We start from the raw sequence: 57671 nt of genomic DNA on the forward strand, positions 1-57671 counted from the left end.
ATTGCGCAGACTCATGTTTGAACCTTCTTCTTCAGAATTAACAGGAGCATTAAAATCACTGGAAGAACTGAAATACTTCAATAAAGTAAGAGACCCTCAAGATGAGCGTTCTATCATTTTAAAAAATATCAATTACGAGGCTATTAATAAAACATTAAACAAATGCAAAAGTATCACTTATGAAAATTTATCTAAAGTTGAAGAAACATCAAAATAAAAAATTTCCAACCAAACAGGCTGGGTAATAAAAATTTCACCCAGCCTTTCCTTTTTAACTTAGAACTCGCTAACTTTCACTATTACGAATTGTAGTTGTTAGAACGAGGCTCGTCACGAACATTTCTATATACTTTGTTCCTTAAATTACTTTAATTTTCTATATTATGATTTATCCATGATAATATTTCATTTACATTAACATTTTCAAAGTGCGTAACATTTATTTTCTTATAATTTCCGATATGGAAATGGTCATACTGTCTATCTTCGCACCTAGATTTAAATTGTTCGAAATCATCTAAATCATCTGGTGTATTCGGAAAATCACCATCTTTATAACATGTAACAATATGTCCTACATGCCTGGCGTTATCAAGATCTCTTTCTTTCTGCCTCTTATAAAGCTCATGCATCTCTCCGTACAAAATTAATGTCTTAGGCTTGTATTGATATTGATTTATCATACTTGTTAACATGTCTTCTTGTTTATAACTAAAAGGATAATCAATGATGACTTTCTTAGAGTGTTGAAACAAATCATCTAATTGAATATAGAATGTTTTCCAAGCTTTGTCACCAAGTGTTGCTTTCTCAGACAAATTATTAAATCCATATTTATCAAAATAACTTTCTTTAATATCGTCATAAGACAAGATGTGCCAATTATCATTTGCTTTCATAATTTGATTTGCTAAGTAAGTCTTTCCTGTACCTGGTGGACCGGCCAATATTAATATAGACTTTTGTTTTTCTTTCATACTTTAACACGTTCTTTATTCATAAAGAGATTTATTTTATGCGCAACGATATTTTTCACCGCTTCATTACAAGGAATTATATTATGTCTTAAAGACTTATTGACCTTCGTTTCTCCAAAATATTTTTTGGCCGTTTCTGTCCAAGTAACAAGTAATTCTGTACCCACATTAAACTTTCTTATACCATTATCAATGAGTTCAGGAACATCTTCTTCTTTAACACCTGTACCACCATGTACGACTAACGGTGTGTCTACGATTGCATTAATCTCAGCTAACAATGGAATATTGACATTTGTCTTTGATTTAAATTGCCCATGATTCGTACCAATTGCAACAGCTAACGCATCTACCCCTGTTGATTCTGCAAAATACTTTGCATCTTCTGGATCTGTGTATCTTACTTCAGAACCATCTATTGTAATACCTTCTTCTGTACCACCAATAATACCGAGCTCACCTTCAACAGATGTTCCATGTTGATGTGCATAACCTACAACTGCTTTTGTTTTCATGATATTTTCTTTTAATGGTAATGATGAACCATCAAACATGACAGATGAATATCCTGCATCAATCGCTTCTTTTATATCATTAAAGTCTTTCGCATGATCTAAGTGGAGTACAACATCTACCATTTCTGAATTTGCGATGCTTTTAGTAACGGTTACTAAAGTCTTATATCCAATATATTTAGCAGTATCCACACTTGTTTGAATAATGATTGGACTGCCTGCTTCTTTTGCTGCTTCAATCATACTTGGTAACATTTCTAGATTATGTGCATTAAAAGCACCAATTGTACAATTTAGACCTTCTGCTTTTGCTGTTGCTTCTTTCAAATTAATATACATAATATTCGCTCCTTTAGAATGCTTTCATTAATGGTCCAATAATCCATGCATAGAATAATGCTGCTGCAACTGTATCAACATCTGTAGCGGTTGCATTAACAAATCCCATATTACTTAAGACGGTTATTAATAGTGCCGGTAATAATGTAATAAACAGCCCGTGTGCGATACCGCCAATAATGGCACCTCTTAAACCACCTGTTAAATTACCAAATATACCTGCCGTACCACCTGCGAAAAAGTTTGTCAGTATACCAGGTATAATCATTGCTAATCCGATAGTTGGGAATAAGAACATTGCAATAACTGTACCGATAGTCGTTGTAATAAATCCAATAATTACAGCGTTTGGTGAGAAAGGAAATAGTACTGGACAGTCTAAGGCGGGCTTTGCATCAGGTACTAATTTCATTGCAATACCTTTAAATGCTGGAACAATTTCGCCTAATAGTAATCTCACACCTGCTAATAGTACATAGACACCAACTACAAACTGAATAGATTGTAAAAATGCATACATAATATAGTTTGTATCACCTGATAATTTAGATGAGAAGTCTTCTCCTGCAAATAATACAGTTACTAAAAAAAGTGGTGCCATAACGACCATTAAAGATAAATATGTGTCTTGTAAAAATTCAAAGTTCTTAGGTAGCTTTAAATCTTCTACTGATTTTCTATTTTCTCCTCTTTTGCCGAATACGTAGCCTACACCTGCTTCAAATACATAGCCAAGCGTACAAAAATGACCTAAAGCAATATGATCGCCACCCACGATTTTTCTTACAAATGGTTGTGCAATAGCTGGCATCATTGTCGCGAATATACCACCAATTAAACCGCCAATAATAACGAGTGAAAGACCTCTTAAACCTGCAAAATATCCACCAATCGTCGTCATTGTTGCCATCCATAATAATGCTTGACCAGTTAGAAAAATATATTTCCATGGTGTAAATCTTGCGATCAAAATGTTAAAAATAAAAATTGCTAAAAATGTAAAAGCAATTTCTCTTCCGAGTCCTAAATCACCCATTGCTTGACCATTAATTGCTTCAATTGAAGGAACAATGCCCTCCATATTAAAACCTTGTGAAAATATTTTCCCGAAATAGGTTAAACTTCCTACAATAATAGCTGAACCTGCAGTTAATACTTGAAATCCGAGCAATGTTTTAAATGAACCCGATATAATTTGACCGGGCGTTTTCTTTTGTAATATCAAACCTAACATTGCAATTAAAGCGACAATTATTGCTGCTTGTGTCAAAATATTTTGTATAATAAAGTTTATAATTTGCATAGCATCACTTCCTTATTAAATGATCCCTTTTTCTTTTAATACTGGTGAAAGCTTTTCTTCAATTTCTTCAGTTGAGACAATATTTTTTAAATACACAATAGAAGTTGTATTTTCATCTATTGAAAAGTTATTAAATTGTGATTTAAAGTTTTCTCCTGTAATGATAATTTCAGCATTTCTAGATACTGCTGATGAGATTGTGTCATGATCTAAATCTGCTTCAACACCTAACTTGTTCAACACATCCTCAGCTGCCATTTGACACGCAAAGCTACTTCCTAAACCTGCTCCACAAACGAATAATATATTTAATTTACTCATGATATTTCCTCCTTTAATAAATAATCGATAAATTGACTTTTATCATCAAAGCTTAATAAGCGATTGACTTTTTCTTCATTTCTTACAAGTGAAACAATACTTTTCATAATATTTAAATGTGAAAATGAATCTGTAGCGGATAAGCAAAATATAATTTTTACTGGATCATTGATTTCATTTCCAAATTCTATATTTGGATTAAGTGTCGCAATACTAACACCAAGTTCATTAGCGCCTTCTTCTGGTCTGGCATGTGCTAAAGCAATGTGCTTACCTATTACGATATATGGACCATATTCTTCAACTGATTGAATCATCGCATTTTGATATTGTGATGTGATAATGCCATCTTCTAAAAGTGGATTAGAAACTTTTTTGATTGCATTTTTCCAATCTGTACAAGTTTCGTTTAATAGTACGTGATGATCTTCCAATACTTCATTTAACATAGGCTGCACCTCTTTATCATTGAAATTAAAATTGTTTGTTTCGAATAAATGTTTCATATCTTTATAATCTGTTTCATTTAATTTCATTCCTTTATTCTCTAACCAAATAGATATATCTCTGAATAAGGAAACTTCATTTCTTTTTACCTTTTCGTTATTTCTAGATAAATAAGCATGTTGTTCTAAAAATCCTTCTATTTTCTTTATATCTGTTTCATTCACAATGGCATTAACGTAACAAGTCGGTTTATTAAATTCAGTATCAATTGTCGTAAACACAATATCGACATCATCATTTTCTATAAAATCTTCTTCATTTGATGCTAATATTCTTATGATATTTACGTTAAAGTGCGACTTTAAAATTTCAGCTAATAAATTACTCGTTGCAATACCAAAGCTACAGACAATAACAGCATTAAAGAAATGTTTATTTTGCTGTACATATTTAAAATATGCCGTTGAAAAGTAAACAGTAATAAAGGCTATTTCATCTTCTGTAAAATCTAAATCAATATAACGATTCAAGCGGTTCATAGAATATTTTTTAATGGTTTTAAAGAACTTGTAATGACTATTTTTAATATTTTCTTTTAGTGGATTATAGATTTGAATCCCTTGTTGTAACCGACTAATTAAGCCGGATATATGTTTGTTCAAACCTTCAAATAAATAACTTTGATAACCATTAAAATCAATCGACAATTCATGTTCGACATATTCTATCAACTTAAGACTGACAAGCTGAGACAATGCGTCATGTTTATCATCTGACACTTGCTTCTTATTACCTATGAGTACATCCAGCCTATTGTAAATATAATTAAACTCACCTAAACTCACTTCTTGAAAATTCCAATCCATTACTTCGTCTACAAATATATTGATAATGCTGAGTTCTTTCTGTTTATCATCTTTTTCAGTATCTAATATATGACCGTTCTGAACTCTACAAATCCAAATAGCTGTTAAAATAATCACGGATAATTTAATATCATTTTGTTCTATCGCAATAACTTTAGAATAGTTGTCTCTAATTTTATTGATATGGTTCAAACCAATGTAAGCAACTAAAGGGTTATATTGATCATACAAATCGTCAATAACCACTTTATCTTCAGTTATTCTTCTTACGAGATAATCATATAAAAAAGTACGAATATCGATTTCGTTTCCATCAATAGATAAACCAGTTGAAACATTAGAAACAATCTTCAAATTATACTTATCTAACGCTTGGCGAAGTAATTTCATATCTTTGTCCATCGTACTTTTAGAAATCTGTAAGTCTTCACATAACTCATAAATCTTCTTGTGAGAATGATTCATTAAAGCATGACTCAAGATATATGCCCTACGATATACAGGATTATAAGTTTGCTCTTCAATCCTCCCAGAAACAATCTCTTTTAACTTAACCCTTTCCGAGTTAGTTAAATTTAAAATAAACGAACCACTTTGATTATTAATTTCCAAAAATTCATAAGTATTCAGAAATTCATTAATATCTCGTAAATCATTTCGAATCGTTCTTTCTGTTTTGTTGAACATAATACTGAGTTCCTTAGCAGAAACACTTTCTTTACTATTAAGAAAAACATTCAAAATATTTATCGGCCGACTTTTTAACATTTTTAACATCTCCCTTAATTAATATTGTAAATTTATACTTTGACAATTGTTAGTATTTTTATATTCTTATTGAAAACGGAAAAAATGTAAGCGTTTTAATAGAGTGTAATAAAAACGCCTTACCCGCTAGTGATTAATAACGAATAAGACGCTTAGTGTATATTCATTTAAAGTCAGAATTCTGTATCTAGTACTCTATTCTTAAAAGCTTATTTTTCTTATAACCAAATTCTAGTATGTTATTTCAACATTTTCTGAAGTAATGTGCAACTGCTTTTGGTATTCTTTCTCTTATATAGATACCTTTATGATTTTCTTACACGCGAATGACACCATTACTTGTTTCAAAGTCTGCGATATTTCATACTTACACTCCTACAAAATTAGGCAATGATCAATCATTTCATGGTTTGCTTTCTAATACTTAACTTGGTATTCTTCTGTAAACATAATATCGTCTATTGCATGTAAAACAACAACATTATCTGGTCCATATTCTGTGAACATAAATGAGAAAAATTGCCTGTTATAACCTCTTCAATTCGGTTATAACAGGCAATTTTTATAGTTATTATTTCTTACTTTCTTTTTCTAATTTATTTGTTTCTGGATTATAATATGTGAGTTCTTTTTTTCTTAATTTATTAATGTCTTCTGGGCTTTGCTCATAATTCCCATTATAAAGTGTTGCTTCCCAACTACCGTACATTGGATTTGGTAATATAATATATTTTTCTCCAAAGTCTTTTTTATGTTTCTTAACAAATTCAGTTCTTGATTTTAATGTACTTTCTTTTGGATCATCAAAATCAAGTATGTTGTCCCCAAATAACATAACTAAATCGTGATTTTTACGTACTTTGGCTCTTCTTTCTTCTTTACCTTTTTCATTTTCACCTTTTAGTAGTATATGATGTTTATCTGATTGTGGCATATCAAGGTCTTTCATATTTTTCAAAGTACCTTTAAAATCTTCTTTTTGGTCTCTATCTGACACATAGAAAATTTCTACCCCTTTTTTATCAGCATATTGTAAAAATTCTTTAGCCCCATATACTGGCTTTGCTTTTCCTGCTGCAATCCATTCATGCCAACCTTCAGGGAAAGTCTTATGTTTGAGCGATGCGTATGCTTGATAAGGTGAATTATCTAGAACTGTTTCATCTAAATCTAATACGATAGCAGGTTTCTTTTTACCTTTATGGTGCTTTAATTTTTCATCTAATTTATCTTGAGCAGTATTATAACCTTGTAGATATAATGCTTTTGCTTCAGCTGACGTTTGATACCATGCAACACTCATTACATTTTGTTCTGCTAAATCCTTTTTAGTAACTTTATCTTTCTTAACTTCTTTAGTTGCTGTTTGATTAGCTAATACATGATCAGCATTTGAAACACCTGTTACACCCCCTAATAATACAACTAAAGCTGAACTTGCAATTAATTTTTTCATACTTTCATCCCCTTTTTATTTTTTCACATCCACTTTACATTTAATTAATATTTATTTCAACCTTCAAAAAAATTCCAGTATAGATTAATTTGAAGGTTCATCTATACTGGAATCCCGTTATATTATTCAGCTTTTTTAAGAATTTCTTTTTTAAGTTTTACTCTAAGTTGTTCTAATGTAAGTGGATCTGTAAACCAATAATCTTCTGCTTTATACGTAATAACTCTGTCATTTTTTACAGCGTCTAAGTTTTTCCAAGTTGCTGTTTTTTCAAAATCAAAGTTACCGTATGATGGTTTACTTAAGAAGATATAGTCTCCGGCATAATCTGATATTTCTTCTTTAGAAATAGATTCATAACCTTTTCCGCCTTTTTTAACTTTAGCTTCATATTCTTTAGTCATTGGCATACCAAATGCATCATGTACAATGTCTAATCCACGTCCCCACGTGCTTTCATATATAAAGATTTCTTTGGAGTCTGGTTCAAATACTGATGCAGTTGAATCGCCAACTTTACTTTGAATCTCGTTTTTATCTTTAGCTGTTTCTTTATTCCACTTGTCGATCCAATCTTTAGCTTTATCTTCTTTACCAGTTAACTTCCCTAACTCTGTTAAAATTTCTTTATGGTTATACTTTGTATAAGTATAAGGAACAGTCGGTGCAATTTTTTGATATTTTTTAAGATTTTTATCCATTGAATCCGCAATAATTAAATCCGGTTTCTGTTTCGCTACTTGCTCAACATTCCCATCACCAACGAATTCTACACCATCTAAATGTGGTTTAATAATAGATGATTCCTTTGCCCAATCCGGAACAGCAATTGGCTTAATACCTAATTCAATAAAATCCCCTACATAAAAAGCTGTTAAGACAGCAATTTTCTTAGGTTTTTTTGGAACTTGAATCGTTTTCCCGTTCTCTAGTTTGTAATCTTTTGTTTCATTCGATTCTGACTTTTTCGTATCATTTGAACTATTTGAGCATGCACTTAGAAGTAAAATACAACTTAACAATCCTATAATAAGCTTTTTCAAATTATGCTTCCCACTTTCTAATTGATATACATTATCAATTATATACATTTTCTAAAAAATAACCAGACACATAAGCAAAAATGCTTAAAATTTTTAAAGATAAGATATACTAGAATTAAATAAATTATGAAGGTGATACATATGGAGTATAGAATGGCCACAATTAATGATGTACAAGGTATTATAAAAGTTTGTTCTGATGGATATCATGTGACATATAAAGATATACTACCTGAAAAATACATCACACAAATTATTAAAGAATTTTATAATGAACAACGGGTTTCTAACGAAATAACGCATATTGATCAATATTGGAATGGATGGTTTGTTGCTGAAGATAATGGACAAATTGTTGGCGCTGGTGGCGGCGGTTTTAGAGAACCACATATCTCTGAATTATATGTCCTATACTTGGATCCAACGCGTAAACGAGAAGGCATCGGTTCGTGTTTATTAAATATTATTACAGAAGATCAAATAAGAAGAGGTGCCACAGAACAATGGGTTTCAGTAAGTAAAGGAAACCATATGGGAATTCCTTTTTATGAAGCCAAAGAATTTAAATACCAATATGAAAAACCAATGTATACTCTACCAGAAAATGAAAACTACATTTCATTAAAATACAAACGTCAATTATAAGGAGCGTTATAACGTGAAATTAAGTGTATTAGATCAAGCACCCATTTCTAAAGGAAGTACGCCTGAAGAAACATTACAAAATACTATCGCATTAGCACAATGGACTGAGTCGTTAGGTTATCACAGATATTGGGTTGCTGAACACCACAATACGAGTGGTCTTGCAAGTTCATCACCAGAAATCTTGATGACTCAAATTGCAGCTTCAACTAAACATATTCGAGTTGGCTCTGGTGGCATATTATTACCACAATATAACCCTTATAAAATTGCAGAGAACGGTAAGACTTTATCTGCATTATTTCCTAACCGTATCGACTTAGGATTTGGTAATTCACCAGGTGGTTCTCCAATTACACAAAAAGCTTTAACTGATGATCATATTAAACCCATTGAAGACTTTTACAGACAAGCATCTGACTTACAAGGATTCTTGCATAACTCGTTACCTAGAGATCATAAATTTAGACTCGTTAAAGCAGGACCACGCATAGACAATCCACCAAGTATGTGGTTATTAGGTTTAACTGAAAATGGTGCTAGAAACGCAGCACAACTAGGAATTGGATTTGTATTCGGTCACTTTATTAATCCTAAATATAAAGAAATCGCAATAAAGCGCTATTATGAAGACTTTATACCATCCGTTAATATGAAAGAACCAACAGCCATTGTTTGTATTTTTGTAGTATGCGCAGAGACAGACGAAGCAGCAGAACAATTAGCCATTTCACAAGACAAATGGTTATTAAACGTAGGTAAAGGATTAGGAACAAAAGTTCAACCACCAGAAGAAATCAATATAGACGATTATACAGAAGAAGAATTAGAACTCATTAAGACGAATCGAAAAAGAAGTATTATAGGTTCACCACAAACAGTAAGAAAGCAACTTAATCAACTAGCAGAAGAATATCAAACTAACGAATTTATGATTATAACAAATATTTATGATTTCGAAGCTAAGAAAAAATCATATCAATTACTAGCAGAAGAAATCTTGGCATAAATGAGATTTGCTGGAGAAGATTTGGGATGTGTATTGAGATCTGTGCTGGGATGTAACTTCCATTATTCTGAATTCTGGTTGATAGATGAGCGCTCATTTAGAGACACTTCTCGAAATTCTATCCCTAACGACATCTCTTACGGACATTTCTCGGAATTCTGTCCCTAACGACACCTCTTAGAGACATTTCTCGAAATTCTGTCCCTAACTGCTCCTCTTACGGACATTTCTCGGAATTCTGTCCCTAACAAATCAAAATACGCATCAAAAAGAAAGAACCTGAGGCACATCGTGTGCCTCAGGTTCTCTTAATCTATACTAGAATTGTTCTGATAAGATTTTTTGTTCTAAGAAGTTTAGCATATAGTCTGGGCTACCTGTCTTAGCATCTGTTCCTGACATTTTGAAGCCTCCGAATGGATGATAACCTACTACTGCTGATGTACAACCTCTGTTCAAGTATAAGTTACCTACGTCATAATCTTCACATGCTTGTCTCCAATGTTCACGATTATTTGTAATGACTGCACCTGTTAATCCGTAATCTGTGTCATTAGCAATTTCTAATAATTCTTCAAAGTTATCGCCTTTAGTGAAGCCAACAACTGGTCCGAAAATTTCTTCTTGCATAATTTGATCACTTGATTTAAGTCCAGAAATGATTGTTGGATGTACGAAATAACCTTTACTGTCATCAGTCTTACCGCCAACTTCTAGCTTACCTTCTTTACTACCAATTTCGATATAATTTTTAATTTTATCAAATTGTTTTTTATTAATAACTGGTCCCATGTATACATCAGAACCGCCTTCTGTGTGATCAATTGAAAGTTCTTTTGTTAATGCGATTGATTTTTCTAGAACTTCATCATAAACATCTTTGTGCACGATTGCTCTTGAACATGCAGAACATTTTTGACCAGAAAAGCCAAATGCAGAATCTACAATTGCTTTAGCTGCTAAATCAGTATCTGTATTTTCATCAACTATAATTGCATCTTTACCGCCCATTTCAGCGATAACACGTTTTAAGAAGTTTTGGCCTTCTTGAACTTTAGCTGCTCTTTCAAAGATACGTGTACCTGTTGCTCTTGAACCTGTAAATGTTACAAAGTGCGTATCTTTATGATCGACTAAGTAATCACCGATTTCTTTCGGATCACCTGGTACAAAGTTTACAACGCCTTTTGGAAGACCTGCTTCTTCTAAAATTTCCATTAATTTATATGCAATTAATGGTGTATCTTCTGCTGGTTTAAGTAATACTGTATTACCTGCAATAATAGGTGCAACTGTCGTACCTGTCATAATTGCAAATGGGAAGTTCCAAGGTGGAATTGTAACACCAGGACCCATTGGTTTATAAATATATTGGTTATGCTCCCCTTCTCTATCAAAGACTGGCTTACCATTAGCCAATTCCATCATAGAACGCGCATAATATTCAATAAAATCAATACCTTCATTTGTATCTCCATCTGCTTCATTCCATGGCTTACCTGCTTCATAAACCATTAATGCAGAAAGTTCATGTTTTCTTCTGCGAATGATTGCAGAAACTCTAATTAATAATTCGGCTCTTTCTTTATGAGACCATTTTCTCCAAGTCTTATAGGCTTCTTTAGCCGCTTCCATCGCTTGGTCAATTTGTTCTTTAGAAGCTTTTGAAATTGTACCTAGTACTTGTTGGTGGTTTGCTGGATCTACAGATTCAAACTTATCATCTGTATAAATCTTCTCACCATTAATTACTAGAGGAATTTCTTTCCCAAATTCAGATTTAACTTTTATTAATGCATCTTTAAACGCTTGTTGATTCTCTTGATTTGTAAAATCTGTTGCTGGTTCATTGTGAAATTCTACTACCATCCTTCATACCTCCTAAATTATAAACCTAATAAGAGATAAATACCTCTTATAAAACATTTTACTATTGTATTTTAAAAATTATCAAGTAAAGGGCTTTCATAAAAAAATGATTATTATTCAAAAATCTTATAATCCCTATAACAGCAGTACTTTAGAGAGTCACACATACAAAAATGATGAGACATCTCAAGATGCCTCATCATTACTCAAATAGAGAAATTATACACTTTATTTAATAGCTTGATGTATGTGTTGAATATCTTGTGGCGTTGTTTCACAACATCCACCTACTATTTGAACGCCTTGCGGTATCCACTCTTTAGACTTTTGAGCAAGCAATGCATGATCTCCTTGACCTACCCAAACTTTTTCTACTGGATCAAATGTCTTACCACCATTCGGATAAACAGCAATGACTTGTGGTAATGCTGTTAATCCCTTTTTAATTGCTTTATCAACACTTTCAATCTTTGAACAATTCACGCCAAATACAGGTAGTCGCTCTTCATAGCCTTTAATATATTGGCACACTGTCTCAAATTCAGTACCATCGGATAGATTACCTTCATCACTTACGGTACATGATATCCAGAATGTGATGTCATCTGAATATTGAGGAATGATATGTTCAACGATTGATTTAATTTCATTAAAGTTAGGCACAGTTTCAAATACAAAATCATATATACCTCTATCAATAAGTGCTTGAATACGTGCTTGATGAAAGTCGATATAATCTTCTATAGATACTTCATATGCTCCAGTATATTCTGAGCCATCACTTAAATATGCGCCGTATGGGCCTAAACTGCCTACTATAACTTGTTCATCTGTCACAGATGCTTTTATTTGTTCGACAGCAACATCAAATAAATGTTTTATTTCTGACGTTTGCATACCAATAGATTCAAATGTAGCAAAGCTTGCTTGATAAGTACTTGTTAATACAATATCAGCACCTGCATCTGTAAATGCTTGATGCGCTTGTTTCACTTTATTAGGTTCATGAATGATTACTTCACTAGACCATAATGACGAATTCAAATCACATCCATAACCTTCTAATGTTGTGGCTAATCCACCATCTAATACTAAAGTGCGTTCTTGTTTAATTTTATTCAGAAGTCTCAATGATCTGACCGTCCTTTTTATGATATTTTACAAAATAAAATACAATCGCAATAATCGCAAACGGAATACCGAAATATAATGCTGGTGATTGGTTCGGATCAAAAATCATACCAATACATGACACTAAACAAAGTATAAAGCCAATGATTGGTACACTTTGATGAATTTTCAAATGTTTATTTGCTCGTTTCGCATTGAAATAAGATAAACAAATACTCATCCATACTATTACGACAGCTAAACCTGCTATAGAAACAAGTACGATATATAATGTATCCGCAGTATAAATACTTGAGAATAATGCCAGTAAACCACCACACATACTAAAAATAGTAGCGCGTATCGGCATTTGATGTTTGTTTAGTTTCTTAAAATATTTAGGGAACATGCCTTCATTTGAAAGACTCCAAACCATTCGACTAGCTGCATATAACCCTGAATTGGCCGCTGATAATAATGCGGTAATAATGACTAAATTCATAATATCACCAGCATACGGGATACCCATATTTTGAAAGATAACAACAAATGGACTTTCTAATGATTTCCCTTGATAACTCGGTATGAGAATAGAAATAATAACCATCGTTCCAATGAAGAAAATGATTAATCGCCATAACGTTGCATTAATTGCTTTCGGAATTACTTTTTTAGGATTTTTCGTTTCACCTGCTGCAATACCTATCAGTTCAGTACCACTAAATGCATAATTAACAGCTAACATCGTTAAGAATACGGCGCCTAAACCATTTGGAAATGTTGGATTCGTATATCGTGATTTAATTGTATCTAGACCGCTATAACCATTGTAGTAAATAAGCCCGAATAAAGTGAGGGCACCTAAACAAATAAACAGTATGATAGCTAAGACTTTCACTAAAGAAAAATAAAATTCAACTTCAGCGTAGAATTTCGTAGATACAATATTAAAAGCTAAGACAAGTATAATCGCAATACTTGAAAATATGTATACAGGTACATCCGGTAGCCACTTCTGCATTAAAATACCCACTGCCGTAAATTCAGAACCAAGTGCTACTGTCCATGTTAACCAATAAAACCAAGCGACTATATATCCTATTGAAGGATGTATATATTTTGAAGCATATACATGAAATCCACCTGTCACCGGATGTTCAATCGCTAATTGTCCGAGACATAGCATAACGAGATACACGAGAATAGCACCAACCACATAAGATAACATCGTACCTAATGGACCCGCTTGTTGCAATGTATAACCAGAACTTAAAAATAACCCTGTCCCAATTACACCACCAAAACTTAATAACATAATATGTCGTTGTTTCATATCACGTTTATATGACTGATTTGACACGATATACCTTCTCTCTAAAATTAAAAATATCTTCAATTTTATATCTTTCGAATAATTCAGTCAACTTATAATTTTCTGTAAATATAAAAAAACCTCTGTATAGTATGGTTTTTATAGCATACTATACAAAGGTTTTAGGTCAGAAGTCTTCGTGCGTTACACCCTGATTTTGTAGCTTTGCGCACTATATCTTGCAGTCTTCGTGCGTTACACCTTGATTTCGTACCTTTGCGCACTATATCTTGCAGTCTTCGTGCGTTACACCCTGATTTTGTACCTTTGCGCACTATATCTCTCAGTCTTCGTGCGTTACACCTTGATTTCGTACCTTTGCGCACGAAATCTCTCAGTCTTCGTGCGTTCTCACCACTTCATCATATACCTTCTAATGCATTTCTTAATTTTTCTTGTATCGTCTCTTTATCATCTTCTACAGGATTAAATTCAAATTTTTCATCATTTATAAAAACGGTTGGCACGCCTTTAATCCCTCTTTCAAATGTTTCTTGCATAATGGCTAAGGATCGATCGTCTGCATTTTTTTGTGGTGATAATCCTAATTCATGTTCCATTTTTCTTTCTATCGTTTCAAAATTCAATGTCCATTCGTCTTGTGTTTCATATAGGTGTCTTACTATTTTAAAACTTTCTTCGGGGTCATAGTAATCCAAATAAATATTCGCAACAGTTCCTTTGAGCAGTCTTTGTTTCGTCTTATCAAAATGCTTGACGATATATTGTACTTTATTCTCATTAATATAAGGTTCTAAAACTTCGTCAGCTGCTGCAAAATAATTTAAACAATATGGGCATGCAAAATTAATAAATGCTTCTATTGTTATGTTTGCGTCTTTGCTTCCTACTGTTAAATGTTGGATTTTTGTCATAACGTTTACCTCCTATATGTTGTTATACTTATTTAACCATTTCACAGCCGATAAAGCGAATGATTATATTCAGAATTGTTCACCAATTTTAAGATATACAAAAAAACACTTCATAACAAAGTTATGAAGTGTTTAACTAATGGTTAAATATTAGTTTTTGATAACGTTAACTGCTTGAGGTCCACGTTGTCCTTCTTCGATATCGAAAGTAACTGAAGCACCTTCGTCTAATGATTTGTAACCTTCAGTTTGGATAGATGAGAAATGTACGAATACGTCGTTACCATTTTCTCCTTCGATAAATCCGTAACCTTTTTCTGCGTTAAACCATTTTACTGTACCTTTATTCATAATAAAAGTCCTCCTATTGTGCTTTTGCACGTATATTTGCAATAATCAATCTTCAAACTTAAATGGACTTTATTAACTATGAATAAAACTACCAATTAATTTAATCTCGAAATATCACTTGCTACCCACTATACGCTATAAATGATTGAAAGTAAAGCTTTAAGTTAAATTAAACTTTTATTTTACTTTTATCATGTGCTAAAACCTATACATAATACTTGTCTATCACTTTTAATGATTCATCTAATTCATATATCAAGGGTGCGCCTGTTTTGATTTCTAAGTTTGAAATTTCATCGTCTGGAATATCTTCTAAATACTTAATAAGTGCTCTTAAAGAATTACCATGTGCAGAAACTAAAGTCGTTTGATGGTTTAATAAACTTGTTGAAATATGATCTATCCAATATGGAATAACTCTATCCAATGTATCTTTAAGACTTTCTGTAACAGGCATGATTCTTCTATCTAACATTTCATATCTTCTATCATTCAAGTATTCTTCTCGTAACTTTTCATCCGCTTCTGGAGGTCTTGTATCATAAGAACGTCTCCATATATGAACTTGTTCTTCACCATATTCTTCACGTGCTTGATCTTTATTTTTACCTTGAAGACCACCATAGTGACGCTCATTTAAGCGCCACGTTTTGTAAACAGGTATCCAAAGTTGGTGAGAATACTTCAATAATAAATATGTGGTTTCAATTGCTCTTGTTAAAAGTGATGTATACACAACATCTATTTCGATATTTTGCTTTAATAATTTTTCACCTGAGATTCTCGCTTCATTATACCCTTGCTCTGATAACTCTACATCTGCCCAACCTGTAAATAAATTTTTCGCATTCCATTCACTTTGCCCATGTCGACATAAAATTAATTTTGGCATATGATTCGCTCCAATCTTTTAATTGTTAAGTCTATTGAACCACTAATTGTAAATTTTTAAAAATAAAAAGACCTTCCGATAGCATTTCAAAATATCCAAATCAGTTCTATAATAAATATCATCATAAAATGTTAAAAGGATTGAGTTGTCATGATTTATAAATTCATAAAAATCATACTCCAAATATGTATGATTTATTTTATTACCGTACTAGGTAGTTGGATACAAGAAACATTAAACATACCTATTGCAGGTAGTATTATCGGACTTGTGATACTTTTCTTATTATTACAATTTAAAATTATAAAAGAAGAGTGGATTAAAGACGGTGCAAATTTATTATTAAGTACGATGATTTTCTTTTTCATTCCATCAATCGTTGGTGCTATGAATTTAGTTAACCAAATAAACGCGCAATTTATCTTTTTAATTGTATTAGTCATCGCAAGTACATGCATTGTTGCACTCTCATCAGGATACATAGCTGAGAAAATGTTAAAAAGGAATCATATAGAAGAAAGTGGTGATCAATCATGATGATTAAAGGACTTTTAATGATTCTTTTAACAATTGTCATGTACATATTTGCATTATTTATACATAAAAAATTCAAGATTGCCATCCTACATCCTGCACTCGTTTCATCCATTGCAATTATATGCGTACTTGTGTTGTTTGGATATAATTACAACGACTATATGGTAGGGGGTCAATGGATTTATGACTTTTTAAATTGCACAGTTGTCTGTTTAGCATATCCACTTTATTTATATAGAAAAATGATTGTTCAACATTTTAAAGTCATTATCACAAGTGTATTAGTTGGGATAACGATTAATATTATTTTAATGTTTACGATTTTAAATATATTCGGTTATTCGAAAGAAATGATTGCATCATTGTTGCCAAGATCTATAACAGCAGCAGTCGGTGTACAAGTATCACAACAAATTGGCGGAATAGATAGCTTAGCCGTGTTGTTTATTATAGGTACAGGATTAATTGGAAGTATGTTGGGATCATATCTTATCAAAATAGCAAAATTCCAAACATCCATTGCCAAAGGACTCACTTATGGCAATGCATCACATGCTATTGGAACAGCCAAAATATTAGAAACTGATATCGAATCAGCAGCCTTCAGTTCAATCGGCATGATTCTAACAGCCTTAATCAGCTCAGTCGTGATACCATTGTTTGTTATACTAGTATATTGAAAATTTAGAGATGAAGATTATACAAAGATAGAGGCTGTAGTGAGTTTGTAGGTCTGTATGAGGTGCTATGTTGCTTGTTTGAGGAGTCTTGCAACATACGAGGCGCCTATTTATCTTGTTTCACCAGTCTTGATAAATACGAGGCGCCTATTTATCTTGTTTCACCAGTCTTTATAAATACGAGGTCCTGAACATTGCTTGTCACGCCTCACTTGCAATGTTCAGCCTCCATCATCACCAAAAATGAAAAGAGTGAGACATGAACATTATGTCTCACTCTTTCTCTATAACCATTCTTTATATAATATCGTAGTCTTTTAGTGTTTTTTCTAATCGTTTTAGTTTGTCGACGGATTGCTCAGATTTATATTTACCCATTTCGATAACGATAGCGTCTATCAATGCGATGATTGGCAATATTGAAAAGTGATTTTTACTTACTGCTAATTTCAGTGTTTCGCTTGCATACTGAACGATTGGACATGAATCATAATCTGTTATTAACAGTATTGGCACTTGATTATTATGAGCTATTTTTGCTACTTTCGACACTAATTGAGAGTAAGGTTCAAAAGCGAACATAACGATTAAATCACGATTGCCCATTTGTAATACTTTATCAATTACGGTTTCTGTATCATGACTTAATTGCGCAATTTGATTCGTAAATTCCCCTAGTAACTGCTCTAAATATAATGACGCTGCTTTATATGGTCGCGTCCCAATGATTCCAATCATTTCCGCTTCTTTCATAAGTTTCACAGCATCTTTGAAATATTCATCCAACTCTTCGTTGTAAGACTTATTTAATAATTCAACACTTTTATCCCATACATCAACGAGCGTTTTATTCTTTTCTACTGAATCCATCAGTGATGTTTGCATAACCCATGTTGACTCTGACGGCATTACTTCTTCATAAATATCTTTTTTGAAATCATTAAAATTTTCATATCCGATTGCTTTCAAAGTTCTCATGACTGTAGAAATCCCAACATCTGCATCTTGAGACAACTCTTTTATTGTAACAAGTCCTAGTGATTGAAAATTTTTAAGAATATAATCACATAACTTTTTTTGTTTTTTCGGTAATTGATCTTTAATGTCGATTAATTTCAGTTTAATCGTATGTTGATTGTCCATACTCATAAATCACCTCATACCCACTTTATTTATCTTCATCATAACGATAATAACTTCTTAAATCAATTTCACCCTTCACAACAATGTAATATTATACCATTTTAGAACATAAAAATTCCCTTTTTAAATGAAAGGGTTTACATTGTTTCAAACTAGTGTTAAGATTCTAAATAATCAAAATATAAAAACAGGAGGTTATTTTGATATGGCAACACAAAGTTTAAAACCGAAAGTAAAAGTATTTTTAGAACAAGACATAGGTTTATATATTAACGGATCGTATGTTCAATCTTCTGAAGGGAAAACGTTTGATGTTATCAACCCCGCTACAGAAGAAAAAATAGCATCGGTTCATGAAGCGAATGAAAAAGATATCGATATTGCTGTCAATGCAGCGAGAGAGACTTTTGATCATGGTTCATGGACAAATTTGGAAGCGCATACACGTTCTCAGCTGATTTATAAGTTTGCTCAACTTGTTGAAGAAAATCGTGAAGAACTTGCACAACTAGAATCTTTAGATAACGGTAAGCCTTATCACATCGCACTTAGTGATGATGTTGGCGGAACTGTACAACAATTTGAATACTATGCAGGCTTTGCAACTAAGATTTCTGGTAAGACAACACAAGTTTCACCTGACTATGTTAACTACACACTTCACGAACCAATTGGTGTTGCAGGACAAATTATTCCATGGAACTTCCCATTGTTAATGGCGGCATGGAAATTAGGTGCCGCTTTAGCAGTAGGATGTACAGTTGTAATTAAACCTGCTACAGAAACACCACTTTCATTACTTTATGTAGCTCAATTATTTAAAGAAGCAGGTTTCCCAGATGGTGTTGTAAACGTTGTTCCAGGTAGTGGTCGCATTGCTGGTGAAGCATTAATCAAGCATGAAAAAGTCGACAAAATTGCATTTACAGGTTCTACAGAAGTCGGAAAGAATGTTATGAAACAAGCTGCCGATCAAGTTAAAAACGTAACGTTAGAACTTGGTGGTAAATCCCCTTCTATTATTTTAGAAGATGCAGATTTAGAAGAAGCTATTACAGGCGCTTATAACGGTACGATGTATAACCATGGTCAGAATTGCAGTGCTTGTACAAGAATATATGTTCAAAGAAATGTTTACGACAAAGTTGTAGCAGGTGTTAAGAAACTTGCTGAAGAAACTAAACTCGGTCCTGGTTTAAATAGTGATACTGATATGGGGCCACTTGTTTCTCAAAAACAACAAAATACCGTTCAACAATATATTCAATCTGGTATTGATGAAGGTGCAACACTTGTAACAGGCGGCATTCAATCATTTGATAGAGGATATTATGTACCACCAACGATATTTGCTGATGTTACGGATGATATGACAATCGCTCGCGAAGAAATATTCGGTCCAGTTATGTCTATCTTAATATTCGATACAGTTGAAGAAGCCATCGAAAAAGCGAATAACAGCGAATACGGATTAGCAGCAAGTGTATGGACAGAAAATATTAGAAAAGCGCATTACATTTCTGGCAAACTCCAATCTGGTACTGTTTGGATCAATGATGTTGGATTGGAATTAGAAACAATGCCATTTGGTGGCTATAAACAATCTGGTATTGGTCGAGAAATGGGCGGCGAATATGGATTAAGTAATTATACAGAAGTTAAAAGTGTTTACGTGAATATGCAACAAAAATAAATTAAAGAGGTGCTTATTATGTTTAAACCATATGGTGTTATACCTGCATTACCTACTCCAATGAAAGAAGGCGGCGTCATCGATTATGACGGCCTTGCTCAGTTAATCGAACATGTTATCAAAAACGGTGTTCATGGTGTTCTAGTTGGCGGAAGTACTGGTGAATATTCTTTAATGTCACTAGAAGAACGTCAACAAGTGATTCAATTCGTATGTGATACAGTCGACGCACGTGTTCCAGTAATGGCTGGAACAGGCTGTCATAGTACTGAAGATACAATTAAATTAACTCAATTTGCTGAAGAAGCTGGCGTATCAAGTGCTTTAGTCATTAATCCATATTATATGGCAACGAGTGACGAAGGTATCTTAAATCATTACAAAGCTGTCACTGAAAACAGCAAAATCGGTATCGTTATTTACCATTACCCAGATGCTACAGGTATCGAGCTATCTCCAGAACTTATACATGAAATCAGTCAATTAGATGGAATAGTTGGTATTAAGAATACAGCAGACGGTGTACATACATCTAAATTATTAAATCTGACAAAAGATAATGACCGCTTCTCATTATTAACAGGATTTGAAGATTTAATACTAGCGACACTTGCTTCAGGTGGTGTTGGTGCAATTGGTGTCGTCCATAATTTAGTGCCAGATAAAATTGTTAAACTTTATGATTTGATCGTGAAAGAAAACAACATAAAAGAAGCAGCTGAATTAAATAAAGAACTCATCCCTTTATATAATTTAATAGAAGAAGAAGTTATTCCAGGCACTGTAAAAGCAGGACTAGAAGCAATCGGATTACCTGGTGGACCTAGCCGCTCACCATTAGTGTCTGCTTCACCAGAATTCAAAGAAAAAATTGCATCAAAATTAAATGAACTTTATCAAAACTCATAATAAGAAGGTGTTGGAAATGAAAGATGTCGTTATTATAGGCGGAGGTTTAGCGGGTTTATCCGCCGCTTGGAGATTAAAACATCATGATATTTTACTTTTAGAATCAACAAATAGAGTTGGTGGACGTGTAATGTCTGAACGAAGAGGCTCATATTGGCTAAACTGGGGCGGTCACGTATACGCAGGAACTGGTTCGGCGACAGATGAATTATTTAAATCTGTCGGCATTTCCTCTATGCCAGTCCCAGGTAAATTAACAGCCATGTCTTTAAATGGCAAATTACTCACAAGCGGACCTGTTGAAACATATCCTTTCCGTGTCAATATGTCATGGAAAGACCGTTTCGCATTAATTAGAGCTGGTGCTAAAGTAAGAGCTTCCGTTCTACGCTATGGAAAAATCGCGAAACAAAAAAGTCTAGAAGATAAAAGTGTTCAACAACAACGTATTTTAGACTTTATGAACCATAAAACTTTTACAGACTTTACAGGTCATTTACCGCTTGATGCCGATGCTATTTTCAGACCGACCGTGAGTCGATCAACTGGCGATCCTGAACAAATATCTGCAGGTGCAGGTGTAGGATACTTCCATATGATTTGGAACAAAGATGAAGGTTTATCACGAAATATTATGGGAGGTCCTTCTACATTAACAGATACAATCGCTTGTTCACTTGGCGACGACGTACTACTAAATACTGACGTACAAGAAGTGATTCAAGACCACGATTCAGTAACTGTTAAATATGTTCAAGATGGACAAGAACATGAAATACAAGCTCGGTATGCCGTACTTGCTACACCAGCACCTATCACTAGAAAAATCGCAAAAAATATCAGTCCTGAAGTTGGCGCTGCATTAGATCAAATTAAATATGGTCCACACGTAAGCGCAGCATTTTTAACAAATGAAACAGGCAAACAAGTTTGGGATGATATATACTCATTTGCAACACCAAAGAAATCATTTGATGTATTAATTCATAGCTCTAACCTTGTACATTCTCTTTCTAAAAATAGAACTAAAGGTAGTACCTTTATGACATTTTCCCCCGCAGGAAGAGGACAAAAATTACTAGACAAAACAGACGAAGAAATTATCGATATTTATTTGAATGACTTAAATGAAATGTTTCCAGGTTTCAGTGATAAAGTTGTTGAAGCTCACGTTCAAAAATTTCCATTAGGATCTGCTTACATCTTCCCGGGAAGAGCTAAAATTCAACCTATTCTTACGAAACCTGACAATCGATTATATTTAGCTGGCGATTATTTAGGTACTTTATATACTGAAACAGCCATTCAAACAGGTTTTAACGCAGCACAAGATATTAACAGTTTATTATCATACAGTTATCAATAAAACCCTTCACCCCTTTATGTAAGCGCTATCTTTAAAAGTAATGATGCACTGGTCTATATTAGGAGGACATTTAATGAATAAAGATTGCACAATGGAAGAAATGCCATTCTCAAGATTTCACATGAAGATTTTTGCTTATTCAAGTGGAAGTACATTTGTTGATGGATACAGTTTAGGTATTATCGCAATAGCGCTTGCTGTTATGCAAAATAGTTTTGATATGTCCGTTACAGTTATTGGTTTATTAGGTACGGCAACTTTAGCAGGCATGGTTCTAGGTGGTATGTTCGGCGGTTACTTCACAGATAAAATTGGCCGAAAAAAGATGTTCATCTTAGATATGCTCGTCTTAGCAATTGTTACGACATTACAGTTTTTCGCAACTGATCCAGTACAATTAATCGCATTAAGATTTGTTATCGGAATCGCTTTAGGAACGGATTATCCAATTGCCGGTTCACTTATGAGTGAGTTCTCTCCACAAAAAAAACGTGGTGCTTTACTCGGTGGTATTAATGGATTCTGGTTTGTAGGTTATGCTGTTTCATTCTTAGTTGGGTATCTACTAATACCTCTTGGAGATACAAGTTGGAGATGGATGCTATTAAGTGGTGCGTTCCCTATCATATTATTACTACTTGCGCGATTAAATATGCCAGAATCACCTCATTGGCTCGTACAACAAGGTAGAAAAGAAGAAGCAGAACAGATCGTCCAAAAAATATTTGGTGATAACGTTGTTGTTTCCAAAGATACAACTGGACATAAAAAGACGAACTTCAAAGATATTTTTAGAAATGGTCAAGGTAAATGGACGTTCTTTGTTTCAACATTCTGGTCTTTACAAGTTATGACAACATTCGCAATCGGCACATATATACCGTCTATTCTTTATGAATTTGGATTCCAAGACGGTTCTCAAGAGTATTTGGGATCAGCCGTTATTAATATCTTCTATTTAATCGGTGTTATCCCTGCACTTTATTTAATAGAACGTTATGGAAGAAGACCAACATTAATTTGGCCATTCTTAATCTCAACACTTGCATTATTTGCATTAGGATATGCATCTGGTTTAAATGCACCATTCATAGTTATACTGTTACTCTTTATCATATACGGAATTTTCAACACAGCTATGGGTTGTCATCAATGGATTTATCCATATGAGCTTTTCCCAACTAATATACGAGGTACAGGTGGAGGATTTACAACGACGATTAGTCGTGTAGCATCAGCAATAAGTACATTCTTCTTCCCTGTTATATTAACGAATTTCGGTGTTAGTAATACAATGTATATCGCTGGTTTCTTACTACTTATAGGATTTGTTATTTCTGTTATGATGGCCCCAGAAACTAAAAATATGAATCTACAAGAAGCAGGTTCTATTAGATAGAGGTGTGGCATGATCCGAGATACATCTAATAATCACATTGATGAAAAGCTTTTAACTAAAGTCATATTGTTAGCAGGTCGAATTTTATTAGAATGTAGTGCCGAAACCATTAGAATCGAAGACACTATGAACCGTATTGCGAGGAGTTTAGGTTATCAACATAGTAACGGTTATGTCGTGAATATTTTTATTACATTCTCATTATCACAGAATTCAGAAGTTCAAATCATTAGAATTCATAAGAACAATACGAATCTGATTAAAATAGCAAATGTAAACACGATATCACGCAAACTCGTTAATAAAGAAATCACCCTAGAAGAAGCTTATAAAAAATTGAAAGATATTGATTTAAACACTAAAAATTATCCATTACTTCTTAAAACTTTAGTATCAGGCTTAATATCTCTCAGTTTCTTATATCTTTTTGGTGGTGAATTTGGTGATATCATCCCTGCCTTTATTGCAGGCTCTATTGGTTTTTCAATTGTTGAAATCATCAAGATGCGAATACCTACATTATTTATCCCCGAACTAATAGGATCCTTTGTAATAGGTCTTATCGCCATTTGGGGTCACCACTTGATGGCAACAGGAGATATAAGCCCTATTATTATATCTTGTGTCATGCCAATTGTACCTGGTGTGCTTATTACGACTGCCGTACAAGATTTATTCGACCGGCATATGGTCATGTTTACAACGAAGATGCTAGAAGCCATCGTCACTTCATTTGGTATAGGATCAGGTGTCACAACATCATTCTTAATTTTATAGGAGCTTGATATGTTAACTATCATATTACACTTTGTATTTAGCTTTTTAGCATCTTATCTATTTGCACTCGTTTATGACGCACCACGTAAGTTATTTTTAGCTGCAGGCTTTGGTGGTGGTTGTGGCTATCTCGTTAATTATTTATTATTAGAAAGTACAAATATGGATGCCATCTATACAAGTTTGCTAGGCAGTTTAACACTCGGCTTAATCAGTCACACCATGGCAAGAACATTAAAATCCCCAGTCATCATATTTATGATTCCTGGTATCATCCCTTTAGTACCAGGAGGCATAGCATTTGAAGCAACAAGGAAACTAGTAGAATTAGAATTTAATAGCGCCGTAGATATATTTATTAGAGCATTATTGATAGCGGGCGCTATAGCAGTAGGCTTATTAATGGCAGACCAAATATTCAAAATCATTAATCATACAAAAGTAAATATTAATAGAGAGACTGGTACATAAAATGTGCCAGTCTCTCTATTGATATGGGAAATATGAGAGGCGCTATTTTGCTTGTTTGGGCTGTCTTGATAAATACGAAGCCCTGAACATTGCTAGTCATGCTCCACTTGCAATATTCAGCCTCCCAACATTGCTTGTCGCACCCCACTTGCAATATTCACACCTCCAACATTGCTAGTCACGTCCCACTTGCAATTCTCAGCCTCCCAACATTGCTAGTCACACCTCACTTGCAATATTCACACCTCCAACAACACTCATCTCTATCTAAAAAGTAAGAAACCGTCTGAAAATTTCAGACGGTTTCTTTTATTATTCCAAATTCGCGTGTTTATTTTGCATAAATGTTTCACTTACGTTTAATTGTTCCATTAAATCCATTACGATACTATCTAAATATAATTGAGTGCTTTGTTCGAACAGACTTCCTAGTGGTTGTTCTGATCCTTTTTCATCATATTTAGTACCTGCTGGTAAAACAATCACGTCATCTGCTATTTCAGCAATTGGTGATTGTTCTTTTGTAGAAATTAATATGATGTTCGCTCCAATATCTTTTGCTGTTTGTGCGAGTAATTTTAAGTGAGCTGTTGAGCCTGAACCAGAGACAATCAATAATTTATCTCCTTCTTTAATAGAAGGTGTACTTGTTTCACCTACTACATAGCTTTTCTTACCTAATTGGTTCAATCTCATAGCAAAACTGTTCGCGACAAATGCAGAGCGTCCTTTAGCTGCTACAAACACTGGAACTTCTGACTGCAAGCTATTTACGAATTGCTCAGTATCCTTCAAGTCTACTTGATTTAATGTTTGCGTGAGTTCATTCAATATTAATTGATAACGGCTCATATTACTTACCTTCGATTATTTCTCTACATAATTTTGCAGCTGCTTTTGGATCGTCTGCGTTAGCAATTCCTCCACCAACAATAATTAAATCTGGATTTTCATCAGCAACAGATTGAATTGTTTCTGGTGTAATACCACCAGCTACTGCTACTTTTGAATTTTTGATAACTGATTTAACTGTACGTAAGCTTTCTAATGGTGATACACCTTCAGCTTGTAAATCGTAACCAGTATGCACAGCGATATAATCTGCACCTAATGCATCTAATTCTTTCGCACGTTTTTCTAAATCTTGAACTGCGATCATATCCACTAATAATTCTTTACCATGTTTATGCGCTTCTTCAACTGCACCTTTAATTGAAGCATCTTCAGCTACACCTAAAATTGTTACGATATCTGCTCCAAATTTAACAGCTTGGCTTACTTCATAACCAGCAGCATCCATAATTTTTAAGTCAGCTAATACTTGAACATCTTTAACAGATTGACTTAATTTTTCTACTGCACCTAATCCTTCATTAATAACGATAGGTGTACCGATTTCTACTATATCTACATATTCCTCAACTTGTTGCGCTAATTGAGCTGCTTCTTCTTTATTTAATAAATCAATTGCTAATTGTAATTTCATATTAATCATATCTCCTTTATCTATATTACTTTACACTTATAATTGTGATACAATGTATAAAATTATGCAATACTGACAAATATGTCACTTAGTGAAGAAATGGGGTTGTATTATGGTATTAATTAACTATAAAGAAACGGAATATTATAATTCTAAAGACTTAGCATTATCTGTTATTGGCGGTCGTTGGAAAATACCAATCATCTGGCATTTACTACAAGCGTCACCTCTTAGACTCAATGAATTAGAAAAGAAACTACCAGATATTAATCAGCGTATGCTTATTAGACAGTTGAGAGAACTCGAAGACGATCATATCGTAAACCGTACTGTATATCCGGTCGTACCACCTAAAGTTGAATATAGTTTGACACAAATAGGTAAAGATTTAGAACCTGTTGTTAATGGCATTTGTGACTGGGGAGACGAATTTTTAGACTTTTTAAATACTAAAGATAAAGCCTAATCACATATTACTTTTAATCGCTTCATAGTTTGCTACAATAAAATAAAAAAGGGGTATTTTATGACAACTCAAAAACTTTCACAAGAAGAACAAGCTGAACTGCTTACAACTTTACAAAAACGATTCGAAAAATTTCCAGAACGTCATAAAAATATAGAATGGTCAGATGTAGAAAAACGATTAAATGAACATCCAGAAAAATTATGGTCACTTAATCAAATGGAACAAACTGAAGGAGAGCCTGATGTAATAGGATTAGAAGATGATGCTTATATATTCGTAGACTGTTCTAAAGAAAGTCCTAAAGGCCGTCGAAGTGTTTGTTATGATAGAGCAGCATTAGAATCTAGAAAGAAACACAAACCAGAAACAAGTGTAATGGACATGGTTCATGAAATGAACGTTACATTAATTAATGAAGAACAATATAGACATTTACAAACACTCGGTGAATTTGATAAGAAAACATCAAGCTGGATTGAAACACCGACAAAAATTAGAGACCTTGGTGGTGCATTATTCTGTGATTTACGGTATGACACAGTATTCACTTACCATAATGGCGCTGATTCTTATTATGGCGCAAGAGGTTTTAGAAGCATGTTAAAAATATAAAATAAAGCTTCCTCAATTTGTCTCAAGAAGACAAGTTCAGGAAGCTTTTTCTATACAATCATTAGCTAACCACTTACACCGTATATTAAACCGGTTATGACATAACTACTGACAAATTTTTAGAAACAACATACCATATAAGCAAAGGAGGTTATGCTATGACAGAGCCATTCAACGTTCAACTAAACATCGACACTTCACAAAAGACGACGGATATTTCAATCAAAACCTTTGAACAGGAACTTGGTCATAACCTATTAACGTATATTCAACAATTTGAAACATCCAACCATAAAATAGGTATTAAAACATCACAAGGTACATCACTTATTTTAAAGGAAGACATCATTTTTGCAGAAATTTTTGATAAACAACTGAACATCATAACAACCAGTGAAACACTCACAACTCGAATGTCACTCACTGCCTTACAACAAACTTTGCCTAAGCAGAAGTTCGTACAAATTAGTAAATCGTCTATCGTAAACATTGAACATATCAACAAAGTATCACCGTCATTCTCAGGGAATTTATATGCAACTTTATCCAATAATAAAAAAGTAACCATTTCAAGAAGATATGTTAAAAATTTAACTGAAATATTAGGTATATAAGGAGGAGACCATTATGAACAAAATCTTTAAATCTATTCTACAAGGTATCGGTATAGGAAGCAGTATTATGCTCATATTCATCGCAATATTTGAAGTAACAATTGACTTCCAAGCAGTCTTCAGCGTTTATATATTCAGTGCCATTTGTGGATTTCTACCAATAGTTTATGAAATCGATCAAATACCACTCTTATTCAAGCTCATCATTCATTTAGGTGGTAGTATCATTACATTCTTTATCGTTTCAACAATTAATAACTGGATACCATTACAACCAGCAACACTTATCGGAGGCCTCACAACCTTCGCATTAATATTCCTCGTTATCTGGTTTATATTTATGTATCTCAATATTCAACAAAGCAAAAAAATAAATACAAAACTTAAAAAAATGTAAACAAAGACCCTTAAGGTTCACTCCTTAAGGGCCTTATTTTCCGTTTTTCCATATTTTACTGAAATAAATGTAATTCACACGATATAGATTCCGTATTACACAAATGTGTAATCAATATTAAAATATATTATCTATTCATATCTTCTAAACTCATAATCGATTTCCCCATTGATTATGAAAACTTCTCTTATTTAGTGCTTAAAATCTTATAGAGTATCATTTTAGCGCCATGAATAATTTATAAACCTAAAACTCCCCTAAACATTTCTTAAATTCACTAAATTCCTCTAAATCCTCTTTATAACCTATAATAACCCATCCGAAAAGAAGAAATGTACAATATCAAATCAAAAATCAAGCTCTTTCGCAAAAACCATCAATCAATATCAAATCATAAAGTGTGCTATGAAAAGTATGTGCAACGCTAAAATACAATGTAAATCTAAGTACCAATCGCATCTTCAAAATGACGATTCAAATATAAACAAATTTCATTTATTGTATCAATTGTCTCACCAAACAAAGTAGAACTTCGTTTAAGAATCTTAAAATGCTTTTGGTCTTCTTCCAATCTCACGTATGCAAAGACAAAAATAGAATTAAAAAATTCAGTCTGATCATTAAGAGACTCTCCATATCTCTCATCCAAATCATCCAAAATATCATCTAAACTAATATCTTTAGGAATCACCAGTTCCTCCACTCTATGCATGCCAATCTTACCTTCAGTAATAAACCCCTGAATATCGTAAAACTCAAACTTAATAATATTGTACATTTTAGCCTCCTTTCTAAGGGATGTTATAGGTTATATTTTTATTATATTTAGGAATCATTTATTGTCAATAAATTTCTATACTTTTTTTATACAAAATATTTAAAATACAATGAAACCCCGTTAAATAAACGTTTTATAAGACTAAAAATTTCAAAAAATCTCGAAATAAGTAGTTCAAAATCGTAAAATTCTCAAAAAAATTTATTAAACATAATTTACGTAAAAGTAATATTTAAGACACCATAAACTTCAAAAAATGTAATATAAAAATTAAATTTTTTCCCAAAAAAGTGAAAGAAAAACAAAAAAATCTGCAAAAAAAGACACGACGTAAGAAGTCGTGTCTGGGAGTTTGAATAGTTTATTCAAAATACAGAACATTATTTATACTCTATGATTCTCTTCTTTTAAATATATCACTATAAGGGCTAATTAAGTCCTTATAACTTCTCGTTACTTTTCTTTTATTAATGATCTTATTTGCAATTTTATCTATATATTTTTTATCAGTCTTAAAGAAATTACTAGGGCTTGTAACAGTACCTAATGTATATTCATCATCATAAATTTCTTTTAACAATTGTACATATTCAACTATCAAATCTTTCAGCTTATCGTCAAGATCATCTTCTTTATAATTAGACAAAAATTCCCCAAATACAAAATCATCTCCTACAAGATCATCTTTATTTTTCGAGCTTGGATCATTATTAACGATTCTATAAATAAGTCCTATTATTGCAATTAATGCATATCTACCATTATTTAATATTATCATTTCTTCATTATCAAATATCACGTTTCCTTGTTTTTTATCTTTTATTTCTTGTATGATGTGTCCAATTCGTTTATTTAAATCAATCAAGTCCTTAATAAATTTTACTTTATTTTTATCTGCTGCATAATTTAATTTGAATATACTTTTATAATGATTATTGTTCGCAAACAAACTTCTTTTCGCTGATCTTGCTGTACCAGGTTTTTGATAAACAAAAGAATAAAATATTTGTGCAAATTCTTCGTTTTTAATTTTATTAGTAGCATACTTCCTAGGCGTGTTAATCCCTCTTTTTATTTCTAAAAATATTCCATGATTCAATAATATATCATGCAATTGAATCATCTCAGGAGCATTTGCTTTTAAATCCTTTGGTTGTATGGCTTTTTGAGAATTTGTTGCTTCAGCAATACTATTGAAAAATGACCTCTCATCAACTTTACTATTTTTCTTTTTAATGATTTTGCATATTAAATAAAAATCTTCCTTACTTGAATCTAAATTTTTCGCGATTAAATGTGTTGTTTGCCCTCCATTTACAATTGAAAAATCATATACTTTTATGTTATCTCCATCGGGTATATAGTCCTTACAAGCAATAGTTATTCCGTTATTCATTACCCAAAAATCTTCAGGATTTTTTCTCATACTACGTATAATAGATTCATCAACATTTTTAGATTTAATATATCTTCTAATATTCATGTTGAATAAACCATCTCTCTCAAATTTCTCATATGCAACTTTTAAACTATTGGCACTTATATTTACAACTAGCCCTTCATAATTATCTGATTCATATTTCAGAGCATTTTTAGACTTATCTATTTCAAATTTAAACTCTTTAGCAACTTCTAAAGTTTGCTGCATTTCTTCAATCATTTTATCAATATCAATTTTATTTAATAAGTTAAAATCACCAAACTTTGCACTTTGTATATTATCTATCTTACGACCTACATCTTTCTCATTAACTTGACTTGTCGATGAAAAGATTATTTCAATATTACCTTCTTCTTCTTCTGGTAAACTGTCTAATGCATTTCTTAAGTGTTTTTTTACTTCTCTACTATATATATTCGTATTCTCTTTTTCAAAATCACTTAAAGTACTATTTATCTTACTAACTTCTGCATTTACATCATTGACTTTAATATTTTTTGAATACTTATTCTGACCAATAATCACTTTAGAATTTTCATCATCGTAAAATACAAAGTCAATTCCTCCATCATTTTTACCGTCAGTGATATTTTCATTGATCAAGTCGTACCAATTCTTTTTGTATTCTAGAGATTTATAGCAATAAATTGAACACATAAGAATATCAAATGCTCTTTCTCTAGAAATTGCATAGTCATCTTTATGCGCTATATCCATGATTTTATCCAATTCATTTTCAATCATATGTATTCCCCCTTCACTTATAAATAATTTTATTATTTAATAAATTAAATTTATTAAGCTAATTTTATAACATTTATTCTTTCTGTGCAATTTGAATGTAAACGTTTAACCACTTATTATAAAAACATCCTACTTCAAATAAAATCCAGCCTAAATTTCTAATAAATAGTTAAGTAAAATTTAAGGTTGTGCGCATATTATCATGCTAAGTTTTTATGTAAAATTAGTTATAGGTATGTTAAATAAACAGGAGGACTTATGAAATTTATCATAAAATATTCTACATTAATCAGGATTGCTTCTCTCATTCCGTTTGTTCTAGTTGGTCTTATGTTACCTATTGGTGACAACTTCATATTATATTACTTATCTTTAATATTTGTTTTTGGATTCGTTCATGTGTTATTAACGATTGCTGAAAATAAATATAAGGCTATTAATCATAAGATATTCATACGCAATGTTATTTTGAGAATGATTCATTTTATTATAATTGCAGCGTGCTCTTACGTTATATTCTTTGCTTCTCATCTACATAACAATCCGATTATTGCATTATCATTTATTTTTATAGCTGGTTTTTCAGGATATTATTTTGATTATTTAGATACGAAAAATTCTGAAGTAATAAAAGAATAGAATATATAGAAAAAATCCAGCATGACTTCAATGTCATGCTGGATTTTTTTCCTTAACTTCTACTTCATTATCAAAGTGATAACCGATTGTATATGTTGTGACTGTGTTTTCTAATATAGGGCTTTCGCTATCTTCTCTGTTATGTCGTACGTTCTTGTGTGCTTCTTTGAATACGTCTGATTTTAACCAGTTTTTAAAGTTTTTTTCTGATTCCCAGATTGTGAGTATTTTTACTTCGTCATATTCTTCGAGGTTGTTTGTTTTTGTAACATACATTTTCTTGAATCCTTCTATTGTTTCTATTCCTTGTCTCATATAGAATCTTTCTATTGTTTCGTCTGCTGTCCCTTTATAGAGTTGTAATTTATTTTCTGCCATAAACATGTTATTGCCTCTTTTCTATTTTATACTTTTACGAGTTTGGCTATGACGACGATTCGTCCTGATGTCAGTGAATATGGATCTTCACATGTTGAGAGTGTGACGATTTTGTCGTCTTTATTAACTTCTGTCGTTGTTGAGATTTGTGATTTTTTTAATGTTTGTTCTAGAAATTGTTCATATGTTGCTTTGTTTTTAAAGTCTGTTTGTATGTAATTATCTTTTGTTGTCGTTTCATATGCGCTAATGACTTCTAATTGATATTTACCGTATTGTGTATCGTACTGGATCGTTTTATGTTGGTTATAAAATGATTGATCTAAATATTTTTCTACGACGTCAAACATGGTGTTATCTCCTACGTGATGTCCATATATGACGGTATTCATTTTATCGTGCTTAGGTGTATTACGATAATCCATAAAGATACTACCTTTTCTACTATCTTGTTGTTCAAAGTCTTTCTTTAAGTAGTCCTTGTTGTCTTTCGATTGTAGTATTGGATAGTTCAATGATGTACCTTCTAGATGTATCCATCCTATAATATCTTTGTTGATGTTACTAAGTTGTTTGAATTGTGGTCGCACGGTATTGGTGTTTGTCATTTGCGTATAATTTTGTTGTAAATGAATGTAGCGTTCTTCCGCTTCTTTATCTTCTTGTTTATTGTGATACATGACATATCCAGACCATATGATGACAGCGACTAATGCTATTTGAATGATTTTAATGATGATTTTCACGTGTTGCTCTGCCCTTTCTCTTACAAATCAGCATGCCACATTCTGGGTCATGGATGATTTTCGCATCGATATTATATACGTGTGAAATAAAGGATTCTGTTACGACTTCTTCTGGAGGTCCTTGGATGACTTGATTGTTATGTATACATACGATTTCATCGCTATATTCTATCGCTTGGTTAATGTCATGTAACACCATAATAATGGTGATATTAAAGTTCTCATTCAGTGACCGGATAATATCCAACACTTGATATTGATAATTTAAATCTAAGTATGTCGTTGGTTCATCTAGCAACATATATTGTGGTTCTTGCGCAAGTGACATTGCGATAAACACACGTTGTAATTCTCCGCCTGACAATTCACTAATTGGTTTATCTTGAAAGTCTTCTAATTCTAGTTGATGTAACACATGCTGAATGACTTCTTCTTGTTTGATATCTTTCTTCAATATGGATTGGTAACTATATCTTCCACACTGTATGACTTCTTTAACTGTATAATCTTCTGGCGCACGGTTATTTTGATGTACGGTCGCTAACTGCCTTGCTAATGTTTTTCTATTTAATGATGAAATAGCTTGATTATCTAAGTAAACAATACCTTCACTCGGCTCTAAATTACGTGATAATATTTGTAACAATGTTGATTTACCCGATCCATTAGGTCCAATGATAGTTGTAATGGCATGCTTTTTGAGTTGTATGTTTAACGATTCAAAAATATGCTTTCTCTGGTATTTGAAACTAACGTTCTCTGTTCGCATGGACATACGCTCCTTTACAAATAAGGTAAATCAAGAATGGTCCACCTACTACAGTCGTAATCGTACTCGCTGGTATCTCTAGAGGTGGTGCTATTGTTCGACCTACCGTGTCTGCTAATAATACGAGCCATGCACCAAATATAATGGAATATGGTATGACCTTTTTATAATTCGTTCCAACGATACGTCTTATAATATGTGGCACGATTAAGCCTACAAAAGCTAATTGACCTACTATAGCTGTTGCACTACTTGCTAAAAATACAGCAACTAAACCGATGATAAGTCGATATTTCGTAATATTAAAACCAATATTATGCGCTTGTTTATCTTCAAATGATAACAAGTTCACTTTGTTTACTAACATGAGCGCGAATATAATCCCTATTGTTGAAGTGACGGCAATTATATAGACATCTTGCCATATTTTCATCGTTAAACCTGTTGGTAACTGCATAACAGGACTCATAGATAAAAGTTCTATTACACCATTTAACATGGCGTATATCGCAACACCTACTAATATGAGTCTTATCGGAGTAATCTGATAACGTGATACTAATAGGAATAATATGAGAAACGGTATAACCCCACCAATAAAGACGAATATCGGTAAATAGAAATACAAGGTAGGTAAAAATATAAGTATGACACCTCGTGCAACAAGTGCACCAGATGTCACACCAATAATATTCGCTTCAGCTAGAGGATTTTGTAATACCGCTTGTAGCAAAGCCCCTGATACACTCAGAGCAGCTCCAACAAATAACGCGATGAATATTCTTGGCATACGTAAATCAATAACTGCATCTACTTGAGGTTCAGTACCTGTTGTGAGTTTCGTGATGATTTGTTCTATACTTAAAGGTAACTTTCCACTTACAAGCGATATATAAATTGTTATGACAAGCATACATAACATGATCCAGAACGTGAGTTGCGAATATTTTTTCATGTTTTAACCTCTTTACTTATGATATAAAATGTCATAAAGCTGTACTAACGCATCGTCAGTTTTAATACTTGCTGTTATGCCAAATGGTATTTCTTCTAAATCATAAACTCTATTATTTTTAACTGCGTCAAAATGTTTCCATATATCATTTGTACTAAACTCTTTCTTAAACATTTCTCTTACTTGGTCTGGAAAACCATGTGGCAATCTTAAAATAATATCAGGATTGACTTTATAAAGTTCTTCCGTATTAGAGGCTAAATATGCTCTTGATTCATTTTGTATAACATTCTCTCCTCCGGCAATTTTCACTAAATCACCAATATAAGAGTGTTCTGTTGCTACAAGATAACTACCGGGTACACCCATAAGAATCAGTACTTTAGGGCGTTTTTTACCTTGAATCTTAGCTTTAATTTCAGCTTCGGCATTATCAAACTTTTTATTAAGCTTTTTAGCCTGTTCTTTACGATTGAACGTATTACCCATTTCGGTGATAGATTTCTTCAAACCATTTAAACTGTCGTAATCATAATAAGTACCTTTCATTTTAAGTTGTTCAAACACTGGATCCATCTCAGATTTAATTGTTGTAACAGTTAATACATGTGTTGGATTAAGTGATTTCACAACTTCAACATTCGGTTTCTTAGGCTGACCAATTTCAGGTACATCTTTGTATCGCTTCGGTAAATCTTTATAAGTTGTCGGTTTACCTACGATATCTAAATCTAATGCATCTAAAGTTTCCGTTAAAGCTACAGTAGTTGGTACGATTCTAAATTCTTCTTTCTTTTGTTTACTTGAAGGTTCTGATGATTTACTAAAGTTGATGTTACAAGCCGCAAGTAGACAGCTACATATAAGCATTAAAATTAATAGCGATTTGATCTTCATTTAGATGCTCGCTTCTTACCTAAGAAGAATGAACCAGCTAATAACAATACTGCACCACTGAATATAAGTGCATATGTCATCGCATCTCCACTGCTACTTGTTGAAGGATTAACGAGTTTCATGTTTGTTGAACCATCTGCATTACGATCGAAACTTGGACTCACTTTATCTGCACTTGTAGTACTTGTTTCATTGTTACCACTTGTCGCAGCTTGATTTGAAGGTGTGACAGGTGATGAACTATGATTTGTTGAACTATTTGCTCCAGATGAAGCATTTGAAGATTCGGATTTTTGGTCATCTGTCGGTGTTGTCTGATCGTGTTGAACATTTTGAGAGTCATGACCTTTAGTGTCATCATCTTTACTTGGTGTGTTGACAAATCGTTGCTGTTCATCACTTGTGTCTGTATTTACATTGATAGACGTCTCTTCTTTATCAAATTCAATACGTGTTGTGTAATGATTGTCGTAGTTAATCGCTGGTACAACAATATGCACTTTAGATGTTAATACTTTTAAATCTTTCGGCTTTTCAAAGCGAATGATTTTTGTATCTGCAGATTTGTCTTCTGAAACGGTTGTGACATTTAATTTCTTATCATGATCGAATAATTCAAACGACTTCCAATATGAAGCTGATTTCAATGTTAGTTCAACATATTGTTTACCATTTTCTTCAACAATACGTGCAGGTTTCACCATATATTGGTCCATATAAGATATTTCACTTGAACCATTTTTATAGACCATGTAACCTAACGTTGAAGTTGCTTTTTCTTGAATAGTTGATCCTTGGTTGGAGCCAGTCGGATTTTTAACTTTATCAGGAATTGGCACTTCTTTTTTTGTTATCGGCTTTTCATCGTTCTTTGGTGTATCTTGCTTTGGTGTATCTTGCTTTGGAAGTTCTGTTTGTGGTTTCTCATGATTCGAATCCTTTGCAGGTGCTTGTTGTGTATCTTCATTATTCTGATTTCCATTATCCTGCTTTTGGTCAGTCGTTGATTGGTTTGAATCTACTTTTCCTGTATCTTGTTGATTTGAATTCTGAGTTGTCGGTGCACTAGGAATAACTTCTTTAAAATTTACTTGAGTCGTATATTTGTTGTCATAATTGATTGCCGGTACAACAATGTGAACTTTTGAAGTAAGCGATTGGCTACCTGGTTTAACTTTAAACTTGATGATTTTTGTATCAGCTTGATGATCTTCTTTAACTGTTTGAATGGCAATTGCGCCTGATTCATCATACAGTTCAAATGACTTCCAATAAGAAGCACTTTTCAAAGTCATCTCAACATACGTTTCCCCATTCTCAAAATATACCTTTGCTGGTTTCACCATATATTGATCCATATAAGAGATTTCATTTGATTTATCTTTATTAACTACAAAATCAATTGCCTTACTTTCCACTGCTGATGCTTGTTCTTCTGCTGCTTCAACTTTTTTCATTGTCGTATGACTAAGCGGTTCATAAGTGTTGAATGAAAGAGTTGAGAATAATAAAGAAAACGCTAATAGTGACTTAACACTTTTCTTCATTAATTATGACCTCTTTTCAATTTTTTATTGAACATAAACGTAACGACTAATAACATACCCGCAACAATTGGAAGGACTGTGATCATTACCGGTGTGCCTGCGCTCGTTTGAGGATTTTTCACATCTTGTGAAGTAGTAGTAGAACCATTAGATGGCGTACTACTATTAGAACTAGAAGATGCTGCTGTTGTTGAATTCTTAGAATCATCATTAGATGAAACTGCTGCAGCTTGGCCAGAAGGTTCTTTCACGTCAAATGTGATCTTGTATTTGTTATCGTATAAGAACGGTTTACCATCGACTTTTTCATTGATATAAACATCAATTGTTCCAGCAAGTTGTCCAGATGTAGAATTCACTTTAAAGCTAGACGTTCTAACGTCTGAACCTTTGTCTTCACTTACGATACTTTCAGCAGATCCATCAACTGTAATACCTTTTATCCAATGGCTGTGATTCATCGTTAAATGAAGTTGCTTTTCGCCATTCTTAACTACTAACTTACCTGGTTTATTAAAATAATCATTTGCAATCGAAACATCTGAAGTACCATGTTTCAATACTGTGTAATCAACATCATAAGTACCATCCTTAACATCAGCAGAAGCCACCTTACCTACGCCTACTGATAATAAAATAAGTACTAATAACCCAATATTTAAAAGTTGTTTAAACCTTTGCATAATATACCTCCTTTGTAAATTTCTTGAAATCTCCTTCCACCTTATAATTTAATTGATAATGGTTATCAATGTCAATATTATTTTCTATTTTAATAAATAGTTAGTTATACAAATTTTATTTCTCAAAATTTAAAAATTAATAGAATGGAATAATTTAGGTTGTAACTAAATAACATATAAATTTGAACATTTTTACTTTTATATGTACAATGGATGTAATAACTGAATAAATGTCCACTGGAAGTGCCTTATTATAGGCTGAGACTGAAGTAGTGACTTCGGGATTCCTTGAACCTGATCCAGTTCATACTGGCGTAGGAAAGTGGCGTATATAAGCTTACTTATACTTATAATTAAATTTTTACGCTATTTTTCTATATAGAAAAATAGCGTTTTTTATTTGGAGTGATTTCATTGTTTATTGCTGTTACACCGTATAAAGACTTAGATGTTGATGATTTAGAACATTATATAGAGATTGCAGAAGAGATTGATTTGTTATTACTGAGAGTGCCTATGACACATGATGATCTATGCTGGGCGCTTGATTATTTATTAGCAAATGGCTTTTCGCAAACGAAATTAATGATTCATTCTGATATGACCATACTTGAAAAATATGATTTAAATTTTATTCATTTTCGTGAAGATGACGTGCAAGCATTTGAATTTAAAAAGCTTCACCCTCATATATCCGTTAGTATGTCTACACATTCAGTTGAAAGTGTGAAACGCGCACGTGAATGGTCTTTAGATTTCGTATTCTTTGGTCATGTGTTTGAATCTCGTTCTAAATATGGTCTTAAACCAAGGTCTTATAAAGAAATAAAGGATGCTGTATCTATAGATATTCCTGTTTATGCAATTGGTGGCATAGATACACATTCTATTAAGTCATTGCCTCATGGTTTCGAAGGTGTTTGTGCAATATCATTTTTCAGAGATCGAAGTTCGCGTGAAATTCAGTTATTAAGAGAGGAGTGGCTTGCATATGTATGACGTGTTAATTGTTGGCTCTGGCGTCATGGGGATGTCTATTGCGCGTGAATTAGCCCTTAAAAATGATTCGTTGTCTATCGCTGTGATAGATCGAGATGTTCCTGGATTACACGCATCTTATAAAGCTGGTGGGATGTTAGGTGCACAAAATGAATTTATTGAAGATACACCCCTTTATCAACTTGCATTACGTTCGAGAGATTATTTCGAATCACTCAGTCACACGTTATATAAAGAGACGAATATCAATATTGATTATCAAGCACACGGTTTAATTAAAATGGCCGCATCACGAGATGATATCGACAGCTTAACTGAGCAATATCGTTTTTTAAATAAACGTGATCGTTCAGTTACTACATTAAATAGTCAATCACTTCGTCATCTTTCAAATCATACGATTGCCTATAATCATAAAGCGATTTATATTCCATTTGATGGCCAAATTAATGCCAATCAATATGCTAAAGCTTTATTGAAATCCATTGAGTATAAAGGGATTGAACGCATTTATCATACTGAAGTTAAATCCATACATCGCTTAAATGATTCGTTTAAAGTGCTCACTGCAAACCAAATTTTACTTTCCAAAAAGGTCATTGTTGCCGGAGGTGCATGGAGTCATCAGTTATTAGCAGACTATGAAATTGAGCCAAAAGTAACAGGTGTTAAAGGCGAAGTTCTACTGTTAGAACATCCAGACTTAAAATTAGAACAAACACTGTTCATGACGAATGGCTGTTACATTGTGCCGAAACGTGGCAATCGATTTTTAGTGGGTGCAACGAGTTATGTAGATGACTATACTGTTGGCACATCAGTTGAAGGAGAAAATTGGTTAATGCGTCAGGCATGTAAATACATTCCATTATTATCAAGTAGTCGACTCATTCATAAATGGTCAGGCATTAGACCATACACTGATAATGAGTGGCCCATTATGGATGAAATCGATGAAGATTTATATATTGTTACGGGCCATTATCGTAATGGCATATTACTGTCACCTATCATCGGCAAATTAATGGCTGAATGGATTGTTTATGAAGTAAGACCTACGTTATTAGAAGCGTTTAAAGTGAGGAGGTGTGTCCATTTATGAAATGTATCATTAATGGTGATGAATTTAATTTTGAAGATGCGTTAACATTGTCAGATTTACTAGACTCACTGGAATTAGATAAAGATAGAATCATCGTCGAATGGAACGATACACTCATCAAAAGTGAACAATTCAATGATATTACTGTTAGAGAATCAGATAGATTAGAACTACTAGAATTTGTTGGAGGCGGATAAAATGTTAAAAATAGGACCATATGAACTCAACTCAAGATTATTATTAGGTACTGGTAAATTTAAAGATGAAGAAATACAATCTAAAGCAATCCAAGCATCAGGCGCAGAAGTGCTGACTTTTGCTGTTAGAAGAATGAATCTATATGACAAATCACTACCCAATCCATTAGCAAATGTTGATTTAAATCGCTTTATTACTTTTCCTAATACAGCTGGTGCACATACTGCAGAAGAAGCTGTACGTATTGCAGAAATTGCCAATCATGCTGGGCTTTGCAACTTAATTAAAGTAGAAGTCATTGGAGATGATAAGACTTTACTACCAGACCCAATTGAAACTTATAAAGCGTGTGAAATATTATTAGATAAAGGCTATATTGTCTGTCCCTATATTTCGTGTGATGTTGTGTTAGCTAAACGACTTGAAGCATTAGGTGTTCACGCGATTATGCCACTAGCTTCTCCAATTGGAACAGGCAGAGGCATTAATAACCCACTTAATTTAAGATATATCATTGAACAATCTAACATTCCCGTTATCGTGGATGCTGGTATTGGTTCACCGAAAGATGCCTGTTTCGCGATGGAACTTGGCGCAGATGCAATTTTATTGAATACTGCCATTTCTAGTGCGAAAGACCCTGTAAAAATGGCTGAAGCGATGAAATTAGGTATTGAAGCCGGTCTATTGAGTTATGAAGCAGGAAGAATTCCTGTTAAATATACAGCACAAGCATCAAGCCCAACTGAAGGATTAGGATTCTTGTAATGGAACGTTACGAACGACAAATGAAGTTTCAACAGTTCGGTGAGCATAGTCAAGAAACATTGCAGAATACCCATATATTGATTATGGGTGCAGGTGCATTAGGCAGTCATGTTGCAGAACTACTCGCTCGCATGGGTGCTCATCAATTAACGATAATCGACATGGATATCGTTGAGCTTTCTAATTTACATCGTCAAGCACTCTATGATGAACGTGATGCACAGGAAATGCTTCCTAAAGTCGTTGCTTTAAAAAGGAAAGTTAAACAAATTAATCATCATGTTGAATTGAATGCTATCAACCAAGAATTAACGACACAAAACATTGAAACCATTATTAAAAATGTCCAACCAGATATTGTAATCGATGGCATGGATCAATTTGATATGCGCTTTTTAATCAATGAAGTTTGCCATAAATTAAATATACCATGGATATATGGCGCTGCAGTCGGAAGTAAAGGGACCGTTTATGCAATTGATTATAGTGGCCCTTGCTTAAGATGTATTTTGCAAAGCGTACCTCAAACTGGAGAAAGTTGTGCTATAAACGGCGTGCTACCACCAGTCGTTCAACAAGTAGCCAGTTACGAAGTGTCAGAATTACTCAGATATGTTTCAGGAAAATCTTTTTCTAAAAAGCTCATAACAATAGATACATTTGAAATGAACATACGGTCAACAAATATCAATTTATTAAAAGACAATGACTGCGTTGTATGTGAACAAGGGATATATCAAGCATTAAACACACCACCCCTTTCATCAATAGAAGCATTATGTGGAGATACGTTCCTGTTTAGATTTAAACAACAAGCATTTGAATTAGCACATCATTTTCCAGGACAAATTGCTAAAGAAAACGCATATGTAAAATTTATAGAATATGATGATATGACCATGACCTTATTCAAAGACGGTCGTATGAACGTACGCGGTATAGAATCACAAGAAACCGCAGAAGATATATATCAACAGTTTAATAGGTGTATAAAGTAGGGAGAAAGATGGAGTTGGAGCAAGACTAGGAGGCAATTGCGGGTGAAGTCATGGCTTTATTCAGTACTTAAGCCATGACTTACCCTATCTCTTGGCTATATTTAGTACTTAAGCGAAGACTTAGGCTATCTCTTGGCTTTATTCGGCACTTAAGCCATGACTTCGGGCATCTCCTGGCTTCATTCAGTACTTAAGCGAAGACTTAGGCTATCTCTTGGCTTTACTCAGAACTTAAGCCATGACTTAGGCTTTCTCTTGGCTTTACTCAGTACTTAAGCGAAGACTTGAGCGATCTCTTGGCTTTACTTACTACTTAAGCCAAGACTTGAGTCATCTCTTGGCTTTACTCAGTACTTAAGCCATGACTTGGGCTTTCTCTTGGCTTTACTCAGTACTTAAGCCATGACTTCGGGCATCTCCTGGCTTCATTCAGTACTTAAGCGAAGACTTAGGCTATCTCTTGGCTTTATTCAGTACTTAAGCCATGACTTACCCTATCTCTTGGCTATATTTAGTACTTAAGCGAAGACTCACCCATCCACTATTTCTTTCAACACGATTGCTTGATTGTGTTTTTCGTCTTTGGCGCCATACAGTATGATGAGTGTTTGTTTATTTTCTTTATAAATTTCTTTTAGTTTATTTAAAGCTTCTTGTTGATCTCCTGATTCGAGTTCTTGTTTATATTTTTCTTTAAATGCTTCAAATTTACTTGGTTCGTGATTGAACCATTTTCTTAATTCACTAGAGGGCGCGATGTCTTTTAACCAATGATCTAAATTTGCTTTGTCTTTAGATATCCCTCTTGGCCATACTCGGTCCACTAATACTCTTACACCTTTTTCATCAAGATTATTATAAATTCTATCTATTTTACATACCATGAATAAACGACTCCTTTATATATATTTAGCCTTTAGAAGTGAATCTTAAACCATAAAAGAAAACGCTTAATGTGTTATACTATATCTCAAATGGTAGGTTTAATTTCTAAATAAAAAATCTCGAAATGATGAACGGAGTGAATTTTTTTATGACTCAATACGACAGCCAGAATTTAAAAGAAAAATACTTAAATTTATTAGCAGAAAAGTTTGATGAAGAAGAAAAAGTAGCAACTGAAATTATTAATTTACAATCTATTTTAGATTTACCTAAAGGCACAGAACATTTCGTAAGTGACTTACATGGTGAATATCATGCATTCCAACATGTTTTAAGAAATGGTTCTGGTAATGTGAGAGCTAAAATTAATGACATATTTAAAGATACACATTCTGAAGAACATATTAGCGACCTTGCTGCACTCGTTTATTATCCAGAAGAAAAATTGAAAATTGTTAAAAATCAATTTGCTTCGAAATCGGAACTAAATGAATGGTATATTGAAACAATTCAACAGATGATTCATCTTATTTCATACGCTTCAAGTAAGTATACACGTTCTAAGTTACGTAAAGCTTTACCAAAACAATTCGTATACATAATCGAAGAGTTACTATATAAAAGTAATGTTTATAACAATAAAACGACTTACTACGAAACAATTGTTCAAAAAATCATTTCACTAGGCCAATCAGATAAACTGATTATTGGTTTAGCATACACGATTCAAAGATTAGTCGTTGACCATTTACATGTTGTAGGAGATATTTATGATCGTGGTCCTGAACCCGATAAAATTATGGAGACGTTAATCAATTATCATTCTGTTGATATCCAATGGGGTAACCATGATGTATTGTGGATTGGCGCTTATGCTGGTTCAAAAGTATGTTTAGCTAACATTTTAAGAATATGCGCACGTTATGATAATTTAGATATCATTGAAGATGCATATGGAATTAATTTGCGACCATTAGTTAATTTAGCAGAAAAATATTACGGCGACAATACTGCATTTCATCCAAAAAAACATGCCGACAAAGAACTATCAGAAGAAGAAAAACTTCAAATCACTAAGATTCATCAAGCTATCGCTATTATTCAATTTAAACTGGAAAGTCCAATTATTAAACGTCGTCCTTCATTTGATATGGAAGAAAGACTAGTACTTGAAAAAGTAAATTACGATAACAATGAAATTACCATTTACGGTCAAACGTATCAGTTAGAAGACACATGCTTTGAAACTGTTGATCCTACAAATCCAGCACAACTAAACGAAGAAGAAGAGGAAGTTATTAATAAACTTCTACTTTCTGTACAAGAATCCGAAAAACTGAAACGTCATATGAACTTTTTAATGAAAAAAGGTAACTTATACTTAAAATATAATGGCAATTTACTTATCCATGGCTGTATACCCGTAGATGAACAAGGTAATATGGAAGAAATGGAAATTGACGGTAAAGTCTATAATGGGCGAGAGTTATTAGACCAATTCGAATATCATATTAGAAATTCATTTAGTCGTAAACATGAAACAGATGATTTATCTACAGATTTAATTTGGTATTTATGGACAGGTAAATATTCTTCATTATTTGGTAAACGTGCCATGACAACGTTCGAAAGATATTTTATAAAAGATAAAGTATCACATAAAGAAGAAAAAAACCCTTATTATTATTTAAGAGAAGATAGCGATATGTGTCGCAAAATGTTAGAAGAATTTGATTTAGACCCTGAACAAGGTCGTATTATCAACGGTCACACACCTGTTAAAGAAATTGATGGTGAAAATCCAATTAAAGCAAATGGCAAGATGATTGTTATAGACGGTGGATTTTCAAAAGCTTATCAATCTACAACAGGTATCGCAGGCTATACATTATTGTATAATTCATTTGGTATGCAACTCGTTGCCCACAAACACTTTGGTACAAAAGAAAATGTACTACTCAACGGTGCTGATGAACTATCCGTTCGACGTGTTGTAGATGAAGAACTCGAAAGAAAGAAAGTTCGAGATACAAACATCGGTGCCAAATTGCAAGAAGAAATTCAGATGCTACAAGAATTAATGTCATATCGTTATATAGACTAAAAGAACCGCGAAAACTAACAGTTCACGTTAGTTTTCGCGGTTTTTCTTATATGTTATTTGAAAAAGAACATATGACTTTTCAAATATTAGCGCACGATATCTCATAGTCTTCGTGCGATACACCCTGATTTTACACCTTAGCGCACGATATCTCTCAGTCTTCGTGCGATACACCCTGATTTTACACCTTAGCGCACGATATCTTCCAGTCTTCGTGCGTTATGCCCCTTTTTTGTACCCTAGCGCACGATATCTTCCAGTCTTCGTGCGTTATGCCCTTTTTTTGTACCTTAGCGCACGATATCTTCCAGTCTTCGTGCGTTACACCCTGATTTTGTACCCTAGCGCACGATATCTCTCAGTCTTCGTGCGCTATTCTTCTATTCAAATTTCATCTTCAAGTAAAGTCCCGTTCTATTTTCTTTTTCCATGTTTTTGAGAAGCATTGTTCGCCTTCATTATAAGCTACGACTTTATTATATAAGTAGTAATAGTCTTCATCGCATGTCATTGTACTAAATGTTTCTACTTCAGTATCTATATCATCATCTTTAACGATCACTTTCCAATCACATTGGACTTTGGCTGATAATGGATCGTCTTCTTTAATTGTGTAGATATTTAAGTTCTCTGTTCCATATGTGATATGGCTATCTTTTAACGTTCTCAATCCTTCATCTGAATAATCTCTTAATTCCCATTCATTGGTCGTTAACCGCTTCGTCACATCTCTCGTTCGAGACCCTTCTCTATGAATGATTTTTTCTAGAGGCTGTGCAGTTTCTGATAAAGGATAATCTAATTGAACTTCTTCAAAATGATCAATTAAAGGTAATATCAATTGTGAATACTCTAAATCCACTTTTATATTTGCTACCTCTTTGCTCGGCCAAATTTGTGGCCAATATGTAGGTGAGATAGACACTTCTATTTTATGTCCTGCTGGTACTTGATAGCCTATAACATCTAGTGGTACTTCTGCATTGATATACTCGTTAATCGGTAGTGTCTCTGGTGTTTCATGACTCTTATAGTGATTTAGATTCAGCTGACCTTTCGTAATCAATGTCTTCTTGCCGTTAGGATGCACGTCCGAAATACGCACATGTATATTGCCATAAGCACAATCTGATTTAACGTGAAGCTTTGCGACAGGTTGTCCAATGACATTCAATGTTTCGCCATACGTTTCAACCATAAATGAGCATGCTAAAGCATTATCGATTGTTTGATCATCAGGTAAGTCCCCTTCTTGGCCAAAAGGACAGAACACGCCTGAATAAAGACCATGTTGTTGATTATTTTTCAACGTGATTTCTTGCGTCATACTACTAAAAATATCTTTCGTCTTGATGTCTTCTTTTAATAAATCTAGCCATTTTCCTTCTCGATAATCGTATGAAGTTTGTGGTTCTACACTATCTTGAACATAAACAAGAAATTCATCTTTATAGTTAATATGTTCATCCGTTTCCATCCATTTATCTAACCATGCGACAACTTCTTGTAAATATCCAAATTGAGGTCCAGGAATTGCGACGTCTGGAAATTCATGTGCCCAAGGTCCTATAATACCTTTCTTTGGAACATTCAAATGACGCATTAAACGAAACACAGTATTTGTGTAGCCGTCTGCCCAACCACTCATCGTTAATACCGGAATGGTAATGTTTGAATAGTCTTCATTGATAGAGCCATGCTTCCAATAATCATCTCTTGTTTGATGACTAACCCATTCTTCCACAAACGGTGGTGTATGTTCTAAACGTTCCAGCCAATTTTCATACCAATTATCACCGAAATATTTCGGAAAAGCTGGTCGTGCATTATATGCAAACATCGTTGAAGCCCACCAAAGCATATCAGAAGCCATAAGCGTTCCGCCTTTATAATGAACGTCATCCGCATACCGATCATCCGTTGAACATAATGAGATAATGGTCTTCAATGCTTCTGGTTGTCTCGCAGCAACTTGTAATCCGTTAAATCCTCCCCACGACTTACCGATCATTGCTACTGAGCCATTTGACCATTCTTGGTTTGTTATCCAATCTATAATGTCCAATGCATCATCTTGTTCTTGTAACGGATATTCGTCTTCGATAATACCTTCAGAATCCCCAGTTCCTCTTATATCAACTCGAATAGCAGTATACCCAAAACCCGCAAAATATTTATGTCTAATTTCATCCCGTAAAGCTGTAAATTCATCTTTTCTATATGGTAAATATTCTAATACCGCACCTTTAGTCTTAGTGTCAGTCTTAGGTTGCCAGATTTTAGCTGATAATTTCGTACCATCTTGCATCGTTATCCAAGTGTGATGAATCACTTCGATTTCATATGGAAATTGTGTTCGCTCAGTTATTTTATTATAATCTACATCAAAAACACCCATGTAAAATCCTCCTCTATTTATCTATTACTGTTTATTATACATAATTACATATATAAAAACTGACCAGACACTTTCATCTGATCAGTTCGTACTTTTATCCATTTTGAAGTAAATACATTTTGTGATAAATACCGTCTTGTTTAATCAACTCGTCATGTGTGCCTTTTTCAACAATTTCACCTTTATTCAATACAAGTATTTGATCGGCATCTTGAATAGTTGATAGTCTATGCGCAATCGCTAATGTTGTTCTGCCTTTTCTCATTTTTTCTAAAGATGCTTGAATTTGCGCTTCTGTTTCTGAATCAATATTAGCTGTTGCTTCATCCAGTATTAATATTTTTGGATCACTTGCGATTGTTCTTGCAAATGCTAACAATTGTCTTTCTCCACTTGAAAATGCACTACCTTTTTCGATTACTTTATGTTCATATTTCCCAGGTAATTTATTGATAAATTGATCTGCATTTACAAATTCAGCCGCTTCTTGCACTTTTTCAAAAGTCATCGTCGGGTGATACAATTTAATATTCGATGTAATCGTTCCGTAGAAAATAAATGCATCTTGAAGCACAAGCCCAATATTAGATTTGAGTTCTTTTTTCGGGATTTGCTTAATCGATTGTTGATCTATTAAAATTTCACCTTGTTCAAATTCATAAAATCTCATAAACAAGTTAATGATTGAACTTTTCCCGGAACCTGTATGCCCAACAAGTGCAACTGTTTCACCTGGGTTTGCGGTAAATGATATATTTTTTAATACATCTTTTTGGCCATCGTAACTAAATGTTACACCTTTAAATTCAATTTTACCGTCAGTAATATGAAAATCTTGACGCTCTTGTTGATCAGGTTCAAGCATATCATTATCGATAAGTTTAAATACACGACTCGCTGATACGAGTGCTTGTTGAAGTACGTTTAAATTTTGACTGACTTGGTTAATCGGTTCAAAGAAACGCTCCATATATTGTACGAATGCAAATACAACACCTGCTGTAATGCCACCAGAAAAGCTCAATATACCGAAGTAACTTAAGATCATAATGACCGCAAATACAGAAATCATACTGATTGCCGGTCTCAAAAGTAAGCCATCAATTTTGACAGTCTTCATATTAAATTCATAGTGATCATCGTTAATTTCATTAAATTCTTTTTGTAATCTCTTTTCTTGATTAAATACTTGAATAATCCTCATACCTTCGATAGATTCAGCTAACTTCGCATTTAAATCTGATAAAAGCTGTCTCGCTTGAGAAAAGTATATAGCAGAATATTTTCTATAAAGTGCTAATATGACAACTATAATGGGTACAAATACAAGTGCCATCAAAGCCAATTTAAAATCTAAAATAAACATCATGACATAACTTGAAATAACCATAAATAATGCCATTAAAAATGATGAAAATACACCAATAAACATTTCTACAATGGCTTCTGTATCATTCGTTAACCTTGATACAATACTACCACCTGGCTCTTTATCAAAATAGCGCATGCCTAGTTGGCCAATTTTATCAAAAGCATCAATTCTTAATTGTTGAATGACTTTAAAAGCTAAATATTGAAATAAGTATACATTCCAATATGTTGTTACAGCACCGATGATTTGAACGACAAAGAATATCACAATAAGTAATGTCATATCAGATTCTGGAAATACACGCGGTGTTAAATAATCATCGATAAATACTTTTACTAAATAAGGTGTTGCGACACTTGCAACTGTCGAAATCGTCAGCATCAAGAAAGCAAGTGCAATGATACCTTTAAAGGGGAACGTATATTTAATTAATCTTTTGAGTACATCAAACTGATCTTTGGCAGTTAAATTATGATTTTGTGCCATCGTTGTCATCCCCCTTTGCCAATTCATCTAGACTACTCGCAATCTTTTCATGTAATGCTTGTGATTGATACGTGTCATAATACCAACCTTTAAGATTCATCAACTCGTGATGTGTACCTCGTTCAATGATTGTGCCTTCATCCATCACGATAATCATATCAGCATGACTGACAGCACTCATTCTATGAGCTGTAATAATATTTGTCTTACCTTGTCTAACGTTCTGCATATTTTCAAGTATATGTTCTTCAGTTTCTGCATCTACTGCTGATAATGAATCATCTAATATCAGTACAGGTGGATTCATAATTAATGCTCTTGCAATAGATATCCTTTGCTTCTGACCGCCTGATAATGATACACCTCTCTCACCGACAACTGTATCGTATCCTTCAGGAAAGCTTAATATATCTTGGTGAATATAACTAATATTACTCGCGTTATGAATGATGTCATCATCGATAGTCGGATCGCTAAAGGCAATGTTATTTCTTATTGAAGTCGAGAATAAAAAGTGGTCTTGAGGAACATAACCAAATTGCGCTCTTAAATGACGAATATCAAAATAACTCAATGGATGACGACCGTATATGATTTCATCCACTTCTTTCGTATCAAATTCGCGTAATAATAGACGAATGATTGCACTTTTACCTGACCCTGTTCGACCGACAATGCCTAATGTAGTACCTTTTTCAATCGTGAAATGAATGTCATGTAATGCCACATTATCATCGTTTGGAAATTTAAAAGATTGAATGTCAACGTGAATATCCCCTTCAGGAATCATATCAGTCTTAACTTCCGTATCGACATCATTTTGAACATTGGTAATTTCATTAATTCTTTCATATGATGCATGACCTCTTTGAACAATATTAAAGAATAATCCAAGTGCGAGTAGTGGCCAAACCATCATTCCTAAATAAGTTGTAAATGTAACAAGTTGTCCAATTGTAATATCATCTTGAATCACCATTCTTGCGCCAAAGAATATTGCTAAAAAATAACTAACACCAATTACTGACATAATAGTTGGATCAAACAACGCATCAATTTTAGAAACTTTTAAATTTTTGTATACGACATCATCACTAAGTTGCTTAAAATCTGCTTGATCATCTTTTTCATAACCGAATGTCTTTGTGACTTTTATCCCAGCAATACTCTCTTGAGTCTTATCATTCAATTGACTAAACGCAGCTTGTGCTTTTTTGAAACCGCGGTTAAGCAACTTTCCATAATAACTCGTTAATATAATCATAATAGGAAGTGGAATCATAACAATTAAAGTTAAACGCCAATCAACTGTAATCGCCATAGTAATCAGAACAGCACCACCAGACATCAGTGAATCAGCAATTGTCAGAACGCCACCCCCCGCAGTATTCTGAACAGCTCTAATATCATTTGTAGCATGTGCCATTAAATCCCCAGTGCGTCTTTCTTGGAAAAAAGAAGGACTCATCGACGTATATTTATGATACAGTCGCTCTCTTAATATCTTCCCTAATCTCATACTCGCCCCGAATATCATAATGCGCCAGTAGTATCGAAATACATATGTTAATACAGCAGCAAGAAATAAAATGATGAGATAAATAAGAAGCGTCTTTCCCGTTAAAGTATTAAAGCTAATACCATCAATTACACGACCAATAATTTGTGGAGGCAACAAATCAATCAGCGCAACAAGTAATAAAATGAGAATGCCAAAAATATAATTTTTCCGTTCTTGTTTAATAAACCAGCCCAATTTTGCAAATACTTTCATAATCGTCCACACTCCCCTTATATCTACACATTTAAAATTTTAGCACAAAAAGTTTATATAAAAATTGAAAGTTCGTAATTTTCATACATTTATATAAAAATCATCCGAATGGCGTATAGGGGATTTTAGAGGTGAGGGAGATGAAGTGGGGAGGGTTCTGAGGTTCGGGGGGCGGTGGTTTGGAGGAGGTATGTTGCTTGTTTCGGGAGTCTTGCAACATTCAAGGCTCCAATGTTGCTAGTCACGTCCCACTTGCAATGTTCAAGGCTCCAATGTTGCTAGTCGTGCCTCGCTTGCAATGTTCACGGCTCCAATGTTGCTAGTCACACCCCACTTGCAATATTCAAGGCTCCAATGTTGCTAGTCATGCCTCACTTGCAATATTCAAGGCTCCAATGTTGCTAGTCACACCCCACTTGCAATATTCAAGGCTCCAATGTTGCTAGTCACACCCCACTTGCAATGTTCAGACCACTCCATCCAACTATCAATATAAAAAAATGGCCGAGACATCATTCAATGTCCCGCGCCATTTTATTCATCTTTATGATTTTGTACCGAATAGACTTATTCCTAATATGACAAATACTGCTCCACTTATTTTATTAATAATTTTTTCTGCTACGATATTATCTCTTAATTTTGTTGTTAAACTACTTGAAAAGATAGCAATGATAAATGATGTTATCGCACCCATTACTGCAAAAATACTGCCCAATATTAAAAACGGTATTGGACCGTACTGATTATCCACTGAAATAAACTGTGGAATAAAGGAAATAAAAAATAGTGCTACTTTAGGATTCGTAACGTTCGTGATCACACCTTGTACAAATAATTTTCTACGTGACTGATGCACGGTCTTCTTTATTGAGATTGAAGATTGTTTACTTATAAACATTTGTATACCTAAATAAATTAAATAAACTGCTCCGACAACTTTAATGATTGTGAACAAGACAACGGAAGTTTGTAAGATTACTGACAAGCCTAATCCTGACAGTATAGTATGAACGACTGCACCTACCGAAACACCTAATGCTGAATATATACCTGCATCTCTACCTTGTGAAATACTTCTATTTAGTATAAACATCATATCAATACCGGGTGTGATACAGATGATTAGCACTGTGATTAAAAACAGTTGAAAAGATACGATATCAAACATCATTTACCCCCTTTAAATTAATCGTTAAGATATACTAACATATAATCTAAAGTTGTAAAATGAAAATTTTAATTTATTTCAATTTTTTCAATGTCCAAGTCTATATTTAACTTTTCAAGTATGGATTCAAAACCTTCTATAGTATAGTTCTCATTTTCAGTTACTAATGTCTTAATCATTCCATGACCGTTGGAAGTGAATGATGCTGCTTGTTCAATAACAGTTTGAGCAGGATCAATAAACATGATATGTGGATATAATTCCTTAAAATAACTATACAACCACGGTAGATGTGTAGAAGATAATGTGAATATATCAATTTCTTCATGTTGGTCTAAAATATCATCCATAAAATTCTTCACAGTTATTAAAGTACGATATTTATCTGATATAAATGATCCGTCTTCAACTAATTCAACTAAGGAAGAAGCATTAAATTGATATACATTTCCTGAAGAAACTTCATTGGCTATAAATTCTTTTAATGCATCACTTTCAATTAAAGATTGAACACCTAAAATACCTATTTGTTTAGTAGAAGATTTTTCTAATGCTTCTTTCACTGGTGGATACACACCTATGATTTCAGTATCAAATTCATCTTTCAAATCATCTAGAATTGTAATCGTTGGTACATTAGATGCCACGATAATCAAACGAGGATTCCACTTTTCTAAATAATGAATGGTTTCCGTAATCAAAGTTTTTAATTCATCGATAGATTTTTGACCATAAGGAAACTGATTGCGATCTGCCAAATATATTAAATCTTGATTTGGATATGTCTTTTTTAACAATTCTACAATTGAATAACTGCCAATTCCCGCATCAAAAACAGCAATAGGTTGAAATAACGTATCTTGATTATTTGTCATATATGCCACCCTAACTTAAATTTCTAAAAATACTTTCGGTGTTTGTGCTATTTTCTCATCCACCACATTATAAAATCCACCTTTTTGATATCCTGTACAATGCACTTTGTCTTCAGTAGCAATTTCGAATTCTAGTTCCCACTTCATTCTACTCACTTTAACTAACCAACATCTACCAACCGGTTTGTCATGAATCGTCAATGGTACTTTGTAGTCTGCCTCAGTCCTCATCAATATTGGTGATATATTAAATCTCATCATTTCTGAGTAAGTCATATATTGGTTGATAAAAGCCGTTCTTAAATCTTCAAACCATCTTACATAGACAATATTACTCACAATGCCCATAGCATCAATATCATAAACATTAATTTCGATTTCTTTTTCAGCGACTAATTTTCTCTCTTGCATTAAAAAGACTCCTTCATACATCATTTTTTATTATCTCAAAATAACTTTATACATATTATCACTTAAAGTTATTCATTAAATCAACCTTTAGCAATACTAGGAATCTTTAAATACTTTATAAAACAAACTCTCTATTGTTCAACAAGCTATTTGTATGAAAAAAAGTGGTTAAGCCCTATGACCTAACCACTTTTATATTACTTAAGAAAAAATTAGTTATTCTCTTTGTTATCTTTTTTGCGACGACCAAGTAAGAATAATGATCCAACTCCAGCAAATAAACCGCCAAATAAAGCGCCATTATTTATTGGTTGTTCACCAGTGTCTGGTAATTTCTTATCATTATTTGATTTATCATGATCATACGTAGTTGCAGCTTTTGCAATACCGTTTCCATCATTGTTGTTTGAATCAGTTGAACCCATTCCCATATCTGAATCTGAGTCGCTGTCAGAGTTTGAATCGCTGTCTGAATCAGAGTTGCTATCTGAATTTGAGTCGCTATCTGAGTCTGAATTGCTGTCTGAGTCCGAATTGCTATCTGAATCTGAGTCGCTGCCTGAGTCAGAGTTGCCATCTGAATCTGAGTCGCTTTCAGAGTTTGAATCACTGTCTGAATCAGAGTTACTATCTGAATCAGAGTCGCTATCTGAGTTTGAGTCGCTATCTGAGTCTGAATTGCTATCAGAGTTTGAGTCGCTATCTGAGTTTGAGTCGCTATCTGAGTCTGAATTGCTATCAGAGTTTGAGTCGCTATCTGAGTTTGAGTCGCTATCTGAGTCTGAATTGCTATCAGAGTTTGAGTCGCTGTCTGAGTCAGAATTGCTGTCAGAGTTTGAGTCGCTGTCTGAGTCTGAATTGCTGTCAGAGTCTGAATCAGAGTTACTATCTGAATCTGAGTCGCTATCTGAGTCTGAATTGCTATCAGAGTTTGAGTCGCTGTCTGAGTCAGAGTTGCTATCTGAATCTGAGTCGCTATCTGAGTCTGAATTGCTGTCAGAGTCTGAATCAGAGTTACTATCTGAATCTGAGTCGCTATCTGAGTCTGAATTGCTATCTGAATCTGAGTCGCTATCAGAGTTTGAGTCGCTGTCTGAGTTTGAGTCGCTATCTGAGTCCGAATTGCTGTCAGAGTTTGAGTTGCTATCTGAATCTGAGTCGCTATCTGAATCTGAGTCGCTATCAGAGTTTGAGTCGCTGTCTGAGTTTGAGTCGCTATCTGAGTCCGAATTGCTGTCAGAGTTTGAGTCGCTATCTGAGTCCGAATTGCTGTCAGAGTTTGAGTCGCTGTCTGAATCAGAGTTACTATCTGAGTCTGAATCGCTGTCTGAATCAGAGTTGCTGTCTGAGTCTGAATCGCTGTCTGAATCAGAGTTGCTGTCTGAGTCTGAATCGCTGTCAGAGTCTGAATCAGAGTTGCTATCTGAATCAGAGTTGCTATCAGAGTTTGAGTCGCTGTCTGAATCTGAGTCGCTGTCAGAGTTTGAATCGCTGTCAGAGTTTGAATCGCTGTCTGAGTCTGAATTGCTATCTGAATCTGAGTCGCTGTCAGAGTTTGAATCGCTATCTGAGTCTGAATTGCTATCTGAATCTGAGTCGCTGTCTGAATCTGAGTCGCTGTCAGAGTTTGAATCGCTGTCTGAGTCTGAATTGCTATCTGAATCTGAGTCGCTGTCAGAGTTTGAATCGCTATCTGAGTCTGAATTGCTATCTGAATCTGAGTCGCTATCTGAGTCCGAATCGCTATCTGAATCTGAATTGCTGTTAGAGTTTGAATCGCTATCTGAGTCTGAATTGCTATCTGAGTCTGAATTGCTATCTGAATCTGAGTCGCTATCTGAGTTTGAATCACTGTCTGAATCAGAGTTACTATCTGAATCTGAGTCGCTATCTGAGTCTGAATTGCTGTCAGAGTTTGAATCGCTGTCTGAATCAGAGTTGCTATCAGAGTTTGAGTCGCTATCTGAATCAGAGTCTTCTTCCATATAGAAACCTGTGTCAATTGTTAAATCGTCAGCATCTTCGATGTGAACTGTAACAGTTAATCCATCAGAATCTTTTGCATCATCACCTTGATTTTCGACAGTTGGTTTGTAACCTTCTGGCGTTTCGAATTCTACAGTATAATCACCATTTTCAAGTCCTCTGAAAATGTATTTACCTGTTTCATCTGTTGTTGTTCTACCAATTTCTTGTCCATCTTTATCTTTCAAGATAACTGTTACATTTCCAATTCCTTTTTCATCTTCACCTTGTATACCGTCTTTGTTTGTATCTTCCCAAACGTAGTCCCCTAGATTGTACTTAGGCGTTTCTTTGTAGAAACCTGAGTCAATTGTCATGTTATCAGCGCCATGAATTCTTGCATCTACATTAAGACCATCTGAATCTTTTGCATCGTCACCTTGATTTTCTATAGTTGGTTTATATCCTGTCGGTGTTTCAAATTCTACCTTATATTCACCGTTTTCAAGTCCTCTAAAAATGTATTTACCAGTTTCATCTGTTGTTGTTCTACTGATTTCTTGTCCATTTTTATCTTTCAAGATAACTGTTACATTTCCAATTCCTTTTTCATCTTCACCTTGTAAACCATCTTTGTTTGTATCTTCCCAAACGTAATCCCCTAGGTTGAATTTAGGTCTGTTTTCACCATCACCGTTACCTGATCCCGCTTTAAGAATATTACGGTTATCCCAATAGAATGAACTTGGTGTACCATAATAATTACGGTTTGTTTGTGTAACTCGTGTTAATACATCTTTATCACTGTCGTCATAATGACCATCAACTAAAATAACATAAGCTTTATTAATATCACCAAATCTTATATCCATAGAGTTATCATTATTATCTGTGATATAATTTCTAAAGTTCGCAGTAACATCTTTAAAGTTTTCATTATTAGGATCAACATAATAGCTTTCATTCAACTGATTAGGATTAATTACTTCATAAATTTTATAACTAGTGTCATCTGAATTAACTAATGTGCTACTAACCTCAGGGTTATCATAATAACCTTTGATATTAACATTTGCTCCATAAAGTTGTTTACCTAATGAGTTAACATATATTACTTGTTTATAAGTTCTTTCACCTGAACCAATATCTATTTTATTAATAAATGATGATACATTTGCTCCATTTGGACCCGGAGCACCAACAAATGGTGAACTGTGGTTAAGATTAATTGTTGTATTGAATTGCTTTCCAGCTATATTAAAGCTCACTGGATAATTTCCACTTCTTGGAGATACTTTTCTATCTGTAAATACTGGAATTTCAAATCCACCTTTTACATTTTCTTTCTCATTAACGAAGTTTGTAAAAGTATATTTACCTTGCTTTGTTTTAGTATTGTAAGTTCCAGTAGCTATAATATCTCCATTAGCATTTTTCAAGTCAGCTATACCCATTTGGTCTCCAACTTTACTGTAATCGATATCACCATCTAATGATAAGTTATTAGGTACGTCAAATGTAAAATAATCGCCTTCTTTAATAGAATCAGTCACTCTAAATGACACATTCATATTAGTATATCCAGATTGGTTTGGATCAAAAGTTCTTTTATCAAAATTGAACTTATCGATAACTACTTTATCATTCACATTTTCGCCTTTAACTTCTGCATTTGAATCTACCATTGATGCAGCTCTAAATCCTGTATAATTTCTAGTAGTTGTAGCTGGTACTTTGTTTTTATCAATCTTCTCAGCTGCATATCTAATCGCTTCTAATGCAATTTTCTTTCTTGCATCTTTAATTGAGTCTTTACTGTAATCAATCTTTGCATTAGTAATGATTTGCTTACGGTCAGCATCAGATAAATAATTGAT

55 protein-coding genes and 1 riboswitch (2 of these 56 cut by a window edge) are annotated in these 57671 nt (G+C 33.5%); of the genes, 22 read left to right on the forward strand and 33 right to left on the reverse strand.

Annotated elements, in window-relative coordinates; genetic code table 11:
• Nucleotides 1-217, forward strand: the 3' portion of a protein-coding gene (locus ACJTHF_RS05445) for a transcriptional regulator, SarA/Rot family (RefSeq protein WP_078355158.1). It extends 140 nt beyond the left edge of the window; only the last 217 of its 357 coding nucleotides appear in the window; its start codon lies off the left edge, out of view; the stop codon is at nt 215-217.
• A gap of 151 nt (nt 218-368) precedes the next feature.
• Here the strand turns inward: ACJTHF_RS05445 and ACJTHF_RS05450 are convergent, their stop codons facing one another.
• The 7 genes from ACJTHF_RS05450 to ACJTHF_RS05480 form a co-directional block, all read right to left on the reverse strand.
• On the reverse strand, nt 369-977 hold the full coding sequence (locus tag ACJTHF_RS05450) for an AAA family ATPase (RefSeq protein ID WP_084756660.1): 609 nt from the start codon (nt 975-977) through the stop codon (nt 369-371).
• Nucleotides 974-1831, reverse strand: coding sequence for a class II fructose-bisphosphate aldolase (locus ACJTHF_RS05455; protein ID WP_232156834.1), 858 nt, complete (start codon nt 1829-1831; stop codon nt 974-976). Before ACJTHF_RS05455 ends, ACJTHF_RS05450 begins: the two co-directional genes overlap by 4 nt.
• Before the next feature lie 13 nt (nt 1832-1844).
• Nucleotides 1845-3134 (reverse strand): PTS sugar transporter subunit IIC, encoded by a 1290-nt coding sequence (locus tag ACJTHF_RS05460; RefSeq protein ID WP_232156839.1) that lies wholly within the window; start codon nt 3132-3134, stop codon nt 1845-1847.
• Nucleotides 3135-3149: 15 nt separating this feature from the next.
• Entirely contained in the window at nt 3150-3455 is a 306-nt protein-coding gene (locus tag ACJTHF_RS05465; protein WP_048540009.1) for a PTS sugar transporter subunit IIB, read from the reverse strand.
• Complete coding sequence (locus ACJTHF_RS05470) at nt 3452-5536, reverse strand: BglG family transcription antiterminator (RefSeq protein ID WP_232156840.1); 2085 nt, start codon at nt 5534-5536, stop codon at nt 3452-3454. Before ACJTHF_RS05470 ends, ACJTHF_RS05465 begins: the two co-directional genes overlap by 4 nt.
• Nucleotides 5537-6107: 571 nt before the next feature.
• Nucleotides 6108-6992, reverse strand: coding sequence for a 5'-nucleotidase, lipoprotein e(P4) family (locus ACJTHF_RS05475; protein WP_058592221.1), 885 nt, complete (start codon nt 6990-6992; stop codon nt 6108-6110).
• Between the two features lie 122 nt (nt 6993-7114).
• Complete coding sequence (locus ACJTHF_RS05480; protein ID WP_078355162.1) at nt 7115-8083, reverse strand: ABC transporter substrate-binding protein; 969 nt, start codon at nt 8081-8083, stop codon at nt 7115-7117.
• Nucleotides 8084-8188: 105 nt separating this feature from the next.
• On the opposite strand from ACJTHF_RS05480, the gene ACJTHF_RS05485 reads away from it, so the two are divergent.
• Entirely contained in the window at nt 8189-8680 is a 492-nt protein-coding gene (locus ACJTHF_RS05485; protein WP_078355163.1) for a GNAT family N-acetyltransferase, read from the forward strand.
• A 13-nt stretch (nt 8681-8693) separates the two neighbouring features.
• Nucleotides 8694-9689: an LLM class flavin-dependent oxidoreductase gene (locus tag ACJTHF_RS05490; RefSeq protein ID WP_058592224.1), complete on the forward strand. Its 996-nt coding sequence runs from the start codon at nt 8694-8696 to the stop codon at nt 9687-9689.
• 318 nt (nt 9690-10007) lie between these two features.
• Here the strand turns inward: ACJTHF_RS05490 and pruA are convergent, their stop codons facing one another.
• The 6 genes from pruA to ACJTHF_RS05520 all read right to left on the reverse strand — a co-directional run bounded on the left by pruA (nt 10008) and on the right by ACJTHF_RS05520 (nt 16158).
• Nucleotides 10008-11558 (reverse strand): L-glutamate gamma-semialdehyde dehydrogenase, encoded by a 1551-nt coding sequence (pruA, locus tag ACJTHF_RS05495; RefSeq protein ID WP_107616852.1) that lies wholly within the window; start codon nt 11556-11558, stop codon nt 10008-10010.
• A gap of 228 nt (nt 11559-11786) precedes the next feature.
• Complete coding sequence (gene mmuM / locus ACJTHF_RS05500; protein ID WP_107616853.1) at nt 11787-12689, reverse strand: homocysteine S-methyltransferase; 903 nt, start codon at nt 12687-12689, stop codon at nt 11787-11789.
• Complete coding sequence (locus tag ACJTHF_RS05505; protein WP_269669226.1) at nt 12673-14001, reverse strand: amino acid permease; 1329 nt, start codon at nt 13999-14001, stop codon at nt 12673-12675. The genes mmuM and ACJTHF_RS05505 overlap by 17 nt, the downstream gene beginning before the upstream one ends.
• A gap of 401 nt (nt 14002-14402) precedes the next feature.
• Nucleotides 14403-14915: a thioredoxin domain-containing protein gene (locus ACJTHF_RS05510; RefSeq protein ID WP_058592227.1), complete on the reverse strand. Its 513-nt coding sequence runs from the start codon at nt 14913-14915 to the stop codon at nt 14403-14405.
• Nucleotides 14916-15065: 150 nt separating this feature from the next.
• Complete coding sequence (locus ACJTHF_RS05515; RefSeq protein WP_025905033.1) at nt 15066-15266, reverse strand: cold-shock protein; 201 nt, start codon at nt 15264-15266, stop codon at nt 15066-15068.
• Nucleotides 15267-15471: 205 nt separating this feature from the next.
• On the reverse strand, nt 15472-16158 hold the full coding sequence (locus ACJTHF_RS05520) for a 2,3-diphosphoglycerate-dependent phosphoglycerate mutase (protein ID WP_058592228.1): 687 nt from the start codon (nt 16156-16158) through the stop codon (nt 15472-15474).
• A 150-nt stretch (nt 16159-16308) separates the two neighbouring features.
• Between ACJTHF_RS05520 and ACJTHF_RS05525 the strand changes: the two genes are divergently transcribed.
• Both ACJTHF_RS05525 and ACJTHF_RS05530 read left to right on the forward strand, forming a co-directional pair.
• On the forward strand, nt 16309-16695 hold the full coding sequence (locus ACJTHF_RS05525) for a CidA/LrgA family protein (protein WP_058592229.1): 387 nt from the start codon (nt 16309-16311) through the stop codon (nt 16693-16695).
• A complete protein-coding gene (locus tag ACJTHF_RS05530) occupies nt 16692-17375 on the forward strand; it encodes an LrgB family protein (protein ID WP_058592230.1) in 684 nt (227 codons plus the stop codon). The genes ACJTHF_RS05525 and ACJTHF_RS05530 overlap by 4 nt, the downstream gene beginning before the upstream one ends.
• A 297-nt stretch (nt 17376-17672) precedes the next feature.
• Here the strand turns inward: ACJTHF_RS05530 and ACJTHF_RS05535 are convergent, their stop codons facing one another.
• Nucleotides 17673-18518: a MurR/RpiR family transcriptional regulator gene (locus ACJTHF_RS05535; RefSeq protein ID WP_232156844.1), complete on the reverse strand. Its 846-nt coding sequence runs from the start codon at nt 18516-18518 to the stop codon at nt 17673-17675.
• Nucleotides 18519-18723: 205 nt separating this feature from the next.
• Between ACJTHF_RS05535 and ACJTHF_RS05540 the strand changes: the two genes are divergently transcribed.
• From ACJTHF_RS05540 to ACJTHF_RS05565, 6 genes are all read left to right on the forward strand, one after another.
• Entirely contained in the window at nt 18724-20211 is a 1488-nt protein-coding gene (locus tag ACJTHF_RS05540) for an aldehyde dehydrogenase family protein (protein ID WP_107603317.1), read from the forward strand.
• An 18-nt stretch (nt 20212-20229) separates the two neighbouring features.
• On the forward strand, nt 20230-21120 hold the full coding sequence (dapA, locus tag ACJTHF_RS05545) for a 4-hydroxy-tetrahydrodipicolinate synthase (RefSeq protein ID WP_078355170.1): 891 nt from the start codon (nt 20230-20232) through the stop codon (nt 21118-21120).
• A 16-nt stretch (nt 21121-21136) separates the two neighbouring features.
• Nucleotides 21137-22486: a protoporphyrinogen/coproporphyrinogen oxidase gene (locus ACJTHF_RS05550; protein ID WP_084756652.1), complete on the forward strand. Its 1350-nt coding sequence runs from the start codon at nt 21137-21139 to the stop codon at nt 22484-22486.
• Nucleotides 22487-22559: 73 nt separating this feature from the next.
• Nucleotides 22560-23885 carry an MFS transporter gene (locus tag ACJTHF_RS05555; RefSeq protein WP_107603316.1) on the forward strand — a complete coding sequence of 442 codons (1326 nt, stop codon included), beginning with the start codon at nt 22560-22562 and terminating at the stop codon, nt 23883-23885.
• A gap of 9 nt (nt 23886-23894) precedes the next feature.
• Nucleotides 23895-24662 (forward strand): threonine/serine exporter family protein, encoded by a 768-nt coding sequence (locus ACJTHF_RS05560; protein ID WP_107603315.1) that lies wholly within the window; start codon nt 23895-23897, stop codon nt 24660-24662.
• Between the two features lie 9 nt (nt 24663-24671).
• Nucleotides 24672-25133, forward strand: a complete 462-nt coding sequence (locus ACJTHF_RS05565; RefSeq protein ID WP_078355174.1) for a threonine/serine exporter family protein — start codon at nt 24672-24674, stop codon at nt 25131-25133.
• A gap of 312 nt (nt 25134-25445) precedes the next feature.
• On the opposite strand, the gene hxlB is transcribed toward ACJTHF_RS05565, so the two are convergent.
• Both hxlB and hxlA read right to left on the reverse strand, forming a co-directional pair.
• Nucleotides 25446-25985 carry a 6-phospho-3-hexuloisomerase gene (gene hxlB, locus ACJTHF_RS05570; RefSeq protein WP_048539985.1) on the reverse strand — a complete coding sequence of 180 codons (540 nt, stop codon included), beginning with the start codon at nt 25983-25985 and terminating at the stop codon, nt 25446-25448.
• 1 nt (nt 25986) lies between these two features.
• The gene (hxlA, locus tag ACJTHF_RS05575) at nt 25987-26619 is read right to left on the reverse strand and encodes a 3-hexulose-6-phosphate synthase (RefSeq protein WP_025905795.1); all 633 of its coding nucleotides are present in this window, start codon (nt 26617-26619) and stop codon (nt 25987-25989) included.
• A gap of 112 nt (nt 26620-26731) precedes the next feature.
• On the opposite strand from hxlA, the gene ACJTHF_RS05580 reads away from it, so the two are divergent.
• The 4 genes from ACJTHF_RS05580 to ACJTHF_RS05595 all read left to right on the forward strand — a co-directional run bounded on the left by ACJTHF_RS05580 (nt 26732) and on the right by ACJTHF_RS05595 (nt 28711).
• Entirely contained in the window at nt 26732-27085 is a 354-nt protein-coding gene (locus ACJTHF_RS05580) for a winged helix-turn-helix transcriptional regulator (RefSeq protein ID WP_037589866.1), read from the forward strand.
• 60 nt (nt 27086-27145) lie between these two features.
• Nucleotides 27146-27700, forward strand: coding sequence for a DUF4256 domain-containing protein (locus ACJTHF_RS05585; RefSeq protein WP_078355177.1), 555 nt, complete (start codon nt 27146-27148; stop codon nt 27698-27700).
• 158 nt (nt 27701-27858) lie between these two features.
• Nucleotides 27859-28314: a LytTR family DNA-binding domain-containing protein gene (locus ACJTHF_RS05590; RefSeq protein WP_049320586.1), complete on the forward strand. Its 456-nt coding sequence runs from the start codon at nt 27859-27861 to the stop codon at nt 28312-28314.
• A gap of 13 nt (nt 28315-28327) precedes the next feature.
• On the forward strand, nt 28328-28711 hold the full coding sequence (locus tag ACJTHF_RS05595) for a DUF3021 domain-containing protein (RefSeq protein WP_107603314.1): 384 nt from the start codon (nt 28328-28330) through the stop codon (nt 28709-28711).
• A gap of 442 nt (nt 28712-29153) precedes the next feature.
• Here the strand turns inward: ACJTHF_RS05595 and ACJTHF_RS05600 are convergent, their stop codons facing one another.
• Nucleotides 29154-29489 carry a hypothetical protein gene (locus tag ACJTHF_RS05600; RefSeq protein ID WP_107603313.1) on the reverse strand — a complete coding sequence of 112 codons (336 nt, stop codon included), beginning with the start codon at nt 29487-29489 and terminating at the stop codon, nt 29154-29156.
• A gap of 391 nt (nt 29490-29880) precedes the next feature.
• Nucleotides 29881-31674 (reverse strand): AIPR family protein, encoded by a 1794-nt coding sequence (locus ACJTHF_RS05605; protein WP_232156845.1) that lies wholly within the window; start codon nt 31672-31674, stop codon nt 29881-29883.
• Between the two features lie 258 nt (nt 31675-31932).
• Between ACJTHF_RS05605 and ACJTHF_RS05610 the strand changes: the two genes are divergently transcribed.
• Nucleotides 31933-32313, forward strand: coding sequence for a hypothetical protein (locus tag ACJTHF_RS05610; RefSeq protein ID WP_107603294.1), 381 nt, complete (start codon nt 31933-31935; stop codon nt 32311-32313).
• Nucleotides 32314-32346: 33 nt separating this feature from the next.
• On the opposite strand, the gene ACJTHF_RS05615 is transcribed toward ACJTHF_RS05610, so the two are convergent.
• From ACJTHF_RS05615 to isdC, 7 genes are read right to left on the reverse strand one after another with little or no spacing between them, the layout of a single operon-like run.
• The gene (locus ACJTHF_RS05615) at nt 32347-32697 is read right to left on the reverse strand and encodes an antibiotic biosynthesis monooxygenase (RefSeq protein WP_232156847.1); all 351 of its coding nucleotides are present in this window, start codon (nt 32695-32697) and stop codon (nt 32347-32349) included.
• Between the two features lie 20 nt (nt 32698-32717).
• Complete coding sequence (gene srtB / locus ACJTHF_RS05620; protein ID WP_407812598.1) at nt 32718-33437, reverse strand: class B sortase; 720 nt, start codon at nt 33435-33437, stop codon at nt 32718-32720.
• Nucleotides 33421-34206 (reverse strand): ABC transporter ATP-binding protein, encoded by a 786-nt coding sequence (locus tag ACJTHF_RS05625; RefSeq protein ID WP_232156852.1) that lies wholly within the window; start codon nt 34204-34206, stop codon nt 33421-33423. The genes srtB and ACJTHF_RS05625 overlap by 17 nt, the downstream gene beginning before the upstream one ends.
• Entirely contained in the window at nt 34187-35161 is a 975-nt protein-coding gene (locus tag ACJTHF_RS05630) for a FecCD family ABC transporter permease (RefSeq protein ID WP_232156854.1), read from the reverse strand. The genes ACJTHF_RS05625 and ACJTHF_RS05630 overlap by 20 nt, the downstream gene beginning before the upstream one ends.
• A 12-nt stretch (nt 35162-35173) precedes the next feature.
• Nucleotides 35174-36058 (reverse strand): heme ABC transporter substrate-binding protein IsdE, encoded by an 885-nt coding sequence (gene isdE / locus ACJTHF_RS05635; RefSeq protein ID WP_232156856.1) that lies wholly within the window; start codon nt 36056-36058, stop codon nt 35174-35176.
• A complete protein-coding gene (locus ACJTHF_RS05640) occupies nt 36055-37605 on the reverse strand; it encodes an NEAT domain-containing protein (RefSeq protein WP_232156858.1) in 1551 nt (516 codons plus the stop codon). The genes isdE and ACJTHF_RS05640 overlap by 4 nt, the downstream gene beginning before the upstream one ends.
• A complete protein-coding gene (gene isdC / locus ACJTHF_RS05645; RefSeq protein ID WP_232156860.1) occupies nt 37605-38288 on the reverse strand; it encodes a heme uptake protein IsdC in 684 nt (227 codons plus the stop codon). The genes ACJTHF_RS05640 and isdC overlap by 1 nt, the downstream gene beginning before the upstream one ends.
• A gap of 229 nt (nt 38289-38517) precedes the next feature.
• A riboswitch (TPP riboswitch) is annotated at nt 38518-38626 on the forward strand.
• A 76-nt stretch (nt 38627-38702) separates the two neighbouring features.
• On the opposite strand from isdC, the gene ACJTHF_RS05650 reads away from it, so the two are divergent.
• The 5 genes from ACJTHF_RS05650 to ACJTHF_RS05670 are packed head-to-tail and all read left to right on the forward strand — an operon-like array spanning nt 38703 to nt 42353.
• Complete coding sequence (locus tag ACJTHF_RS05650; protein WP_153654004.1) at nt 38703-39287, forward strand: thiamine phosphate synthase; 585 nt, start codon at nt 38703-38705, stop codon at nt 39285-39287.
• Nucleotides 39280-40389 (forward strand): NAD(P)/FAD-dependent oxidoreductase, encoded by a 1110-nt coding sequence (locus ACJTHF_RS05655; RefSeq protein ID WP_084756643.1) that lies wholly within the window; start codon nt 39280-39282, stop codon nt 40387-40389. Before ACJTHF_RS05650 ends, ACJTHF_RS05655 begins: the two co-directional genes overlap by 8 nt.
• A complete protein-coding gene (thiS, locus tag ACJTHF_RS05660; RefSeq protein ID WP_025905802.1) occupies nt 40386-40586 on the forward strand; it encodes a sulfur carrier protein ThiS in 201 nt (66 codons plus the stop codon). Before ACJTHF_RS05655 ends, thiS begins: the two co-directional genes overlap by 4 nt.
• 1 nt (nt 40587) lies before the next feature.
• Complete coding sequence (locus ACJTHF_RS05665; protein WP_058592245.1) at nt 40588-41355, forward strand: thiazole synthase; 768 nt, start codon at nt 40588-40590, stop codon at nt 41353-41355.
• A complete protein-coding gene (locus ACJTHF_RS05670; RefSeq protein WP_232156862.1) occupies nt 41355-42353 on the forward strand; it encodes a ThiF family adenylyltransferase in 999 nt (332 codons plus the stop codon). Before ACJTHF_RS05665 ends, ACJTHF_RS05670 begins: the two co-directional genes overlap by 1 nt.
• Before the next feature lie 530 nt (nt 42354-42883).
• Here ACJTHF_RS05670 and ACJTHF_RS05675 read toward each other — a convergent pair.
• Nucleotides 42884-43237 carry a DUF488 domain-containing protein gene (locus tag ACJTHF_RS05675; protein WP_084756641.1) on the reverse strand — a complete coding sequence of 118 codons (354 nt, stop codon included), beginning with the start codon at nt 43235-43237 and terminating at the stop codon, nt 42884-42886.
• Nucleotides 43238-43386: 149 nt separating this feature from the next.
• Here ACJTHF_RS05675 and ACJTHF_RS05680 point away from each other — a divergent pair, with 149 nt between their 5' ends.
• Complete coding sequence (locus tag ACJTHF_RS05680) at nt 43387-45342, forward strand: fructose-1,6-bisphosphatase (protein ID WP_217844177.1); 1956 nt, start codon at nt 43387-43389, stop codon at nt 45340-45342.
• 397 nt (nt 45343-45739) lie between these two features.
• Here ACJTHF_RS05680 and ACJTHF_RS05685 read toward each other — a convergent pair whose 3' ends face one another.
• The 7 genes from ACJTHF_RS05685 to ACJTHF_RS05715 all read right to left on the reverse strand — a co-directional run.
• Complete coding sequence (locus ACJTHF_RS05685) at nt 45740-47740, reverse strand: CocE/NonD family hydrolase (protein ID WP_106417874.1); 2001 nt, start codon at nt 47738-47740, stop codon at nt 45740-45742.
• Nucleotides 47741-47834: 94 nt separating this feature from the next.
• Nucleotides 47835-49598 carry an ABC transporter ATP-binding protein gene (locus ACJTHF_RS05690; protein WP_058592249.1) on the reverse strand — a complete coding sequence of 588 codons (1764 nt, stop codon included), beginning with the start codon at nt 49596-49598 and terminating at the stop codon, nt 47835-47837.
• Nucleotides 49582-51372 carry an ABC transporter transmembrane domain-containing protein gene (locus tag ACJTHF_RS05695; RefSeq protein ID WP_078355191.1) on the reverse strand — a complete coding sequence of 597 codons (1791 nt, stop codon included), beginning with the start codon at nt 51370-51372 and terminating at the stop codon, nt 49582-49584. Before ACJTHF_RS05695 ends, ACJTHF_RS05690 begins: the two co-directional genes overlap by 17 nt.
• Before the next feature lie 544 nt (nt 51373-51916).
• Complete coding sequence (locus ACJTHF_RS05700; protein ID WP_078355192.1) at nt 51917-52543, reverse strand: LysE family translocator; 627 nt, start codon at nt 52541-52543, stop codon at nt 51917-51919.
• Nucleotides 52544-52611: 68 nt separating this feature from the next.
• Nucleotides 52612-53418: a glutamate racemase gene (locus ACJTHF_RS05705; protein ID WP_078355193.1), complete on the reverse strand. Its 807-nt coding sequence runs from the start codon at nt 53416-53418 to the stop codon at nt 52612-52614.
• 15 nt (nt 53419-53433) lie between these two features.
• On the reverse strand, nt 53434-53829 hold the full coding sequence (locus ACJTHF_RS05710) for an acyl-CoA thioesterase (protein WP_088592162.1): 396 nt from the start codon (nt 53827-53829) through the stop codon (nt 53434-53436).
• 212 nt (nt 53830-54041) lie between these two features.
• Nucleotides 54042-57671, reverse strand: partial view of an SdrD B-like domain-containing protein gene (locus ACJTHF_RS05715; protein ID WP_232156863.1) — the 3' portion only. Its footprint extends 816 nt past the window's final position; 3630 of the gene's 4446 nt are visible here — the last part of the coding sequence; its start codon lies off the right edge, out of view; the stop codon is at nt 54042-54044.

It is taken from the genome of Mammaliicoccus sp. RAM2, assembly GCF_045897195.1.
In the GTDB taxonomy this organism is placed as follows: domain Bacteria; phylum Bacillota; class Bacilli; order Staphylococcales; family Staphylococcaceae; genus Mammaliicoccus; species Mammaliicoccus sciuri.

Coding starts and splice junctions, on each gene's coding strand:
- ACJTHF_RS05485 (WP_078355163.1), top strand. CDS start 8,189: ATGGCCACAATTAATGATGTACAAGGTATTATAAAAGTTTGTTCTGAT.
- ACJTHF_RS05685 (WP_106417874.1), bottom strand. CDS start 47,740: ATGGGTGTTTTTGATGTAGATTATAATAAAATAACTGAGCGAACACAA.
- ACJTHF_RS05465 (WP_048540009.1), bottom strand. CDS start 3,455: ATGAGTAAATTAAATATATTATTCGTTTGTGGAGCAGGTTTAGGAAGT.
- pruA (WP_107616852.1), bottom strand. CDS start 11,558: ATGGTAGTAGAATTTCACAATGAACCAGCAACAGATTTTACAAATCAA.
- ACJTHF_RS05680 (WP_217844177.1), top strand. CDS start 43,387: ATGACTCAATACGACAGCCAGAATTTAAAAGAAAAATACTTAAATTTA.
- ACJTHF_RS05655 (WP_084756643.1), top strand. CDS start 39,280: ATGTATGACGTGTTAATTGTTGGCTCTGGCGTCATGGGGATGTCTATT.
- ACJTHF_RS05670 (WP_232156862.1), top strand. CDS start 41,355: ATGGAACGTTACGAACGACAAATGAAGTTTCAACAGTTCGGTGAGCAT.
- ACJTHF_RS05475 (WP_058592221.1), bottom strand. CDS start 6,992: ATGAAAAAATTAATTGCAAGTTCAGCTTTAGTTGTATTATTAGGGGGT.
- ACJTHF_RS05690 (WP_058592249.1), bottom strand. CDS start 49,598: ATGGCACAAAATCATAATTTAACTGCCAAAGATCAGTTTGATGTACTC.
- ACJTHF_RS05585 (WP_078355177.1), top strand. CDS start 27,146: ATGACAACTCAAAAACTTTCACAAGAAGAACAAGCTGAACTGCTTACA.
- ACJTHF_RS05530 (WP_058592230.1), top strand. CDS start 16,692: ATGATGATTAAAGGACTTTTAATGATTCTTTTAACAATTGTCATGTAC.
- ACJTHF_RS05540 (WP_107603317.1), top strand. CDS start 18,724: ATGGCAACACAAAGTTTAAAACCGAAAGTAAAAGTATTTTTAGAACAA.
- ACJTHF_RS05525 (WP_058592229.1), top strand. CDS start 16,309: ATGATTTATAAATTCATAAAAATCATACTCCAAATATGTATGATTTAT.
- ACJTHF_RS05455 (WP_232156834.1), bottom strand. CDS start 1,831: ATGTATATTAATTTGAAAGAAGCAACAGCAAAAGCAGAAGGTCTAAAT.
- ACJTHF_RS05460 (WP_232156839.1), bottom strand. CDS start 3,134: ATGCAAATTATAAACTTTATTATACAAAATATTTTGACACAAGCAGCA.
- ACJTHF_RS05535 (WP_232156844.1), bottom strand. CDS start 18,518: ATGGACAATCAACATACGATTAAACTGAAATTAATCGACATTAAAGAT.
- isdE (WP_232156856.1), bottom strand. CDS start 36,058: ATGAAGATCAAATCGCTATTAATTTTAATGCTTATATGTAGCTGTCTA.
- dapA (WP_078355170.1), top strand. CDS start 20,230: ATGTTTAAACCATATGGTGTTATACCTGCATTACCTACTCCAATGAAA.
- ACJTHF_RS05590 (WP_049320586.1), top strand. CDS start 27,859: ATGACAGAGCCATTCAACGTTCAACTAAACATCGACACTTCACAAAAG.
- ACJTHF_RS05605 (WP_232156845.1), bottom strand. CDS start 31,674: ATGATTGAAAATGAATTGGATAAAATCATGGATATAGCGCATAAAGAT.
- ACJTHF_RS05505 (WP_269669226.1), bottom strand. CDS start 14,001: ATGAAACAACGACATATTATGTTATTAAGTTTTGGTGGTGTAATTGGG.
- ACJTHF_RS05520 (WP_058592228.1), bottom strand. CDS start 16,158: ATGCCAAAATTAATTTTATGTCGACATGGGCAAAGTGAATGGAATGCG.
- ACJTHF_RS05640 (WP_232156858.1), bottom strand. CDS start 37,605: ATGAAGAAAAGTGTTAAGTCACTATTAGCGTTTTCTTTATTATTCTCA.
- ACJTHF_RS05630 (WP_232156854.1), bottom strand. CDS start 35,161: ATGAAAAAATATTCGCAACTCACGTTCTGGATCATGTTATGTATGCTT.
- ACJTHF_RS05555 (WP_107603316.1), top strand. CDS start 22,560: ATGAATAAAGATTGCACAATGGAAGAAATGCCATTCTCAAGATTTCAC.
- ACJTHF_RS05665 (WP_058592245.1), top strand. CDS start 40,588: ATGTTAAAAATAGGACCATATGAACTCAACTCAAGATTATTATTAGGT.
- ACJTHF_RS05595 (WP_107603314.1), top strand. CDS start 28,328: ATGAACAAAATCTTTAAATCTATTCTACAAGGTATCGGTATAGGAAGC.
- ACJTHF_RS05510 (WP_058592227.1), bottom strand. CDS start 14,915: ATGACAAAAATCCAACATTTAACAGTAGGAAGCAAAGACGCAAACATA.
- isdC (WP_232156860.1), bottom strand. CDS start 38,288: ATGCAAAGGTTTAAACAACTTTTAAATATTGGGTTATTAGTACTTATT.
- ACJTHF_RS05615 (WP_232156847.1), bottom strand. CDS start 32,697: ATGTTTATGGCAGAAAATAAATTACAACTCTATAAAGGGACAGCAGAC.
- ACJTHF_RS05515 (WP_025905033.1), bottom strand. CDS start 15,266: ATGAATAAAGGTACAGTAAAATGGTTTAACGCAGAAAAAGGTTACGGA.
- ACJTHF_RS05610 (WP_107603294.1), top strand. CDS start 31,933: ATGAAATTTATCATAAAATATTCTACATTAATCAGGATTGCTTCTCTC.
- ACJTHF_RS05600 (WP_107603313.1), bottom strand. CDS start 29,489: ATGTACAATATTATTAAGTTTGAGTTTTACGATATTCAGGGGTTTATT.
- ACJTHF_RS05675 (WP_084756641.1), bottom strand. CDS start 43,237: ATGGTATGTAAAATAGATAGAATTTATAATAATCTTGATGAAAAAGGT.
- ACJTHF_RS05470 (WP_232156840.1), bottom strand. CDS start 5,536: ATGTTAAAAAGTCGGCCGATAAATATTTTGAATGTTTTTCTTAATAGT.
- ACJTHF_RS05705 (WP_078355193.1), bottom strand. CDS start 53,418: ATGACAAATAATCAAGATACGTTATTTCAACCTATTGCTGTTTTTGAT.
- ACJTHF_RS05480 (WP_078355162.1), bottom strand. CDS start 8,083: ATGTATATAATTGATAATGTATATCAATTAGAAAGTGGGAAGCATAAT.
- ACJTHF_RS05580 (WP_037589866.1), top strand. CDS start 26,732: ATGGTATTAATTAACTATAAAGAAACGGAATATTATAATTCTAAAGAC.
- ACJTHF_RS05710 (WP_088592162.1), bottom strand. CDS start 53,829: ATGCAAGAGAGAAAATTAGTCGCTGAAAAAGAAATCGAAATTAATGTT.
- ACJTHF_RS05560 (WP_107603315.1), top strand. CDS start 23,895: ATGATCCGAGATACATCTAATAATCACATTGATGAAAAGCTTTTAACT.
- ACJTHF_RS05565 (WP_078355174.1), top strand. CDS start 24,672: ATGTTAACTATCATATTACACTTTGTATTTAGCTTTTTAGCATCTTAT.
- ACJTHF_RS05625 (WP_232156852.1), bottom strand. CDS start 34,206: ATGCGAACAGAGAACGTTAGTTTCAAATACCAGAGAAAGCATATTTTT.
- thiS (WP_025905802.1), top strand. CDS start 40,386: ATGAAATGTATCATTAATGGTGATGAATTTAATTTTGAAGATGCGTTA.
- ACJTHF_RS05550 (WP_084756652.1), top strand. CDS start 21,137: ATGAAAGATGTCGTTATTATAGGCGGAGGTTTAGCGGGTTTATCCGCC.
- hxlB (WP_048539985.1), bottom strand. CDS start 25,985: ATGAGCCGTTATCAATTAATATTGAATGAACTCACGCAAACATTAAAT.
- ACJTHF_RS05700 (WP_078355192.1), bottom strand. CDS start 52,543: ATGTTTGATATCGTATCTTTTCAACTGTTTTTAATCACAGTGCTAATC.
- ACJTHF_RS05450 (WP_084756660.1), bottom strand. CDS start 977: ATGAAAGAAAAACAAAAGTCTATATTAATATTGGCCGGTCCACCAGGT.
- hxlA (WP_025905795.1), bottom strand. CDS start 26,619: ATGAAATTACAATTAGCAATTGATTTATTAAATAAAGAAGAAGCAGCT.
- ACJTHF_RS05695 (WP_078355191.1), bottom strand. CDS start 51,372: ATGAAAGTATTTGCAAAATTGGGCTGGTTTATTAAACAAGAACGGAAA.